Below are 57,671 nucleotides of genomic sequence, written 5' to 3' on the forward strand. Positions count from 1 at the left end.
CACAAACGTATTGTTTCTGTCTCGAGGGGTTGTTAATTCAAACTCTCCGGTAGAGCTTTTTACTGTTTTGGTCGTAAGCCCATTTCGCTTGTTTCCGCCCTCATGTTTAAGGTGTTGTTCAAGCTCTAGGGCCAATGCCTTTTCTAAAAAATGCTTGATCAGAGGGGTGAAAACACCGTTCTCACCCATGAAATTCTTTTTCTCATAAAGTCCCTTGATCGCTTCCCGTTCAAAGTCTTCGTAACTGAAATCTGGTTTGTCTTTCATTGTCTGCAAAATTAATATTTATATATTGCAGACACAGTTCCATGAATAGTCTCTTTGGGGGGTATTTTATGAAAGATCAATTTTTAAGTGAACAGATATCGGGAGTCATTCCGTCGATGCAGCTCATGCATGGCGATTTACCTGTGGCGTTTGCCTATCGCACGGCCGGGTACATCTGGGACAAGACGGGAGGGCAGCCGGATGTGCCTCACCGGCACAATTTTTACACCATCATATGGATTCATCAGGGGCTGGGGAAGCACTACCTCGATTATCGGGAGCACGATTTGGCGCCCGATGTGGTTTTTTTCGTCAGTCCCGGGCAGGTGCATCAGATGGTGACCGATGAACGTCCCGAGGGGGAGGTGATCATGTTCACGCGCGAGTTTTTGGATCGGCACCACATCCGCGAGGATTTTATCTTTAATCTGGGGCTGTTTGCTCATTATGCCGATGTGCCGCCTTTGCACGTCGATGCTGAAGGTGCAGTGCGCTTGCGTTACCTGACCCGTCAAATTGCCGAGAGCTTCGATAGCGGACGTTCCTATGCCGAGGATGCGCTGGCTGCGTATCTGAAACTTTTCCTGATTGAATGCAACCGCGTGATGGAGCCACAGGCTCAGGCCAATCCTCAGTCGCTGCAGGCCGGACGTCAGTTGGTAGGGCGGTTCAAGCAGTTGCTGGAACAGCGTTTCAATGCCTGGCATAAGGTGAGTGATTATGCAGATGCATTGGGTATTACACCCGATTATCTCAATAATGTGATGAAGCTCTCCATTGGGCGCAATGCCAAGGAGTACATCCAGGAGCGCATCGTGCTCGAAGCCCGCCGATTGGGAGTGCACACCCAGCTGACATCTAAGGAGATTGCCTATGACTTGGGCTTTGACGACCCCGCACATTTTAGCAAGTTTTATAAAAATGTGTCGGGGCAGTCGTTTTCAGATTTTCGCGCCAGACTGATGGTGTAGGGCGGTGTGATTATACCGAACTAATAATTGTACATCTCTGTTAACCCCAGCCTGAAGGCTGGGGTTGTAATCATCTATGCGACGTATTTCGGATAAATACATCTGATAATTGGAAAATTGCATTGGTCTGGGGGTGTGGAGGAGCTAATTTTGTAACATCAACAAGCATCAACAAGCATTGCTCAATAGATGAAGTCCTATGATGCACGACTCAATGTCGTGGCACTCTGGGCAACATCCGGAAGATGATGATGCATGAATATTTATTTTAGGTTTTTACCTGTAAATATTGGTTGTTGAGCTGATTGTGAAACTGAAATCAATCAACCATGACACATTCCATACCCGGCCTCGAGGTGATTCGAAGCGAATCGAGGGGCTACTTTAATCATGGATGGTTAAAGACATACCATTCATTTAGTTTTGCGAATTACTATCATGCTCAGCGCATGCATTTTGGGGCACTGAGGGTTATCAACGACGATGTGATTGCCCCGGGCAGAGGTTTTGGGCTGCATCCGCACGACAACATGGAAATCATAACCATCCCCATACAGGGATCATTGATGCATGAAGACTCCATGGGACACCGTGAGGTGATTCGTCCCAACGATGTGCAGGTGATGAGCGCCGGCAGTGGTCTGTTTCATGCCGAGTTCAACGCCAGCGAAAGCGAAGAGGTCGCCCTCTTTCAAATCTGGATGCTTCCCGACCGAAAAAATGTGGAGCCGGTATACAACCAAGCCAACTTTAATCCCGAGCAGGCGATGGGGCAGTGGCAACAATTGGTCGGCCCCAAGGGCGGGGACAGTGTGTTGACCATTCATCAGCAAGCCTGGGTGAAGAGGGCTTTTGTAAAGGCAGGCGATACCATTGCTTTGTCTCCCATCACTCCCCAGCAGGGACATTATGTAATGGTGGTGAGTGGTGATGTTGAGATAATGAATCACAACCTGCACCCTCGCGATGCCCTTGCCATGACGGGGCAACATGGCCAGGTGAGAGCCTTGCGTGATGCCCATCTGATCGATCTGATTGTGCCAATGCAGTGGTGAGATTTGAGAAGTTTTGTATGATATATAAAGTTTAAATAAAAAGCATAAACAATTAAAAATTAGCGATATGAAAAAGTTGACATTTTTAACAGTGGCCTTGGTGATGAGCCTGAGCATGGTGGCACAAAAAGTGACCATCGATGCCCAAAAATCACAACTGAAATGGACCGGTAAAAAGGTGGTGGGCGAACACTGGGGATACGTGAATCTCAAAAGTGGTTCGTTGGAGCTGAAAAATAACCAGATTGTTTCGGGAACCTTTGTGATGGATATGACCTCCATCAATGTGAAAGATCTTGAGCCGGGCGAATGGAACGATAAACTGGTGGCTCACCTCAAGAATGATGATTTCTTTTCGGTGGATAAGTATAAGGAAGCGACACTGGTCATCACGCAAAGCGGTGCATTTAAAAACAATGAAGCCACAGTATCGGGCAAGTTGACCATCAAGGGAAAAACCCATCCGGTGACCTTTAAGGCGGTGCAAACGGCTAATGGTTATCAGGCGCGAGTGGTGGTCGATCGCACCAAGTATGACATTCGTTATGGGTCGGGCAAGTTTTTCACGAGCCTGGGCGATAACATGATTGAAGATGAATTTGTGATGGATGTGACCTTGGTGAAGTAATTGTGGTTCAGGATTCTGTTCTCGTTTGAGCTGTAGGCAGATGCTTGTTGGCGAAGCGAGTGAGTTATTCCGTCTTATCACATCACAAGTGAATAAAAAAGCCGGTTTCCAATTGGGGAACCGGCTTTTTGTATGCTGAGCAATATAAACGCTAAGTTGATAGATAATACAGAGTCAGAATAAACGCAAAGGCGCGAAGTCGCTGAGTTATTTTGTTGCGCCATGCGTTTAAATAACAAAGCAGATAACTCAAAAGAGTTATATCGTAGTTTTCAATGAACAGGGAGACACAGGGACACCGAGTTTTATTTTGATTTATTGTATCAAACTGAAGAAGCTTTGTTTCCCCTTGTTCAAATATAAAAACAGATAATCAAAAAAGTTATATAGTCGTTGCTTCGTGTTTTTTTTTTGCGGGTGATTAAGGTTTACCGCAAAGGGCAGAGAGAAGAACGCCGAGGGCGCGAAGGTTTATTTCTTAGTGTTCTTAGCGCAACCTTGGCGGTAAAAAAGCGAGTAGGGAAGCGTGGTCAACGCATCATCTGTCGTAATTTAGTGATGAGAAACTCCAGTCCGTTGAGGCGAATTTCGTACATGGTGCCCATGAGTACACCCAGTTTGCCGGGAGGAAAGCCCTTTTGCTGATACCACACCAGGTAGTGCTCGGGGATGTCGCAAATGGGCGAACCTTTGTATTTTCCGTAGGGCATGCGGGTGGTGATGAGTTCCTGCAAAATCTGAGGGTTGAAGGCGCCTGTGGGTTGCTCCATGTTGTTGGGGATGATGAGATAAGGTGATAACCTGCATTCCGGTTGATGGTTGTGCAGAGTTTTCTTAACTTTTCGTTTATTTTTGCAAAGATACATCAACCTAAAACAAACGAATGATGAGGATGCGAAAAGTTTTGATGCCCGTGGCAGTGTTATTGCTGGCCGTTTCGTGCCGTCCCAAGAACCAGGAGTTGGTCAACCTTCCCGATGGCAGCACCGATGTGGTGACTTATGAGATGGAAGGGGATTCGGTGAAGACCGGCCGATATTCCAACGGAGGACTTTATTACCGCTCGGTGAAACGTTCCGGTTTGTCCGGTTATGTCGAGACCGAAGCCATGAACTATTATCCGTCGGGGGGCTTGCGCAAGTATGCCCTGTTTTTAAACGATTCATTGCGTTTCTTTCGGTTTTATACTCCTGAAGGAAAGGTTGAGGATTTTGGAGGTAATGGATTGATATACTTGGATGATGAGACACAATATGTAGACACGCTACAGACCTTCCATCAGTCTTTTCAGCAGTTGCGGCTGGCCATTCCTCCGCATTGCGTGGCGCGGGTGATTGTGGGCGACGAGGTAGCCGATGAGGCTGCCCGTCCCGATAGTTTGCCGCTGGAACTGTTGCCGATGAAAGAGAATGTTTCGGGTTTTTTGGTGAGCTTTCCTGTTGAGGGGGAGTATAACAAGGTGATTTATTGGTCGCTGCAGGATACCCTGGCCAATCACATCCAAAAAGGGCGGGTGTGGCGTAAGTTTGTGGTGAGATGAAGCGGAGGAACTAAGTGGCAAAGTGGCAAAGTAGGAGTGTAGGAGTGTAGGAGTGTAAGAGTGTAAGAGTACATAAGTGTAGGAGTGTAGGAGTGTAGGAGTGCAAGAGTACATAAGTGTAGGAGTGTAGGAGTGTAAGAGTGTAAGAGTACATAAGTGCAAGAGTGCAGGAGAGTGTAAAAGTACAGAAGTACAGAAGTGCAAAAGAGCAAGAGAGGGGAAGTACAAAAAAGTTGAAACATCTCAAGTCTTCCTTTGGGGGATTAGGGGCTAATTATTTAATTATGAAGAGTATTCATACAATATCCATTATCCTCATGTTTATGGTGTTCAGTGCATGGGGACAGGCAGGGGCGCAGCCCGATTTTGTGGTGGCGGCCGATGGTTCGGGCGATTTTACCACTGTTCAGGGGGCTATTGACGCTGTTCCGCATTTGCGTAAGCAGCGCACGATTATTTTTATCAAAAAAGGGATTTACAAAGAAAAGCTCGAGGTATCGACCACCAAAACCAATATCACCCTGATGGGGGAAGAGGTACAGGGGACGGTGCTCACCTATGATGATTTTGCGCAAAAAAAGAATCGTTTTGGGGAAGAGATGGGGACGTCAGGTTCTGCCAGTTTTTATATTAACGGCGATGGCTTTGTGGCTGAGAACCTCACTTTTGAGAATTCCTCCGGGCCGGTGGGGCAAGCTGTGGCGGTGCGAGTGGATGGCGACATGGTGGCTTTTCGCAACTGTCGATTTTTAGGTTTTCAAGATACTTTATATCCTCATGGAGAGGAGAGTCGGCAGTATTATTTGAATTGTTACATCGAGGGTACGGTCGATTTTATTTTTGGCTGGTCGACGGCTGTGTTTGATGGCTGTGTGATTTTTTGCAAGAACACGGGCTATGTGACGGCAGCTTCGACGTTGCCCGAAACACAGCATGGTTTTGTGTTTCTCGATTGCCGGGTGCACGGTTCGGGCAAGGGCACCCATTACCTTGGGCGACCATGGCGTCCTTATGCATCGGTGGCCTTTGTGCGATGCGACCTTTCGGATGTGATTGACGTTCGAGGATGGGACAATTGGGGAAAAGTCACCAACAAGGCGACAGCGCGTTTTCGTGAGGGAAACAATCGGGGGGCTGGAGCCGGGCTGAGTCAGCGGGTCGGTTGGATGCGTCAGCTCACCGAGGAAGAAATGGCACCCCTGACGCCCGAAGGGATTTTGGGCAATTGGCTACCACAATGGAAATGAGCCGCAGGCATGTTTGGGCCTCACTGCTGAATGAGGGATTATGAAAAAAAACAGCTTTATCGATCACATCGTGTCGGTGAAGCTGTTTTTTTATTTGGATAATACGGATGAAAATGCATAAATTATTGTAAGCAATATTTCTCCCCGGATGACTTTAAATTAGTGTTTGTAAGTAGTTTAAATATTGCATTTTATGAAATAACGAGCTATGCAGGGGCAATCGACCGACAAAGGCACAACCGATCCGTTTGGCTATCATCCCAAAGCAACACATGTGGATGCGCTGTCGCGTATATATCAAAAAGCGTGGCATAGCAAAACATTTGCCATGTTGTTGGTAGATGCCGAAGGCGTTATTTTAAATCTGAGTGCTTATGCTGAGGAGTTGTTTCGTCAGCCGGCCATTCATTTGATGGGTTATCCCATGACCGATTTGATTATTCCGGGTGAGAAAAGCGAGTTTGATGATTGTCTGTTTCAGGCGCGCACCCGCAAGGAGGAGTTCACCACCCGTTATTTTCACTTGCGAGCCCCCTCAGAAAAAACCGTTTATTTCACATTCGAATTCATTTCGGATGATGATGACAATGCCCAGTATTTGCTGCTGATGCGTGATGTGACCGATCAGGAGGTTTATTCAAATAACTTACGCAATAAAGAGCTGTATTTGAATATGGCTCAAAAGATTGCCAATTTGGGACATTACTTGTTGGATATTCCGTCGGGCTATTGGACTTGTTCGCCCGAGTTGGATGTGATTTTTGGCATTGATGGCCATTATGCGAAAACGATAGAAGGGTGGCTTGAAATTATTCATCCCGACGATCGAGAGATGATGGGGGGGTATTTTCTTAATGAGGTGGTGGGACATTGTCAGCCGTTTAATAAAGAGTATCGTATTGTGCGCATCAAAGATGGGGTGACCCGATGGATTCATGGCAAGGGAGAGTTGCGCATGAACAAGCACAATGAGCCGATGCAGATGATTGGCACCATTCAGGACATCACCGAGCGCAAGCAGCACGAGGCTGAATTGCGGGCTTCACGAGCATTGTACCACGATTTGGTGGAGACGTCGCAGGATTTGGTGTGGCAGTGCGATGCCCGGGGGCATTTTGTGTTTTTAAATCAGGCATGGGAGCAGTTGTTAGGGTATCGTCAGGAGGAGATGCTGGGGCGACATTTCACCGATTTTCAAAGCGCTTCGCGAACAGAGGCCGGTCATGAGACGCTCAGGCGTATTTTGAGTGAAGGGAATATCCGAGGTCACGAGTCGTGTTATCTGAATCGTCAAGGAGATCCGGTTTATTTGGTTTTTAATGCCAAGCGGGTGGATGATGAGCATGGCAATGTGACCGGCATCAGGGGGACAGCGTACGACTATACCGAAAGTCGTCGCAATCAGCAGTTGCTCAAGGAGAAATCCGACGAGTTGGATCGTTTTTTTAATACAGCCCTCGATTTGTTGTGTGTCTGCCGCATCGATGGAACCTTTATGAGGGTCAATCCTGAATGGACCAATGTGCTGGGATATGAAATGGATGAGATTGTGGGTCAGAATTTTCTGAACATGGTTCATCCCGAGGATTTGGAAGGAACGCTGGGGGCTTTGCGTTTGTTGAAACAGAATGAGTCGGTGTTTAATTTTGTGAACCGATGTCGTACCATAAGCGGAGCTTATAAATATATTGAGTGGCGTTCGACGTTGGTGGGTGATCTGATTTATGCCGCTGCGCGCGACATCTCCGAGCGCATCGAGATTGAGGAGACCCAGCGGTTGGTCAATAAAGAGCTTGAGGACAGCAACGCACAAAAGGACAAATTTCTGTATATCATTGCGCACGATTTGCGCAATCCGCTCAGCAATATCTTGGGATTTACCGATTTGCTGGCCAATAACTATGCATCTTACACCGTAGAGGAGGCCGGTCGGTTGCTAAATATGCTTAATGATAGTACGCATGCCTTGTACGAGTTGATAGAGAACCTACTCAATTGGGCGTTGTCGAAAACCGGGCGCATTGTGTTTCAGCCGTCACAAATATCGTTATGGCGTATTGCCAACAGTGTGGTCGGGCAGTTACACTCACTGGCCAAGAGCAAAGACATTCATTTGCTCAATAAGGTGCCATCGTTGGCCGAGGCATGGGGCGACAATGCCATGATGACCACCATTATACGTAATCTGGTGTCGAATGCCATTAAGTTTTCGCATCCGGGGGCGGTGATTGCTATCAATTATCACGAGCAACCCGGTTTGGCCATTTTGGAAGTGAAGGATCAGGGCGTGGGTATTTCACCGGAAGTGATTCCGATTTTGTTTTGGGCCGAGGAGGTTTATAGTACCCATGGAACCATGGGTGAACGCGGGACGGGGCTTGGGCTGCCTCTGTGCAAAGAGTTGATGGAGAAACAAAACGGGCATATTTGGGTGGAGAGTGAGTTGGGTCAGGGGAGTAGTTTCTTCGTGAGTTTGCCGTTAGTTCCTTAGTTCCTTTATTGGGGGGAATATACTCTTATCAGCGGTTCAAAATTTTACTCGGTAAAGCAACAATCTCATTAGAATTCAGAGCATTGTAGGGTGTTTTGCTTCGGATGGGGCAGAGGAACTTAATCCTGTTCAAAATTTCCCCGATGTTTCCTGTCTGAAGGTGTGATAATGAATAGAAAATTAAGTGGTTGCTTCATTTTTGCGTTTTTTCACACATGCACATTTTCTCATTTACCTCATTTAAAATAAATCGCTTTCTCGTGTCTTTCTGTTACCTCACCGATGATGGTAGCCAGAGCGTGACCGTTGGCTTGTAGGTCGGTGATGGCGGCATCGGCTTTGTTGGCATCCACGGCAAAGAGTAGTCCGCCGGATGTTTGGGCATCGCAGCAGATGGCTTGGTGCATGAGGTTCTCCGGGTTGTTGTATTGCACCAGATTGTGGGTATAGTCATGGTTACGCCACACGGCACCGGGGATGCATCCCAGGTCGATGAGTTCGGTTACCTGAGGGAGCAGAGGGAGTGCATCGGGATGGATGACGAAGGAGACACTGCCGGCATTGGCCATTTGCATGGCGTGCCCGGCCAACCCAAACCCGGTGATGTCGGTGGCACCGCTCACGTGATATTTCTGCATGATTTCTTTGGCCGTATTGTTGAGTTGTTTCATGTTGTCGAGTGCCATTTGGTAGGCGTCGGGTTGATGCATTTGCATCCTGTGTGCAGCCATGAGAATGCCGCTTCCCAGAGGTTTGGTGAGGATGAGTTTTTGTCCGGCACGAGTGCCGGCGTTGGTGATGAGATGGTCGGGGGGCACGGTACCGACCACGGCCAGTCCGTATTTGGGCACGGCATCGTTGATGGTGTGGCCGCCCATGACGAGTGCACCGGCTTCGGCCGTTTTTTGTTGGCCACCGCGCATGATTTCGCCAAACACCTCGAGAGGAATTCCCGTGGCGGGAAACATCATCAGGTTGAGCACTAACAGCGGCGTGCCTCCCATGGCATATACATCGCTGAGGGCGTTGGCGGCCGCAATTTGTCCAAATTCGAAGGCGTCACTGCACACGGGAGGGAAGAAGTCGGTGGTGACAATCAGGGCTGTTTGGTCGTTGAGGCGGTACACGCCTGCATCGTCGTGAGTTTGGATGTCGACCATGATGCGCGGGTCGTTGATGATGGGGAGTTCCGACAGGATTTGGGAGAGTTGGCCTGGCGATAGTTTGGCCGAACAGCCCCCGGTTTCAACGGTGGATAGCAGGTCGAAGTAGGTGTTGGTATGTTGTTGTTTCATTGCGATTTAGGTGTTGTTGTTTGAAGTATTAAGTCTCCATGTTTGGGAGGGGGAGCGCCTTTGGCGTTTATGGCACAAGTTTGATTATTTGGCATTATTTACCATTGTTGGATGGTAAATTGAACATGGTTCTCTGTCAGCAGGCTTTGGATGGCAAGGGTGTTTTCGGGGGTTGTTTCGATGCACATGCCGCATTCCGACGAGATGTGTTCCGGCACCGGGATGATGCGAGCTCTGATGCCGTGGTGAGCAAGCAGTTGGTCGGCTTTAATCACGTTGCGTGTGTTTTGAAAAGTGAGGATGGTGCGGTGCATGTTATTGAATGGAAGATAATTCTGTTAGTGACTTTAATAAAAACTCCAAGTCATCGGAGGTGTGATAAGGTGATGGGGCAATTCGGAGCGTGCCGTTGGGGAAAGAGCCCAGGTGACGGTGAGCAGCCGGGGCGCAGTGGAGTCCCTGTCGCACTTCGATGCCGAAATGGCGATACAATTTGTCGGCCATGTCAGATGGGGTCATCCGGTGATGGGTGATGGAGAATAGGGCTCCTTGTTCGATCGGGTTGTTGGCGCCCCATACTTTGTAGCCTGGCAGTTGGGCAATGGCGTTCATCAGGTGTAATAGGTCGGCGTGTGTGTGACGGGGTTGGGGGAAGTGTTGCAGGGCGGCCAGCAGGCCGCAGATGCCCGTGATGTTGGGTGTTCCGGCCTGAAATCGGTCGGGCACATCGAGGGGCATGTCGTAGCTGTCGGAGCGGCTGCCGGTGCCGCCATGGATGAGGGGCACGAGTGTTTCGGGATGTTTGGCAAAGAATCCGCCGGTGCCGCTGGGGCCGAGCAATCCTTTGTGGCCGGTGAAAGCGAAATAGTCGATGCCCCACTGGTCGAGATGAATGGGCAGGTGGCCGACGGATTGGCTGCCGTCGACCAACAGGGGAACCTTGCCAGCCCATTGGGCAATGGTTTCAACCGGCTGAATGATCCCGTTGACATTGCTTTGATGGTTTACAACAATCAGTCCGGTATTTGATAAATCAATGTTTGATAAGGCATTGATGTTGATAGTGCCATCGGGCCATGCCGGCAATGTGTGGATGTTGATGATGCCATGTTTGGCCAACTCCCACAGAGGCCGCATCACAGCGTTGTGTTCCAGGGGTGATACCCACACGCGTTTGCCCGTCAGGGGCAGTCCTTTGATGACGGTGTTGATGGCCATGGTGGCATTTGAGCAGAAGGCAATGTTTTCGGCGCGAGCGGTTCCCATCCGGTGTGCCAGGGCATCGCGGCATGTTTCGACCATCGCGGTGGCTTCGTACACCCGTTGGTAGGCCGATCGTCCGTAAGTGCCGCCCATGTGGGTGAGGTAGTGATGGATGGCATCGGCCACCTGCGACGGTTTGGGGAATGATGTGCTGCCGTTGTCGAAGTACCGGTTCATGGATAGATGACCTTTGAGGCTTGCGAGAGGATTTGGGTGATTTGATACATGTTACTGATGGTTCCGGTACCTATTTGCGGTTTGATGTCGAAAAAGTCCACACAGGTTCCGCATAAGATGATGTTGACGCCTTGGTTTTCCATGGTGATGAGGGAGGTGAGGGTATCTGTTCCCTTTATGGCCAGTTTTACGGCGCCATTGTAGCAAATGATGTGAGACGGCAGCACATCTTGTTCAGCCAAAGCGTTGATAAAGCCACGCATGAGCAGCGCGCCCAGTTGGTCGTCGCCTTTCCCCATCAGGTTAGAGGTGAGGCAAACGACGTGTTTTCCGGTTGGTGTGGCATTGGAGGTTTGGCAAAAAGCTTCGGGGTTGACGGGTTCCACATGGCCCGAGAGGGGTTTTGTGGCGTACACGTGCCATCCATCGTCATGTTTTTCGCTCACGGGGATGGCCTTGAGTGCGGTGAAGAAATTCATCAGGTTGCTCAGTGACGTCTCATGGTCGGTGAGTACTTCCATGATTTGTCCCGGCTCCAGGGTGTTGAACACCTGTTTGGCCATGATTAAAGGTTTGGGGCACAGTTGTCCCCGTGTATCAATGATTGGCATATTGTGGTGTTTTTAAGAGATTAGAAATGGATTGCATCAGGCTTTGAGCCATACGCTCGGTGTCGTCGTGGTCGAAGGACAGTTCGGCTTTGGGCGATTGTCGCAACGCAAAGCCATGGTCGTAAGTCTTGTCGTAATAACCAAGGGTGAGACGAGCTACAGAAGCGAAGTCGTCATGGTCGATGGCATCGAGCACCTGTTGCATCACGAGTCCACCGAGTCGTTTTTTTATTTTCAAGGAAGCATCGCGGAGCATCTCTTTGGGAAAGCAGGCGTAGTCGCGCACCAACCGTTGGATGCGATTTTCGATGGGGATGTTAATGTTAATGAACAGGCAGTTTTGCATTCGTTCATAAAACTCGTCGGGGATAAAATTGTGGCCGATGCCTTGGCTCTCGCTTTCCACCCAAATGCATTGATGCGGTGACATACGCGTGAGGGCATCGTGCAACAGGTTTTCGAACTGTTCGTTGGTGGGTTGCGGGGGTAGTCCCAGGGCGCCATAGGCTGATCCCCGATGGTTGGCGATGCCTTCAAGGTCAATGACTTGTTGACCCATTTGATGGAGTTGGTGAAGGATTTCTGTTTTGCCGCTGCCGGTTCGTCCCCCCAGATTCACCAGTTGCCAGGGATGGCGATTGAGTAATTCGTAAAAGTGCTTGCGGTACTGTTTGTAACCGCCGGTGAGTTGAAATATTTTAAGGCCGGCAGTTTGCAGTAACCAGGCCACGCTGCCACTGCGCATTCCGCCGCGCCAACAGTAAATCACCAGAGCACGACCGGCGGCTATCTCCCGGGCTTTGCGCACCAGTTGAGCCATTTTGGGGCCAACGATTTCCAGTCCCAGGTCGATGGCTTCCTGTTGCCCTACCTGTTTGTAGGTGGTTCCAACGGCCGCACGTTCGTCGTTGGTAAACAGGGGGAGGTTCACGCTCTCGGGGATGTGGCCTTTCTCGTACTCAGCGGGAGTGCGCACATCCACAATCACGCAAGAACTCATCAATTTCACCAAATCGTCGGGTTGGATTTGTCGGATGGTAGATGGCATGGTTTTATGATTAAAAAACCGACAAATTTACCAAAATATGGTCAGGGAGGAGATGGAAAAGTGGCTGTGTCGGTTGTATTGAACCTGGTGATTGATTAATGGTTTGATGGATAGAGTGTTTGGTGTAGTGTTAAAAGTTGCAGAGAATTCATTTACAGGCTCCCCTAAAGCACATATCGGTGCAACCCAAGGGGAGGGGAATGATATTCGGTTGATCGGATTATTTAATGTGAGAGATGTGTTTGGAGATTGGTAAAAGATTGACATTCGGATAATGAAATTGATTACATTTATGTTTTGAATGCGAATTAAGGGTAAAAAGTAGGAGACTCATTATAGGGTCACTATGAAAACAGGAAAAACAATTGGTTGTGCTCTTGAAGTGCATAATTGACCTGGCAAAATAGGGGCTCGCAAAGGAGACACATAGTTTGCAATGAGCACAGGGGCACAGAAGTTTACGGGTTATGATGAAATTTTGTGCAACCTTAAACATGAGTTCAAATAAAAAAGCAGATAACTCAGCGTTAACTCATCTTCTTTAACGTATTCAACTAAGAACTAACGCTGAGTTGCAGTGAGCTAAGATGAGAGCCAGTGAGAAGAAGAAACCTTTATTGTCATTTTGAATGGAACAAGTTTAAGAGAGATAGAATATTCAGTGCGAAGATGTTAGTTGTTGAAAATTAAGATGTTATTTATGAAATCATTGTTTTCGATTTTGGCGGCTGTACTTTTGTTAAGTACGCATTTATGGGGACAAGAGGTTGTGAATTCGCCCTCAAACGATTCCATCAATGCCACATTATTGTTCGAATATCAGCAACGTTTGGATGAACTGGAACGTCAGCGTAAGGCCGATTCCCTACGGCGAGAGGAACTGGAAGAGGCGTTTAAGCAACGTCAAGGCACAGACGGGCCAGATAGAGATGAGCTTCAAAAAGAGCTCAACGCCATCACTCAAGAAGACGAAAGGAGACAATTGCAGAAAAAGTCGCACATCGAATCGTTGCGGAGTTCAGCGGTCGGTTATCCGGTAAGGGGGGTGATGGAAGACACATTGTTTTACATCTATTCAAAAATAGGAGCCTCCATGCCCAAGGAAAGGGCTTTGAATATCAGTGCGAAGATACATCGTTTATATGATGATGATTTTTTGAATGTAGATTCAATCATTGTGCAGAAGTCCGAAAACAGTTATGATATTGTTTATCGTGATTTAATTGTGATGAGTGTTTCTGAGAATGATGCGCTATGGGAAGGAATCGAAATGCAAACTTTGGCTCAGAACATTCGGGACAGCATTGGCGGGTCGATAGAAATGGCCCGGCGAGAAAACAGCTTGGTGAAAACGCTGGTGCGCGTGGGATTGGTGTTGCTGGTTTTGGGGCTGGCATGGTTGGTGTTTTGGTTAATCGGGAAGGGTTATGCAAAACTGTTGGCGTATGTTGACCGCAACAAGGGCAAGTGGCTTAGGAATTTATCGTATAAAGACTACACATTTTTAACCGCCGAGCAGGAGATGCTTGTTGTTTTGTTTTTGTTGAAAATCATGCGTTGGTTTGTTTACGCAATATTATTGTACATCACGCTGCCCATTGTTTTTAGCATTTTTCCCTTTTCGCGTCAATGGGCCGATGCCTTGTTTCGTCTTATCTGGTCACCATTTCGTGGCGTATTGATGTCCGTATGGGCCTATTTGCCAAATCTGTTTAGCATTTTGGTGATTTATGTGGTGATGAAATATGTGATTCGGTTTGTGAAATATGTCTTTCATGAGATTGGAGCAGGCAAGCTCGAGATAGGCGGTTTTCATGCTGATTGGGCCATGCCGACTTATCACATTGTTCGGTTTTTGCTGTATGCTTTTATGTTTGTGCTCATATTTCCCTATTTACCCGGTTCCGATTCAAATATTTTCAAGGGAGTTTCGGTGTTTATTGGCGTTTTGTTTTCGTTGGGGTCATCATCGGCCATTGCCAACATGGTGGCAGGATTGGTCATAACGTATATGCGTCCGTTTAAGATTGGTGATCGTATCAAAATAGGAGAAGTAACGGGCGAAGTGATTGAGAAAACCATGTTGGTGACGCGAGTGCGCACCATCAAAAATGAGGTGATCACCATTCCCAATTCGTCAATCTTAACCGGTAATACCACCAATTACAGTGTCGAGGCCAATGGGCAAGGGTTGATTGTTTACAGCACGGTGACCATTGGATACGATGTGCCATGGCGCAAGGTGCATCAGGCATTGTTTGAGGCAGCGTCGCGCACGGATATGATTCTGTCAGAACCTCAGCCATTTGTGTTGCAAACCGGGTTGGATGATTTTTATGTGTCGTATCAAATCAATGCCTATACCCGAGAATCGGGAAAGCAGGCGTTGATATATTCCGTGTTGCATCAAAACATACAGGATGTCTTTAACGAACAGGGCATCGAGATCATGTCTCCACATTATCGAGCCTCGAGAGATGGCAATGCCACTACCGTCCCAGCGGATTATTTGCCCAAAGATTATGAGGCTCCGGCTTTTCATGTGAAAGTGAAGCGGGAATCGGGAGGAACTGGCGATGTAAGATGATGAGATGAAATATCTAAGGATTCGATTTGGGGCACACAGGATTATTGGAAGAAGTGGAAGAGTGTATGAGTGGAAGAGTGTAGAAGTGTAGAAGTGTAGAAGTTCAAGAGTGTAGAAGTGTAGAAGGGCAAAAGGGCAAGAGTGCAAAAGTACAAGAGTTACAGAGGATTTTATAAATCTCCTGCCGTAGGCAGGAAAGCTCGGTAGAAACGAAGGCGTATATCGTTTTGTCTTGCCCCATTCGGGGCAAAAGAACCAACAAACCGGTTGCTTGCTACCAATCTTTTTTCCCTACGGAAAATTACAAACATCAACTAAGATACTGTGAGTTATGCCAGAGCCAAGAAATCTTTTCTCGAGATGATTTGATTATCCATTCTTAAGGGTTGTGAATGAAAATCCCAACCCTTAATTCGCATGATTCATGAAATGGTTCAAGGTCGATTGTTCAATGCCAATGTTTGTCTTAAAATAAGGTATTTTTATCCCCCCAAGGTGAATTATTAAAACAACCAAACGAAATTTTTGAAATGTCACAAGCGTCCATTTACCAGCAGCGCGAAGCTGTTTTTAACATCAAGTTGCAAGGTTTAAAGCGTTATAACCTGTTGTTTATTCTTTTAAAAATAGCGCTGTTTCTTTCTATCCTTGTGTTGATGTACCAATGGATGGTTCACGGGTGGAGTTTGTGGTGGGCATTGGGAGCCACGGTGGCTTTTGGCGTGGTGTTTAAAATTGACCAGCGGTTTATGAAGCATTTGCGTCTTATTGAAGCGTTGCAACACATTAATGAGCAAGAATCAGCGGCGCAAGAGGGTGATTTGCGTGCCTTTGAAGCCGGCACCTGCTACGCAGATGGCACACATGCCTATTCGTTTGATTTGGATTTGTTTGTTCCAGGAGGCATTTATCAATACCTCAATCGCACGGTCACTCAAGAGGGTGCCGATGCCCTGGCTGGTTATTTGGCTCATATGTCAACCAAGGAAACGGTAATTCGAGCGCGGCAGGCGGCTATTGCCGAGTTGTCACCATTGCTGGAGTGGCGGCAGATGTTTGCGGCTTTGGGGCATCATGCCACTGTGTCACTCAAAGGGGTATTGCAACATCTGCGCGAACAGCCGAAGGATGTCACCCCTGTCAAGTCATTATGGCAATGGAGCAGTTATTTGTTTATTGGTTTCACTTTTGGCGCTTTAACACTCAATGTGTTAGGTTTGGTGGCTTATCAACTTCCTTTGGTGTTGATGTTGGCACAACTGATGCTTTGGGGCAGTCGAATGAAAGCCACCAACCGTATTCACGGCCGTATCGATCGGTTTTATCAAACGTTTTCGGGATATAACGAACTGTTGTCACATGTCGCAAAGCCACCGGCGCCCTTTGAGAGCGACAAGCTCAAGGAGATTGCTCATCAGCTTACCTCTCCTCAGACCGGAGCCAGGGAGGCGTTTGCCGAGCTGGGGCGTATCCTGGGCAGTTTCAACCAGCGCAACAACCTGTTGGTGTCGATGGTGCTCAATGGCCTGGTAATGCGTGATGTGTTATTGATGATGCGCTACCGCAGGTGGATGCATCGGTGGGCGGCCGATTTTCCAATGTGGGTTGATGCTCTGGCCGAGATGGATGCGTTGGTGAGTTTGGCCAATTATGCTTATAACCATCCCGGATATGCCATTCCGCAACTTTCGACCGATGAGGTTTTGGCTGCCCATGATCTGGGACATCCGCTCATTTCGGCACAAGTACGGGTGTGCAATGATTATCGGGTGGATGCAATGCCACATTTTCATTTGGTGACGGGAGCCAATATGGCAGGTAAAAGTACCTTTTTGAGAGCCGTGGGGGTGAATCTGATTTTGGCGTCCTGCGGGGCACCGGTATGCGCCTCGCAGTTTCGATTTCGCCCCATGCAACTCTTTAGCAGCATGCGCACCAGCGACAACCTGGTGAATCATACCTCTTACTTTCAGGCCGAGCTGTTGCGTTTAAAGCAATTGTTGGATGCGGCAGCCTCGTCGGACGGTCTTTTTGTAATCCTTGACGAAATGCTCAAGGGAACCAATTCGCGCGATAAACTGGCCGGCTCCCGTCTTTTTTTGCTCAAGATGCTTGGTTTTCAGTCATGTGGTTTGGTAGCCACGCACGATTTGGCGCTGGGTGACTTGGTGCAGGAGCGGCCGGGGCGTTTTACCAATATCTGTTTCGAAATCACCATTGGCCATGACGACATCATTTATGATTATCGTCTCAAGCCCGGTCTGGCACATAACCTGAACGCGACCTGGCTGTTGGAGCGTCTTATTGGTAAGCCTGATTCTGATCTTTAATAGCATTGACAAATGTCGTATCTTTGTCAATGTAACTATTTAGTGTGTCCATGATTATCGTCAACCCCCTTTACGACAATGCCTTTAAATACCTGATGCAGCACGACAAGGCTGCCAGGCTGGTGCTGTCGACCATCCTGGAGCAGGAGGTTGTGGAGCTTCAGTTGGAGCAACAAGAGGTGATGGCCATTGATGTGAAGCGCGATTTCATGCTTTTCCGCCTTGATTTTAAGGCCACCATCGAAGACGAGAACGGAGTGCGGCACAAGGTGCTCATCGAGCTTCAAAAGTCGAAGTTCAGCACCGACATACAACGTTTTCGTAACTATCTGGCTTCCGGGTACCTGGAGGCACAGCGCACGGCTCGGGAGGCATCGCGCGACAACGATGGTCTGTTGCCCATCATTGCCATTTACATCTTGGGTTACGCGCTACCCGAGGTTCCGCATTTGGCCATCAAGGTTCAGCGACAAGTTATTGATTCGGTGAGTAAAAAGGAACTTCATATTGAGAGTGACTTCATCAATCTGCTCACGCACGAGACCTATGTGTTGCAGGCATTGCGCCTACCCGAAGAGCGTCGCACGCGCCTGGAGCGATTCATGATGTTCTTTAACCAGCGATGGGTATCCGGCCATAACTATTATTTGGACATGGAAGAGATTCCCGAAGAGTTTGAGGAGATTGCCAACATACTGCATTTTCCGGTTGCCGACCAGCAGTTTCGCACGCAGTTGGAGGCAGAGGAAGAGTTGGATCGGATTTTCGACGAGCAGGCACGTAAGTATGAGATGAAGATTGAGGAGGCACTGCAGGAGAAGGAGGAGGCAGTTCAAGAAAAGGAAGCGGCGTTGCAACGCGAAGCCGATGTGCGAAATCGGTTGCAAGCCACAGCCAAAATTATGAAGCAGGCCAGGATATCTGTCGATGAGATAACCCAACATCCCGGCTTGGATAGAGATATTGTTGAAGCGTTGTAGTGATAATACGAGTTGGTTTATAATGATGACAACCATTGAGAAGTGCACCAAAAGTCTGTTTAATTCCCCCTTTTTGGGTTATTGAAATTGAAACAACTATTAGATAATTTTAAAAAACATTTTTGCACATACAATCATCTTGATGTTGTATGAAAGATGTAAGTTGAATTAAAAATTATCATTAATAATTGTTGTTTATTATGGACGAACTTACAGCACACCCCATTTCACTGCCGCGTATTGGAGAACCGGCACCCGAATTCACTGCTGTCACCACGCAGGGAACCATCAATTTTCCGGCTGATTATAAGGGAAGTTGGGTGATTTTATTTAGCCATCCGGCCGATTTTACACCAGTATGTACCTCCGAATTTATGACCTTTGCCCACATGGAATCGCAATTTGCGGAAGCCGGGTGTAAATTGGTTGGTTTATCGGTGGATGGTCTATACAGTCACATTGCCTGGTTGCGGACGATCAAAGAAAAAATCGAATACCGGGGCATGAAGAATATTGAGGTAAAGTTTCCGCTTATTGAGGATATTACGATGGAGGTGGCTCGCAAATATGGGATGATTCAGCCCGGGGAGAGCAATACCAAAGCGGTTCGGGCAGTTTTTATCATTGATCCCAAGGGCATCATCCGTACCATTATTTATTATCCTTTGAGTTTGGGTCGTAACTTCGATGAGTTATATCGTGCGTTAATCGCGCTGAAGACAGCCGATGAATTTGGCATTGCCACGCCGGCCGATTGGCGTCCCGGGGACGATGTCATCATTTCGCCGGCAGCATCGTGCAGTTCAGCGCAAAACAGGATGGAAGGCAAGGAAGAGGGGCTTGAATGCAAAGACTGGTTCTTTTGTACCAAGAAAATCAGCAAAGAATCTGTTCTGAGTAAGGTCATTAAGAAATCATGATGCAATGAGCTAGGGATCGGTAAGCCTATACGCACCGAAAACCAGGCACGTTGACCATTTATTTGAATGAGATGTTTTGATTCAAGAAGAGAGTGAGAATGATCTTCTTGATATATTATCCTTGTTCATATTTTGATGGTTCATTTTTCTTTACATGAAATGATTTAAGATGAAGATTATTCATAAATGGTGCCCACGTCTGATGTGAATCACGTGTTGGGTAAAAAGTTGGAAAGGCACAATCAGTGAGTTAATTCGCTGGATTGTGCCTTTTTGTGTTTGCGGATGATTGAATGAAAGGGATAGGTTCTAATGCTTGGAGTATGCAAGCGGATGTGCGTTGGCGTTGATCAAAGTTTCTTGGCGATCGTTTCGAGTAGGTATTATATCGATGACAGATGTCTGCTTATACTTATCATTTGAAGATGAATAATTGCTCGAGACGATATGAGCGAATTGGAAAACATGTTTTAGTGAATGTAAAACGAAATACCGACGGCCATGTTCCAAATGTCATTAAAACCAACATATCGGGTTCTGATGAATTCGAGCAGATAAGCATCGAGGGTCGAAAATTCGATATACAACCCCATTGCTTTCAAGTGGCTGTTATTTAGTGCTTGTTGCCATTCAATGCCCCAAAAGGGAGCCACATGAATTTTGTTTTGAAAGTAGTATTTGTTCGGGTAATGGGGCGGTAACTCGTTGAACGTATTGTTGGTATAACCCCAGTTGACGGACACTCCGGCTTTAGGGGAGAGATGCCCCCAGATGGGTTTTCGGGTAAGGATGAAGCTATTTTTTAGCGAAACGGTGTGAACCGTGGCCAAACTGTTACCCAGAGTGTGGTTCAGCAATCCGTAAAAAAGGGTAGGTTCGTAACGATTGCGTACACAGTAACCGGCACCAATGCTCATAAAACCAATGTTTCCGGCATATTGCACATGGTAATGGTCAGGGATGAACCAGCGCGGTTTGACCATGATGGTATCGTCGCGAAACCGCATGGGGCGACGAACGTTCATTTTTTGTATCCATGCCGAAGGAACATCGCTGGTCATAACCAAGGATTCCTGCCCCAGTAGGTATGTAGTGTTTGAAATAAATAATAAGATTACAAAAAGAGTCTTTGATCGGATTAAAAACGTTTTGTGAGAATGGCGTATTTGCATGGCGTTGTGTATAGATGGAAGTGAGGAGAGGTGAAGCGGGTTGTATTTTGTTAGTTAAAAAGTTTTGCGGTTCACGAGGATGGTATCTTTTTGTACCTCAAGCACAACAACTTCTCTATCGGTACTATCGCCCGTAATCAGATATGGAATTTTGCCAAACCGTTTGTCGTAGCTAAACTTGTGAGCATGTCCGTGAATCGAAGCGGTTACGTTGTTGCTCTCCATAATTTGGTTGTACAAATAAGTGTTGCCCACGCTGAATTGTCCGTCCCAGGGGTGAATGTGGGCAAAGACCAATTGGTGAGATACCCCCTTGCCGTTTTGCAATTCGTTGTGCAGCCATTGAAAATCAGGATCTTTCACGTTGCGCTCCCAAATGTTGTCGTCAAAAAACACCAATTGGCAGTTATTGTAAACCAATGAAAAGTTGAATGGCCCAAACATTTCGCGGTACACCAGTTCGCCATTCGAGAGGCAATCGTGATTCCCAATCAGGGTAATGACAGGGAGGCTGAGGTTGTCGATGATGCGGCCATACCATTGAAATTCACGGTTGATGCCACTCAGGGTCAAGTCACCCATGTGAATCACAAAGTCGATGCTGTCCATACGGTTGATCGCAGCCACCTGATCTTCAAAATCATCGTAATAGGTGTGGCTGTCGCCGATGAGCGCCACCTTAAAGGGGGCAAACTCATGTTGGCTGATACCCTACAAGGTCGTCAGGGCCGTTTCGTTTCGCTTGGTTTTTTGTCCGTCCAGGTTTACCTGATAGGGGCTGTATTCAAATAGGTTTTCGCATCCGTAGAAGGCTAGCGATGTTAAAATGATGACAAGGGTGAAAATGTGTTGTTTCATGTGTTTATAATATGTGGCTGTATTTCAATATTTTGTGTCCAAGAATTATTTGCTTCTCAAAGCGATTGTGTTGATATACAATAACAAGAAGATGTTATAGAAACTAAAATGATGGTACTGATGTGTTTTTTACACTTCTTCCATTATTCATGCTTCAGTGTGTCGCAGGACTAGACAAGGCTCGTATCATGGTTGATGAATGATTGAGAAGTAAAATATGGTCAATGGCTAGTTTTAGGAAATTTGATAAATCAGTTTTGAAATAAAAGGGACAGTTCTTTCGCAAGCGCCATGAACACAGCAAAAGTAGATTGAAAACTCATAAAACAAATGTAGTTTTCAATGTTTAACTTTTTTTAGAAGGTCAGAACAAGGGATGAAACGAGGAGGGAGGTGGTCGCGTAAAAGCATGGATAATATTACGAATAGAAGTTATTGTGATAAGTGTGATGATTATTCGCAATAAGGGTCTGTGTTGGTAACTAATAGTATATTAGTAATTGACATTCATGTTATTGCATTGAGTAATGAACCAATATTTGGCAATGGAAACAATCGTAAAAAAAGAGCTTCAAATAATAGAATAGACTCAAGCAGGTTGCGTTATGAATGTTAATGAATAATTCTTTTTCAAAAATTTAATCTTCTCATTTCCCGAACATTTCTCTACTTTTGCAGAAATTTTAAAAATCGATTCTGCATGCAGCGATGCATCGCGTGATTGAATGAGAGTTATATAAGTATTGATGGAACAGTTTATCCCCGTTATTGACGAAACCTCCGGGACGCCAAAATTTATCCAGCTGGTCGACAGCATCGAATATGCCATTCGTAGTAATGTGCTCGAGATGGGTGATCCATTGCCGTCGGTGAACTTTTTAATCAAAAAGTGCAAATTGTCACGCGATACGGTATTTAAGGCGTATAGTGAGTTGAAAGATCGAGGACTGGTGGAGTCGGTGCCCAACAAGGGCTATTATGTGGCTCGCGAGGTCTCGAAAGTATTTTTGTTTCTCGACACGTTTAAGGCCTATAAAGAAGTGTTGTACGGGGCTTTTCGCAAGGCTTTACCGCAGGGCTACAGTGTCGATTTGCATTTTCACCATTATAACATCCGTGTGTTCGAGGACATCATCCGGCATAGCATCGGGAAGTACAGTCACTACATTGTGATGAACTTTGATCATCCCGATATGAAACGCATTGTGGGACAAATTGACCCCGAGCGACTTCTTATCATTGACTGGAACATACATGTGCAGCCCAATCAGTCGTTTGTGTGCCAAAATTTTGGTTCAGCACTCTATGATAACCTGGTTGAGCATATTGGGCAAGTGCAAAAATATCAAAGGTTTATATACGTTTACCCCGAGTTTACCTATCATCCAAAGGAGAGCATCCAATATTTTCAGAAGTTTTGTGACGATGAAGGCATCACCGGGGAGGTGCTTTACGATGCTGATGCGCTCAACCCGCGGGAAGGCGATCTTTATTTGATGGTGAGCGACCGCACGTTGGCCATGTTACTCGACAAGGCTTCGGATCGAAACCTGGTGGTGGGGCAAAATCTGGGCATCATTTCATACAACGATACCCCCATGAAACGTTTTGTCAAGGAAGGGATTACGGTGTTGACCACTGATTTTAACAAGATGGGAGAGAAGGCAGCAGAGTTTGTTTTCTCGGGCAACAAGATGCGCGAAGTGATTGATACAAAGATGGTGGTGAGGGCAAGTTTGTAGGTTTCAGGTTTAAAGTTTCAGTTTTTTTTGCAACAAATAACCAGAAACTATAAACCAGAAACTAATTATTTAAATTCCACAACGGTTTGTCATAAAAGGGTTTTACGTCCACCACCTTCATGCCGGCTTCACGTGCTGCAGTCATGCCGTGGTCGCCATCTTCAAAGGCCATGCAGGTATGGGGATCCACGCCCAGCAGGTGGGCACATTTGGCAAAAGTTTCGGGATGTGGCTTTGGATGTGTCACATCATCGCAGGTCACCACAGCCGACATGTATTGGCCGATGCCTGTCTTTTCAAGTATGAGATCCACCACCGCGCGATCCGAACCTGTGGCAATGCCCATGGGGATTTTACCCTGGTGTTCTCTCACCACATTCATCACCGGTTCAATCACTTCTATGTTGTGGATGTGCTCCATAAAGAGGGCTTCCTGTTTTTCTTTCAGTGCCTCAGGTGTCATTGGAAGGCCAAAGTCGTTGATAATCTGTTCGCAACACTGCACGGTGGGTTTGCCGGTGAAGGAAAACATGTAGGCCATGTCGAAACGAACGTTGTAGGGCTCCAATGCTTTTAAGTAAGCCTTGTAATGCAAAGCGATGGAGGCAATTAACGTGCCGTCTAAATCGAAAATCAGGCCTTTGGTGTTGGGATGAACAGTCAATTTCATTTTCTTTTTTTTAAGATTTATAAGTGGCAGATTGTCATGTCTTTGTGAGTGAGTGGGCTTCTTGCTTTGGCATTCAGGGACTTTCTACTTCTGCACACATATATAACGACAAAGCTATCGTAATGGCTTCATAAATCTTCTTAACAGGGATTAAAAAAGGTGTTGCTTCATTTTTGTTCCACGATGCGGGTGTGGTTGTGGATTCTGTTATTTTTGTGACTTCATGTTTGAATGTAAATGATGGAACAGATTCTTTTTTACCTGATTATCGCTTTTGTGGTGTTTGAATATGCAACTGATTTGTGTCTCGACTGGCTCAATCGGCGGTCGTGGTCTCACGAAGTCCCGGAGCCCATCCGCGATGTGTACGATGCCGATACGTTTGAGAATCACAAGCGATACCGGCGTGTAAATTTTTCGTTTAGTCAAGTAAGCGGAGCCTTTAGTTTTGTTGCTACTTTATTGGTATTGAGCAGTGGAATGTTGGCAATGGTTGATGCATGGGCGGCCTCTATCACCCTACACCCTGTGGGACGCGGCCTCCTCTTTTTTGCCATCATTGGTGTGGCGGCTTCATTTTTTAATCTCCCTTTCAGTTGGTATCAAACTTTTGTCATTGAGCAGCGATTTGGCTTCAATACCACCACGCGGCGTACTTTTATCACCGATTTGCTCAAGGGGGCACTGTTATCCCTTCTCATTGGTGCCCCACTAATGGGCGGAGTGATGTTTTTGTTTGAGTGGCTAGGGGAGATGTTTTGGGTGTATGCCTGGTTGCTCATCAGTGGTTTTTCGGTGTTTATGTCGATGTTTTACACTTCATGGATTTTGCCAATGTTTAACAAGCAAAAACCATTGGATAACGGTTCATTACGCGATTCCATTGAAACCTTTAGTTTACGTTCCGGTTTTCGCCTCGACAACATTTATGTGATGGATGGCTCCAAGCGTTCGACCAAGGCCAATGCCTTTTTTAGCGGTTTAGGTTCGCGAAAGCGCATCGTGCTGTATGACACCCTCATCCGCGACCTCACCGAGTCTGAAATTGTGGCTGTGCTGTCGCACGAAGTGGGGCATTATAAGCTCAAACATACTTTATGGGGCATGCTCGCGGGCATTGCACAGACCGGTGTTTTGTTGTTTCTGCTTTCGTTGTTCGTCACCACTCCCGAACTCACCAAGGCTTTGGGAGGTGAGGGGGTACAGTTTCACATCGGACTGGTGGCCTTTGGGTTGCTCTTTTCACCCATTTCACTGGTCATTGGATTGATGACCAATGGTTTGTCACGTCGCAACGAGTATGCCGCCGATCGGTTTGCCGCCAATCATGCCGATGGTCAGGCTTTGGTGTCGGCGCTCAAGAAGTTGTCGGTCAATTCATTGGGTAATCCAACGCCACATCCGGCTTATGTGTGGTTTCATTACTCTCATCCGCCATTGTTGCAACGAATCAAGGCGTTGATGAGCTAATGTGAGTGGGCTTTGTGTTTGAAGTGGTCTCAAGAAGCAAGGATCAAGATATAAGGATTAAGAAATAAGTATCAAGATATAAGGATCAAGACACAAGACGATATGATAAAAAGAGGTCAGAAGATGAGACCGTTGATGAGATGCAGAAAGAGTATTCGATCTCTTTTGCTTAGTCTTTTCAGTCTAATAATCTTCTTGTCTTTTGTTTGAATAACATTAACCTAAACGATATTTGAGTATGAATATTGAAATCATCACCATTGGCGACGAAATTCTGATAGGGCAGGTTGTAGATACCAATTCGGCCTGGATGGGTACGGAGCTCAATAAGGTGGGTTTTGAAGTGAGCAGAATCACGTCCATCAGCGACGATCGGGAAGCCATCGCTGGGGCATTACACGAGTCTTTGTCCCGCGTGCCATGCGTGTTGATGACCGGCGGCTTGGGGCCCACGCGCGACGACATTACCAAGCATGTGCTGTGTGATTTTTTTAATACACGACTGGTGTTCAATGAGCAGGTTTACAGCGATGTGGAGACCTTACTCAAGGGGCGGGTGGGGCACATCAACGAACTCAACCGCAGTCAGGCCATGGTTCCCGAGGGCTGTACGGTTATTCGTAACCCCGTGGGAACAGCGCCGGTAATGTGGTTCGAGCGCGATGGAGGCGTGGTGGTGAGCATGCCCGGCGTCCCATCGGAGATGAAGCATGCCATGATACACGAGGTGATTGGACGGCTTCAGCAACGGTTTCATACCGACCATATCCTGCACAAGACCGTGCATATCTTTCAAATACCAGAGGCCGTTTTGGCCGAGATGCTCAGTGATTGGGAGGATGCCATTCCGCCCTTTATCAAGGTGGCCTACTTGCCACAGCCCGGGCGCATTCGCCTGCGTCTGACGGCAAGAGGGAGCGATGCCGGAGTGATGCAACGTGCCATTAACCAGGCTGTTGATGCATTACAGCCCATTGTGGGTCGATACATCTTCGGATACGATGACGATAGCATTGAGAAACGCCTGGGTGAAATGTTGGTGGCACGTGGTCAAACGCTGGCCACGGCCGAGAGTTGTACCGGTGGTGCCATTGGTGCGGCCATCACATCTGTGCCCGGTAGTTCGGCCTACTACAACGGGGGCGTGGTGGCTTATGGCAATGAAGTTAAACATGAGGTCCTTGGTGTATCCACTAATGATTTAAATATTTATGGCGCTGTTAGTGAGCCGGTGGTGAGTGCAATGGCTCGTGGTGTGCAACGGCTCATGCGAACCCATTGGGGGGTGGCCACCTCGGGAGTGGCAGGACCTTCGGGCGGAACTCCGGAGAAACCTGTTGGTACTGTATGGATTGCCGTGTGCAATCCTCAGGGACAGGTGAACGCTCAGAAATTTGCGTTTGGTCCTTTTCGTGATCGTACGGTTCTTCGTTCTGTTGACATGGCCTTGATGATGTTGATGAATGAATTGTTGGATGATAAATGATTGAATTATTGCTTTATTATGAAATTATTTAGTTTGTTTGTTTGATGAGAGGAGATGGGAAAAAATGGCCGAATTGGAAAATAATCCGTTCAAAGAGAATCTTTTTAATCCAATGACTTGCTTATTTGAAATTTAATCTATTATTTTGTGCCCTGTTTGAAAAACGTATCCCGATAAAACATAGAGACATGTCAAAAGTCTGTCAAATAACAGGAAAAACCTTCATGGTGGGCAACAATGTTTCCCACTCGAAAAGAAGAACCAAAAGACGGTTCGAAGTGAACCTCTTTTATAAGAAATTTTTTCTGCCCGTTGAGCAACGCTGGGTGGATTTGCGCATCTCAGCAGCAGGTTTGCGCCTGATTAATAAATTAGGTGTTGAAGCAGCTCTGAAAGATGCCAAAGCAAACGGGTTTATTAACAAATATTAATCAGCGCAACGATGGCTAAGAAAAGTAAAGGAAATCGCATTCAGGTGATTCTTGAGTGCACCGAGCACAAGCAAAGCGGCGAAGCGGGTACTTCACGTTACGTGACTACCAAAAACCGTAAAAACACTCCAGATCGTATGGAGCGTAAGAAATACAATCCTATTTTGAAGCGCGTGACTTTGCACCGCGAAATTAAATAATACATTAAGTCATGGCTAAGAAAACAGTTGCTTCGTTACAAAAAGGGGGCGGTAAAAACCACACCAAAGTGATTAAAATGGTGAAGTCGCCCAAAACCGGTTCATATTCTTTTAAAGAAGAGATTGTTGCAAACGAAGAAGTAAAAGAATTCTTCAGCAAGAAGTAATCTTCTTTGGTGAAATACATTACAAAAGCTTCCTTTTTCGGGGAGGCTTTTGTTGTTTCTGGATGTATGATGCGATTGGGTGTCTTGCATCGGGGAAGGGCAGTGTTAAATGCATTTTCTTTCTCAAATTGGCAAAACATTTTTTATAAAGGATGAATGAACGCAGGGTCTTTTGTACATTTGTTGCCCATCCCAATCTGTATCAATTATGTCGCTGTTGGCGGCATGGATGTTTTATCTTGTTAAAGTAACGTCAATGGGCTTATTCAGTAGCTTTAGAAAAGCAAAGACCGAGGACTTGGATAAAGGCATGGCCAAAACCAAAGAGAGTGTGTTCATGAAACTGACCCGTGTGGTTGCGGGTCGCTCGAAAGTGGACGACGATGTGTTGGATGATCTCGAAGAGGTTCTCATCTCCTCGGACGTGGGGGTCAATACCACTCTGAAGATCATTGAACGAATTCAAGCGCGCGTGGCTAAAGATAAGTTTTTGACAACCAATGAACTCAATACCATTCTTCGTGAGGAGATTCAGGCTTTGCTCATTGACGACAAGGTGGATAAACCCCGTAATCTTGATGTGCCCGACGGTGTGAAGCCTTACGTGATCATGGTGGTTGGCGTCAACGGGGTGGGAAAAACCACCACGATCGGGAAGTTGGCTTATCAGTTTAAAAAGGCCGGTAAACACGTCGTGTTAGGCGCTGCGGATACCTTTCGGGCGGCGGCCATCGATCAGTTGGTGGTGTGGTCGCAACGCGTGGGGGTTCCCGTGGTGAAGCAACAAATGGGCTCGGACCCCGCTTCAGTGGCATTCGATACCCTCGCATCGGCCAAGACTCAGGATGCTGATGTGGTCATTATTGATACTGCCGGGCGCTTGCACAATAAGGTCAATCTGATGAACGAGCTCTCAAAAATCAAAAAGGTCATGCAAAAGGTGGTGCCAGATGCCCCTCACGAGGTGTTGCTCGTCTTAGACGGATCCACCGGTCAGAATGCTTTTGAGCAGGCCAAGGAGTTTACCAAGGCCACCGAAGTGACTGCTTTGGCTATTACCAAGCTCGATGGTACGGCCAAAGGGGGCGTGGTGATTGGGGTGAGCGACCAGTTTCAGATCCCGGTGAAATACATTGGGATAGGGGAAGGGATGGATGACTTACAACTATTTGATGGAAAGATTTTTGTGGAGTCATTATTTAAGAATTGATTTTGCTTTTTTTCTCTCTTTAGGACATGATGCTGCAATCATGATCACTGGTGGGAAAAGAAGAGAATCTTGTGCGTAAAAAAGCGAAAGGTTATATAAGTGTAGAGGTTTTCCCTTGTAAATGAGGGATTCATTGATGAAACCTGATTGGCATGCCGGTCGGGTTTTTAACTTCTCGTTAAGAACCCAATCATTTTTGGGTTGTTATCTTTCTGATATTAAAAACAAGGAATTTATGGCACAAATACCAGAAGTAACGCTTTCTAACGGGGTGAAAATGCCGATGATCGGCTTTGGCACCTATTTGATTACCGATGCGCATGAAGCAGTGACCTCGGTGCGTCAAGCCCTTGAGTTGGGGTATCGTCACATCGATACGGCCGCCCTATACATGAACGAACAGTACGTGGGGCAAGCTATCCGCGAGAGCGGCATTGCCCGCGAAGATATTTTTGTGACCACTAAAATGTGGAACAGCGAGCATGGTTACGATACTGCTTTGCGTGCGTTTGAAGCTTCCATGGATAAATTGGGATTGGTAGTGGTTGATTTGTATCTGATACATTGGCCCAAGCCTCTGAATAAAGAAACTTGGCGGGCTTTTGAGCAAATCTACCGCGACGGACGTGCCAAAGCCATTGGTGTGTCAAATTTTCATCAGCATCATTTGGAGGATTTGTTCACCACCGCCGAAATTAAGCCCATGGTCAATCAGGTTGAATTTCATCCTTACCTGGTGCAACCCTCACTGGTCGATTTCTGTAAAAAACATGGCATCCAATACGAAGCCTGGAGTCCCTTGATGCAGGGACAGGTGTTTGAGCTTGAACCGCTAAAACAGTTGGCTGCGAAATATGGGCGCACAGTGGCACAAATTGTGTTGCGTTGGAACATTGAGATGGGCGTGGTAACCATTCCTAAGACTGTTAATGAGCAGCGCATGAAGAGCAATTTGGAGATATTTGATTTTGCGCTTGATGCAGCCGATGTTGAACTGATTACCAGTTTGGACAAGGGGGCACGGGTTGGAGCCGATCCCGATAATTTTGATTTTTAAAAGTTTGATTAATAGCTTGTAAGGGGGCGTAATCGCAATGATGTGTTGTGGGTGAGTTTCCGAGGGCAGAATAACGATTTATGGCAGTACAGAAGCGCAATGTGAAGGTGGATGTGATCACCATGGGGTGTTCCAAGAATTTGGTTGACAGTGAATTTTTAATCCGACAGTTCAAAGCCGGTGGTTTTGAGGTGGCGCACGATCCTGAGGTTTCCAAGGGGGAGGTGGTGATTATCAATACCTGCGGTTTTATTGGCGATGCCAAGGAAGAGTCCATTGAGACCATTCTCCAGTTTGCCGAAGCCCGTGAGCAGGGCAAGGTGAAACAATTGATTGTGATGGGATGCCTTTCGGAGCGGTATATGAGCGATTTAAAGGGCGAATTGCCCGAAGTGGATAAGTTCTATGGCAAGTTCGATTGGAAGGGGATTGTGAACGATTTGGGGCTCGAATATCGTGCCGATTTACGGAATGAACGCAGCATCACCACACCGGCGCATTATGCGTTTTTGAAGGTTTCGGAGGGATGTAATCGCGGGTGCAGCTATTGTGCCATCCCGATCATTACCGGTCCACATATCTCGCGTTCTATCGAGGATATTAAAGACGAGGTGCAGCGGCTGCGCGATCAGGGAGTGAGGGAACTTCAGGTGGTTGCTCAGGATTTGTCGTTTTATGGTGTCGATTTGTATAAGAAGCCAAGTCTGGCACGTTTGGTCGAGGAGTTGGCACAGATATCGGGGATTGACTGGATACGTTTGCATTATGCCTATCCGGCCGGATTTCCGGAAGATGTGCTTCGAGTGATGCGTGACACTCCCAATGTGTGTAACTATATGGACATTGCCTTGCAGCACGTGAGTGACTCCATGCTCAAGCGAATGCGTCGAGGGGTGACCCGCCAGCAGACCATCGATTTGGTGGATCGCATGAGAGCAACGGTTCCTAACTTGCATTTGCGCACCACTTTCATTGCCGGGCATCCCGGTGAAACAGACGAAGATTTTGAAATTCTCAAACAGTTTGTGCGCGATGCTCGTTTTGAGCGGATGGGGGTGTTTGCATATTCGCATGAGGAGGACACATATGCCTACAAGAATTATCAGGACGATGTGCCCGACGAAGTCAAACAGGCACGAGTGGAAGAGCTGATGGCCATACAGGCAGACATCAGTCGCCAAGTCAATGAGAATAAAGTGGGGCAGACGCTGAAGGTAATTATCGATCGGCCCGAAGGAGATGGTTTTATTGGTCGCACCGAGTACGATTCGCCCGAGGTCGATCCCGAGGTGATTGTGAAGGGAGATGGGCTACAAGTGGGACAGTTTTATGACGTCAAAATTACTGCTGCCGAGGATTACGACTTGGTGGGCGAGGTTGAATAGCCCGAGAGCGTTTTCTTGCTCATGTAACGTTTTAAGCCAAAGGGAAGGAGAGTCTTCTTTTTGGCTTTTCTTATTGTAAGAGGTTGTAACAATGAACTAAGCCCCTGCAGAAGATCGATTGCTTTTATGCAATTGCATCATCGATTTTCAGGCGTTGGTCTCATCAGTCTTTTTAATCAGTCTGAAGGCAAAAAACTTCTTCATTTTTTCAGAATAATGCCACCAGATGATATTGATTTTTCAATGGTTTTATTCTTAAATATGAGATTGCTATGAGTGTAAAAACGTTATTTGAACAAGCCGTCGCACTGTTTCCCGAGTTTGCCGAGATGAGCCGTGTTTATCAGCGTAAGTTTTTTATTGCCGGTAAATCCAGTTCGTGCATTCACAATTACCTGCGTCAAATCAGTAAGCTGATTATTTACTATCGAGGAGTCAATCCGTTGCTGTTGACCATCGAACAGCTTGAGGAATACATGTATTGGTTGCTGAAAAACGAAACAGCGAGTCAGAGTTCATTCAAGCATTTGGTGTGCGGGTTGCGTCAGTTTTATGCCATTTTTGGAAATCAACCCCTGTTGTTGTCTCTTCCCGCCATTGCTACCAGACATCAGTTGCCGGTGGTTTTTTCGGGCGCTGAAATACAGCGCCTTTTGATGGCACCTGGCAGTCTGAAACATCGATTGATACTTGGCGTGATATATGATTGTGGGTTGCGAATCAGTGAGTTGATTCGCTTGGAGATTCGTGATGTGGATATGGAACGTCACATGGTGCACGTTCGGCAGGCCAAAGGGCGGAAGGATCGTTATGTCCCCATTTCAGATATGGCGGTGAGGGGGCTTCGACACTATCTGGACGTTAACAAGCCCATTGAATATCTATTTAATGGGTCTGAGCCCGGAAAAATGATTAGCAGAGAGTCGATTCGACTCATTATGAGAAATGCACTGCGCAAAAGCGCCATCACCAAGAAAGCCTGTGTGCATACCTTGCGTCATTCTTATGCCACCCATTTGTTAGAGTCGGGGCTCAATATTACCACCGTTCGAGATCAATTGGGGCATTCCAGTTTAATCACCACCATGATGTATTTGCATATTGCCCAGGTGTCACCCCATGCGGGTTATAGTCCTCTGTCGGTTCTTTATGATATCCCTCGTGTCGGTGCCATCAATCAGACATCCTATTGCGTGAGTTGGAAGGGGGGGATTGATCATGAAGTTGTTTGGAGTGGTTGATTAATTTGTTATTTTTATCAACTAAAATCTTGAATTCTATGAAACGCATTGATATTCATTGTCATCCATCTATTAAGCCATACGGTCAAAGTTTTTCGTTTCACCCTGCGGGGCAAAATACGACTAATGTCAAGCAAAAGAATAGCATATTCCATTATGATCCACCCACGGCCTTTGATCGTTTGCTCAACCGCACCGTGATGGGGCTGACCAAATTTACCCAAACCGATGTGACAACCTTGCACAAGGGTGGTTTTTCGGTGGTGGTGGTCTCGTTGTCGCCCCTTGAAAAGCCTTTTATCACCAACGCAGCCGGTAATAACCTCATTGCCGATGGAGTCACCAACCTTGTCACCGGCGTGGGTAAAGCCCGTATTGACGATGTGCAGGCATCGGTGTATCGTTATTTTAATGATTTGGAGAAAGATTATCAATTTTATTGCCAGTTGGATGGAGCAGAGGTGACTGTTGCCGGTCAGCGATTGAGGTACAAATTGGTGCGCAGTTTCACCGCTATCGACAACGCGCCCGTTATGTCGGATGTTCATACGGTGTTTATGTTGATGTCGATAGAAGGGGGGCATGCTTTCAATAATCGCAGCTACCTGACTTATAATCATGATGATGTGTTGAATAATATTCGTATCGTGAAACAGTGGGAATATCCTCCTGTTTTTGTCACCCTGGCACATCATTTTAAAAACCATCTCACCGGTCATGCGCAGAGTTTGACCGGGGTGGTGGATTGGATGACCAATCAGGAGGCCGATATGAATGCCGATTTGCATGAGATTGGTAAGGAAGCCATTCGATTGTTGCTCAATCCGAACGAAGGGGCGAGATGTTTAATTGACATCAAGCATATGAGCGAAAAGGCACGCACGACCTATTTTCAGATGCTCAAGGGTGAGTTTTCGGGTGAAGGCATCCCCGTTGTGGTGAGCCATGGCGCCGTGAACGGGCTGGTGAGCCCCCAAAACAAAACCGTGAGCACCTTGCCCGAGGCTGGGGCGTTTTATTCGGGCGACATCAATTTTTACGATAGCGAGATAATCGATATTGCCCGCACAGGCGGCATCTTTGGCATTCAGTTGGATGAACGGCGCATTGCCGGCAAAGAACGTCTTAAGAAATCGAACCTTTGGTTTGCGTCGCGCAGCAAACGGTTGTTGGCCAAGTCGGAGCTGGTGTGGAATCAGATTGTGTATATTGCCCGTTTGCTCGATCGTGCGGGGTTGGATGCCTGGACGCTGCAAGCACTCGGCACCGATTTTGACGGCGTCATTGACCCAGTCAACATGTTTTGGACCGCCGAAGATATGCCTCTGTTGGAGCAGAATTTATTGATTCATGCTCAACGATTTGTCGATAAGTCTATTCACGAGATGTCGGTTCCCAACCAAATTTCGGCTCACGATATTGTGGCCAATTTTATGGGAGCCAATGCCGAGCGGTTTTTCCGCAATGCAGAGCGAGGATGTTTGGTGGATGCAACGGTTGCCGATCGTGCTCAGGAGGCTTTGGTGATGTGAATTATTATATTTGTGGGCGAGGCGATTGTGAGGGAGGATAAGGGGTGATTATTCGGTATTGAGTCATCCGTGATTATGGTAGTCAATTCCGAAAATGTCGCCCCTGAAATACTCATAATCGCCCTCTGGCAATTGCCAAATGGCTCTCATGTTGCCGGGCAGGCACAGTTTTTCTTGAGCAAAATATTCATTGATTTCCGCCCTCCAGGGCGTTTGGCGGTATGAGCCGTCGGGCATGGCCATCCATCGTTCATTTGTATCAAAATGCGATAGTTGGCCATTGTTATTGAAATGAAAAGTTCCGGTAGCCGATACCCCCTGATGGGTGATGGTGGCCCGGATGGTTTGTTCGCTGATGGGATTCCAGGTAATGTAAGGTTGCAGCAGGTAGCCCGGCACTAAAAAGGCTTCGGCCAAAAGAGTCAGGAGTGCCGAGGAGGTCATTTCATCGCCCGAGGCGTTGACAATGGGGACAATTCCACCAATGGCGATGCGCATGTTGCCTCTGCCATCCTGGTATTTGTCGCGCCCCTGAATCAACGCACAGCCCTTGTATTTGATGCGCATGTAGGCCAATCGGCAGGGGGGAGTGACGGCGTTGTACTGAGTACAATCCATTTTTTTCAAAGCACTTTTGAACGTTCGTTTAAAGTAAACATTCTTCCAGCGGATGTCGGCCTGCATGGGCAGGGGGTGATTCATGAACCCACTTAACTGCAAGTGGTGTTGGATGGCTTTTGGCAGATGGGCAATGGCTTGTGGGGTCAAATAGTCGCACGAATTCAGGGGTGGTTGACGCAACAACTCCGTTTGCCGTTCATGATGGTACCTGGTTTTAAGCAGCAGGGGCATGACTGATTTATTTGTCTGATATAAAAATCAATACAGGATTTGATGCATTTAGAAGTTTAAGTGTATCCGCTTGGATGAGCCAGCGGTTTACTTTTTTCAACTCGTTGAAGAATTCCGTTTCCGGAATGCCCATGCAGAATTTTTTAGTAGAGAGGATATCGCCGGGTTGGAGGTTAGCACCCGATATGGTAATGGGGCAGATGAAGTTGTTGCAGCCCGAGTTTCCTGACATTTTTGAGTTTTGCAGGTCGAAAGACAGGGTCGGCAGGCCTTGGTCGTAAACCGATGTGTCGATGGTTGCTTGCACAAAACTCAGCAGTCGCCATTTGGTCGTGCTCAGCAGGCTGGTGTCGGCCTGTAGGGCTGCGGGGGATGAGTTTTGCGAATGCGCAGCAGATGGATTATTTTTTTTTCCGGTTGATGCGCAACCGATTAGGGTTGCCAGCATGGTAAAATAGAGGAGGGAGATTTTCATGGCTCTTTTTTCAATGAATCAATTTTGTAATTTTAATCAAAATTTTACAAAACTGCTTGAGAATTATTTAATCTTAAAACACTGTTTTTTATGGAACTAATCACTGCCGGATCGCGGGTGGAGCATCCCCGTTATGGCGAGGGCATTGTGTCGCGTGTGGGACTGACAGCCTATGAGGTATTTTTTGCCCATGGAGGCAAGGTGGATATTTTGAAATCGAATCGTGAACTGTCGGTTGTGCAGGCCGGCGAGGAGAAGCCATCGGTGAACGTGGATGTGGATGATCTCTCCAAAGCCATTGCCACAGTGCTGGATCAATACGGGTTGTTACCCTCGCGTTTACCCATGGCTCCCCGCTGGGTGGGTGGTTCGCTCATCATTAAGGCAGCTGGAGACGATTTGCAGCCCAAAGAGATTCCCATCGATACTTTTTTTCACAAAATTGTGATGTTGCGCGACCGCTTGCGCGTGTTGGAACAAAACATCAACTCGCACGAGAAATTGACAGATGAAGAAAAAGTTCAAATGCAGCAATATATCACCCGAGCCTACGGTAGTTTAACCACATTTAATGTTCTTTTTGCCGATAAGAAAGATTATTTTGTGGGTGCCAAAAAGGAAGGTTGAGCGAGGCGTTTTTTTGAGGCGTCGAAAATATGATATTTGAACAGGGATGATGACAACATCGGATTGGAGTGCCGAGAATACCCTTGGGGTGGTGATGGGCATATTGGGCGGTTTGGGACTGTTTTTGTTGGGCATCAACATGCTCAGTCAGGGCGTTCGCAATTTGGCAGGGCGGCAAATGCGTCACTTGTTGACCTATGTTTCGGGCAACCGGGTGGCAGGGGTGGCTTTTGGTGTGTTTTTCACCATGTTGTTTCAGAGCAGTAGTGCCGCCACGGTGGTATTGGTGGGTTTTGTGGAGGCCGGATTGTTGCAGTTTGCCCAAACGTTGCCTGTAGTGCTGGGAACAGCCTTTGGTACTACCATTACCGCCCAGTTGATCGCCTTCAAGGTAGGGGCGTTTGCTCTGTTGGCGGTGGGGCTGGGGCTATTGGTATCAATGTTTACACGTGGGAAGTGGAAGTTTAGCTTTGAGACGCTATTGAGCTTAGGGTTAATATTTTATGGTATGGATTTGATGTCCGGAGCCATGCGTCCGCTTCAGCAGTATGCGCCATTTTTGCAATTGATCACCCATATTCAACATCCTGTATTGGCATTGTTGCTTGGCATGCTGGGTACGGCAGTTATTCAGAGCAGTGCGGCCTTCATCGGAATTCTCATTACGTTGGGCTCCACTGGGCTGTTGAGTGTCGAGGCCAGTTTACCGCTTGTGCTGGGTTCTAACGTCGGCACCACAGTCACCGGGCTCATCTCGGCCATGAATGTGGGACGCCCGGCTCAAAAGGTCGCATTGAGCAATTTTCTGTTTAAGTTGTTTACTGCATTTGTTTTTGTTTTCATGCTTCCCTGGTGGGCGTTTTTGACGGATTGGATTACGGGCACACGGGGCGAATATGGGCGTTGGGTGGCCAATGCCCACACGTTGTTTAATTTGGTGCTGATGCTGGCTTGGCTCCCCTTTACCGGGTGGTTTGGCCGATGGATGGATCGGTGGGTGTTGCCGACCCCACAGCGACACGAGTTTGCCCTGAAATTTCTCACTGATGAAGTTCTTGATTCACCCGATCTCTCTACCGGTTTGTTAAAGAAGGAGTTGTTGATGATGGGGCAAGTGGTGCTCAGGATGGTTGATGTCTCATTGAGTCTGTTTCAACGCCCGCCGCAATTCACCCCTTCGATGATTCGAGAGATGGAGGAGGAGACCGATCATTATCGTCAAAAAATCAACGATTTTTGGTTGAAGTCGGCACGTGTGTCGCAGCGTGAGAAATGGCCGCCCGAGGTGTTTCAGTTGTTGCATTTGATGAACGAGTTGGAGCAGATTGCCGATTTGGTGTCGGTGAATCTGGTGCATCAGGCCGAAAAGTGGGAGCAATCACAATGGCAGTTTTCCTCCGAGGGGCGTAAGGAGCTTGAGCATTATCATGCTCAGTGTGTGCACCAGTTGCAGAGAGCGCTCGACTTGGTTGAGAATCGTGATTACAACCGGGCTTTGCAAATGAAGCAGAAGTATCGCGAGTACGCCTACCTGGCCTTTGATTTGGAAAAACATCATTATCAACGTTTGTTTTCGCTCAATGCGCAAACGATGGAGTCGAGCAAAATACACTTGGAGTTGTTAAATCTCTATCGGATGATCAATAGCCGAGCCACTAATTTTGGACGTATCATTTTGCGTGAAGCTCAGTTACCCACGGATTTGAACAATGGGATGATTTAGTCATTTGTTGATGTTGTTGCAATTGGGTAGTTTTTTGCTTAATTAGAGGATGGTTTGGTGACAAATGATTATTTTTACACCGCCAAATTGCACGTTTTGGATGTGTTAGGCCTTCACTGTTTTCAATTTGACAATGTAGGCTTGACGACTGACCTTACCCGTTTTAAAATGTCATTTAAACTTTAAAACGAGAATAACTATGTACGAATGGACAACCGATTTGGCTGTTGATGATTTGCTCATCGACAAAGAGCATCAGCATCTATTTGAACTCCTGGAACGTTATTATTTGGGGTTAAAAGGGCAAAAAGCGCCCATGGATTTGTTGCTGTTGGTGAAAGGGCTGATTGATTACGCCCAGACCCATTTTTCGCACGAAGAGGCCTTGATGCTCAAAAGTGGATATCCCGACATTGAGCGTCACAAGCAACTGCATCGCACGTTTATGCTCAAGGTGAACGATTTTTATACCAAGCTGAGTGACGGTAAGCTGGTGTTGACACTTGAAGTGACCAATTACATCAAAAATTGGTTGGTGGCTCACATCAAAAGTGAAGACGTTAAAATTGGTGCTTTTCTTAAGCGCAATTGACGTGTTGCTGAATCAACAGGGCATGGCGCAATGGTAATTTTATTTGAGTTGCGCCATTGTCCCAATTGAGAGAATAAGTGCAACTTTGACACTGGCCGGGTTTTGAATCAAGCCCGAAAATTTTATCTTTGCAGGGCAGTATCAAAACAGGCTGCCAGAGGTTATGGAATTCATTGTTTCGGCACGAAAATACAGACCGGTGACATTTCGTTCGGTGGTGGGGCAGGCACACATCACCGTGACGTTAAAAAATGCCATTAAGAATCAGCAGTTGGCTCATGCCTATCTGTTTTGCGGAGGACGCGGGGTTGGAAAGACCACTTGTGCCCGAATTTTTGCCAAAACGATTAACTGTATCAACCTCACGCCCGAATATGAGGCATGCAACGAATGCGAGTCATGTCGTTCGTTCAACGAAAATCGCTCCTACAACATTCATGAGCTTGACGCGGCCAGTAATAACTCGGTGGACGACATTCGTCTGCTGATTGATAAAGTAAGGGTTCCGCCTCAAATTGGTAAGTACAGCGTTTACATCATCGACGAGGTACACATGCTCTCAACTTCGGCCTTCAATGCGTTTCTCAAGACGCTGGAGGAGCCGCCCAAACATGCCATTTTCATTTTGGCAACCACTGAAAAGCACAAGATATTACCAACCATCTTATCGCGCTGTCAGATTTTCGACTTCAACCGCATTTCGGTGCAGGATGCTGTGGATCATCTTAAATATGTGGCTCAAAGCGAAGGAGTTGCGGTGGATGAGGAGGGATTGACTGTCATCGCCCAAAAGGCCGACGGAGCCATGCGTGATGCGCTGAGTATCTTTGACCAGATTGTGGCGTTTTCGGGTAAGGAAATCACATATAAGCAAGTAATAGAGAATCTTAATGTGTTAGATTATGACTATTACTTTAAGTTAGTGGATGCTTTTTTGGCCGATAATTATGTGGATAGTCTGGTGATTTTTGATGACATCCTCAAAAACGGATTCGATGCCTATCATTTTGTGTCGGGTCTCAGTTCTCATTTGCGCGACCTGCTGGTGTGTAAAAATCCCCAGTCGATACAGTTGTTGGAGGTGGGGAATGCCATCGGATCAAAATATCATCAGCAATCGCAGGCATGCAGTGTCGATTTTCTGTACGATGCGCTTAATGTGGCCACTGATGCTGAACTGCAATATCGCAACGCCAAGAACAAACGGTTGTTTGTTGAGTTTATGCTAATCAAGCTGGCGCGGTTGATTAGCGAAAAAAAAAAGCTCTTGAGTTAGCGGCCAAGCGTGCAGCCAAGGCTCAGTCGACCGGTGCGGCTGTGGCGAGCGGCACGGTTCCCGGGGCTGTTTCTTCTGCCAAACCGACTCCTCATCATGTCATTAAAACAGTTTCTATCAAGGAGCTTGCATCAAACAATGGAGCGTTGCCGGTTGTTGAGGAAAAGATGGGTGAGGCAGTTGTGGATGAGAATGCCGGAGTGGATCCCACTTGGAGCAGACCTGTGACCCCGGATGGGCTCAAAGCTGCCTGGTTAGGGTATGCTGCGCGCATCGAATCGAGCAATTCACGCCTGCATAGCATTCTGATCAACCACATTCCAACCATACAAAAGGAAAATATCGTTTATCTTGAGCTGATTCATGCCATGCAGGAAACAGAGGTACAGCGTGAAAAGCCTGCCTTGTTTAAGCATTTAAAAATCAGTTTAAAAAATGCACGACTGGCGCTTGAGATCGCTTTTAAAAAGGAAGAAAACGTGCAGGCAAAAGTGTTTACGGCTTCCGATAAATACAAGGTCATGAAGGAGAAAAATCCGGCGCTGGCCGAATTGTCGCGTTTGTTTGACCTGGATATCGAATAATGGCCGGATTGGCTGGTGTTGATGAGGATAGGAACAATTTAAAAAAGATACAACATGTCGAAAATCAAAGTAGTGAACCCCGTTGTGGAGCTCGATGGAGACGAGATGACCCGCGTGATTTGGAAGATGATCAAGGATAAGTTGATTTTGCCTTATCTGGATTTGGACATTAAATATTTTGATTTGGGAATGGAGCATCGCGATGCCACCAACGATCAGGTGACCATTGATGCTGCCGAAGCCATTAAAAAATACAATGTAGGAATCAAGTGTGCGACCATTACCCCCGACGAGGCTCGCGTGCAGGAGTTTGGCCTCAAGAAAATGTGGAAGTCGCCCAATGGTACCATTCGTAACATATTGGATGGCACTGTATTTCGTGAACCCATTATTATTCGTAACATACCTCGTTTGGTTCCGGGGTGGGAGCATCCCATTTGCATTGGCCGTCATGCTTTTGGGGATCAATATCGCGCCACCGATTTTCTGGTGAAGGGCAAAGGTAAGCTCACCATTACCTTTACGCCCGAAGATGGTTCGGCGCCTCAAAGCTACGATGTGTATGACTTTAATGGCGATGGCGTTGCTTTGGCCATGTATAACACCGACGAAAGCATCACCGGTTTTGCACATTCATGTTTCAATCAGGCCATTAACAAGGGGTGGCCGTTGTATTTGTCGACCAAGAACACCATTTTGAAGAAGTACGATGGTCGTTTCAAGGATATTTTTGAGCAGGTTTATCAACAGCATTACAAGGCCAAGTTCGAGGAATTGGGCATTACTTACGAGCATCGTTTGATTGACGATATGGTGGCTGCCGCCCTCAAGTGGAATGGAAAGTTTGTGTGGGCTTGCAAAAATTACGATGGCGACGTTCAATCCGATACCCTGGCCCAAGGTTTTGGTTCACTGGGATTGATGACCTCGGTGTTGGTAACACCCGATGGCAAAACCATGGAGGCCGAAGCGGCTCACGGAACCGTCACACGCCATTATCGCCAGCATCAGCAGGGCAAACCCACATCGACCAATCCCATCGCCTCCATTTATGCCTGGACACGCGGCTTGGCATTCCGTGGCAAACTCGATGACAATCAGCCGTTGATTGACTTCTGTCATGCCTTAGAATCGGTGTGCATCGAAACTGTTGAGCAGGGCAAAATGACCAAAGATTTGGCGCTGTGCATTTATAATAACGATCTCAAGCCCGAACATTACCTCAACACCGAGGCTTTTATGGATGCTTTGGATGCAAACCTTCAGATTAAACTGGTTAAGTAAAGCATTGTGTTAGGATATAATGTCCTATTCGTTAAGATAAGAAGATGTTAGATGGTAAACAGATGATCAGATAAAGAAAGATTTTTAGACTTGTCATATCGTCTCTTTAGTTTAATTTATTAAAATCAAATAATATTACTGTTTTTTTTACGAATCGCATTAACGAAACGACATTGTAAAGAGATATAAGAAAAGCCGGTATTTCGATACCGGCTTTTTTGATATATGTGTGAGTAATTTTTTTACACCAAAACCTCTTCGTCCAACAAAATCAGCACTCCGCCTTCAGGGGTATAATTATCAACGGCACTGTAACCGTTACTGATGCGAAACTCCAGTCGTTTGCAATTCAGCTCACCGCATCCGTGGCAATATTTGGCGATGTAAATTCGGCAATTGGCATCGAGGGCGTTTTTGTACTTGTTGTAAAATTTACAGACATTCAGGTGTTTGCAGTTTGCCATGGCGGTACCTTTGAGTGATTTTGACACTTACAAAAATAAGTGACGGCTCGAACGTAAGGGAGAAATGTTCGATTTTTTCATCTCCAGGTTTGAGCCGTTTGTCAAAATGGCGGTGAAAAGCTTCTGTGGAAGTGAGAGGCACTCATATCTCTTTGTCGTCAATAAAGTTTATAGAGATGTGAGCGTAAAATTTCATTGCGGTTTGATGGCGAAAGACTTAAATTGAAAACCAAATGATGTTGAATCAGACCCGACAATGATGTGCCCGGTTGGGGATGAAGGTAGATAGACGCCATTCTGTGCAAGATGTAAAAAATACGAGTATGGATCGATTGCCACGCATATTATACGCTGAGGACAATGTGAACGACATTGAACTTACTTTGGCTGCCTTTCAGGAGATAAATCTTGTCAATCAGATTGACGTGGTGCGCGATGGGGAGGAAGCGTTGGATTATTTATTTTATCGCAATCGATATGCCAACCGAGAGCGATTTTTGCCGGCCTTGGTTTTGCTTGACTTAAAGATGCCCAAAAAAGATGGTGTCGAAGTGCTCGAAGCCATCCGTCAGTCCTCCGAATATGCCAATCTGCCGGTGGTGATGCTCACTTCTTCGCAAATGGAGACAGATGTGGTGCGCAGTTACAAGCTTGGGGTGAACGGGTTTGTGGTCAAACCCATCGATTTTCTTGAGTTTGTTAAAGCCATTAAGACCATCGGTTACTTTTGGGCATTCATCAATGTCCCACCAGCCAAATGAAACGAACCATGAGTATATTCATTTCACACAGGAGGATGCGGTTGGCGAGTTTTATGTGTCAACTGAGGAACCAATAATTAACACATGAAAGAGAAGACCGAATTATATGTGTTGATGCTGGAGGACGATGCGCTGGATGCAGAGCTGAACATCGCCCAGTTACGTCATTTGGAGGAATACGACTGCCGGGTGAAGTGGGTCAGTGATAAAACTTCTTTTCTCAAGGCATTGGATGAAATGTTGCCAGATATCGTGTTGAGTGATTATAACCTCCCACAATACAGTGGGTTGGGGGCGCTGCACGAAATAAAGCAAAAACGACTGATTATTCCTTTTATATTTGTGACCGGCGCAATGAACGAAGAGACGGCTGCCGAAACTATCAAAGCCGGGGCTTGGGATTATGTAGTGAAGGATCGGTTATTTCGTTTGCCATTGGCCATTCGGGCGGCTTTGCAGCTCAAAGAAGAAAAAATTAATGCGGCACGAGCGGCCGAGCAAAACCGCATTCTGTCAATGTCGCTCGATCAGAGTCCGGTGCATATTTTATTATGTAATATCCGTGGGCAAATTGAGTTTGTCAACAGCCGTTTTACAGTCATCACCGGTTTTGAGCCTCATGAAGTTATTGGCAAGTCGCTTGCGGAACTGGTCGCGGTCAATTATACCCATCATTTTTGGAACAATTTGTGGGCACAGGTCAAAGGCGGAAAGATCTGGCGGGGAGAAATGCAAGGGGTTAAAAAAGATGGATCGTTGTTTTGGGAATCGGTGTCCATATCGCCCTTGAAGAACAAAGAGGATGTGGTCACCCATTATATTGCCGTGAAAGAGGATATCACGCATCGGAAGGCCATGGAACACGAGCTCTCCGAAGCTTTGGAGCGTGCCGAACGCAGCGATAAGCTCAAAGAAGCTTTTTTGCAAAACCTTTCGCACGAGATTCGTACACCCATGAATGCCATTGTGGGTTTTTCGAGCTTGCTCAACGAAACGGAAATGGAAGAGCAGCTCTATCGTGAATACACCGGGCATATCTACGACAGTACCCTTAAGTTACTCACCATCGTAAACGATATTCTCACTGTGGCCAAGATACAGGCAGGGCAGGAGCGCCTGATGTTTCGTCCTGTTTTCATTCAGGAAATCATCCAAAAACTGGTGGAAACCCACCAGGGGGAGGCAGCCCGGAAGAAACTTCATTTTAATGCTCATTTGGATGAAATACAACCCGTTGATGTGATAACCACCGATCCGGGCAAACTCATTCAGGTGCTCTCCAATATTCTGCACAACGCCATTAAGTTTACCCATCAGGGCGAGGTGGAATTGCGATATGTGTGTCGCAATGGGCAGGTTCGATTTTTTGTACGCGATACCGGTATCGGTATTCCGCAGGAGGCCATTCCCCATATTTATGAACGCTTCCGGCAGGCCGATCCAAGCATCAGTGTGGAGTATGGTGGCAATGGACTGGGTCTCTCCATTGCGCAGTCGTATGTCGAGTTGCTGGGAGGTAACATCGCGGTGGTGTCTGAAGTGGGAGCCGGTTCTACTTTTGAAATCGTTTTACCCATGGGAACCAAAGATAAACAAGGGCATTAAATTGGTTGCATCAAAGGGGATGAATCAGCGACTTTTTCCCATCCATCCGGTGAATAAAAAGAGATTTGTCTTAGTTTTTGATTTTATTTTTCGGGTTTTTATCTCAATTGAGAACATTTTGTGGGGGTGGTTGTTTTAGATAAAAACAAAACAGATGTTTATATCTTTTATAAATAGCTAAATTCAAAACAACTCGTATGTCAACATTTGATATTGTGATGCCCAAGATGGGTGAGAGTGTCGAAGAAGCCACCATCACCCGATGGTTTGTATCGGTGGGCGATGCCGTGAAGGAGGACGATCCGATATTAGAAATAGCGACCGATAAAGTCGACTCAGAGATACCATCTCCGGTAGCCGGCGTGGTGAAAGAAGTGCGATTTGAAGTCAACGCAGTGGTTCCTGTGGGACAAATTGTGGCCGTCATTGCCCTTGAGGGAGCCGAATTGACCGAAAAAACTGCGGTTGAAAATGTTTCGGCTGTAGACATTGTTCAAAAAACTGAAGATGTAGATGTTAAATCGGATTTAGTCAAGCGCGAAGATTTGGGATTGGAGTCAGAGAGATTCTATTCGCCATTGGTTCGCAGCATCGCATCGGCCGAAGGTATTACGGCACGTGAGCTCGATGCCATTCGTGGTAGTGGGATGGAAGGCCGGGTTACCAAGGAGGATGTATTGGCTTATTTGTCACAAAAAAAATCGGCTGCACAAGGTACCGACAAACTGCTTCCATCAGCAGAAAATCCTGTTTCTTCTGCTTCCGCTGCTCCAGTGTCGTCAACACCCAAGGCATCGGTATCGCTTTCGGCAGGGGATGAAATACGTCAAATGGATCGCATGCGAAAACTCATTGCCGATCACATGGTCATGTCTAAGCAGGTGTCGCCGCACGTAACTTCTATTGTCGAAGCCGATGTAACCAACATCGTATTATGGCGCGAAAAGAGCAAAGATGCATTTTTAACCAAATATGGAGAGAAGTTGACCTATATGCCCGTGTTTACCGAGGCTGTGGCCAAGGCGCTTCGCGATTTCCCGGGGGTGAACGCATCGGTGGATGGCGATCAAATCATCTATCGCAAAAATGTGAACGTTGGCATTGCCGTCTCTTTGCCATCGGGAAATTTGATTGTTCCGGTCATCAAACAAGCCGATCAGAAAAATTTGGCAGGGCTGGCCAGTGACATCAATCGTTTGGCCAACGAGGCGCGAACCAACAAGCTATCGCCCGATGCCATTCAAGGAGGCACCTTTACCATTACCAATTTCGGCTCGTTCCACAACATCATCGGAACCCCCATCATCAATCAGCCGCAAGTGGCTATTTTGGCAACAGGCACCATCGAGAAGAAGCCTGCAGTGATTGAGACTCCCACGGGCGATGTGATTGCCATCCGCCACAAGATGTTCTTGTCGTTATCCTACGACCACCGCATTGTGGATGGAGCCTTGGGCGGAGGCTTTTTACGCCGCATTGCCGATTATCTGGAAGCATTTGCTCTTGATACTCCCATTTGATTGGACGTGGGAAGGGGTATTAAATACAGTTGTTTGCTGAGCCTAAAAAATCCACACAATCACGAGTTGTGACGAATGGGCTTAAATATTTAAACACATAGGGCATCTTTGACTGATAAAAATAAATAATCAACAGAACAGTATCCTAAAGTCTCTCCTTGAGGGATGAGAGGAAAAAATTATAATCATATGAAAAGTGATGTGCCGGTACGCTATAGTATCAAGAAGACCGATAAAGAGACCCTTTTAAAGTGGTATCATTTAATCACTTTGGGGCGGACGCTCGATGACCGGGCGCCCAACTACCTGAAGCAGGCTGTCGGGTGGAGCTATCATGCGCCGGCTGCCGGACATGATGGCATTCAACTGGCCATCGGACAGGTGTTTCGTCGCAACAAGGATCATTTGTTTCCCTATTATCGCGATTTGCAGACCTGCGTGTCGGCTGGTATGACGGCCGAAGAGATCATTCTCAACGGGATTTCCAAAGATGCCGATGTGGCCGGAGGGGGGCGACACATGTCGAACCATTTTGCCAAGCCGGCTTGGAACATTCATAACGTATCGTCGTGCACGGGTAATCATACATTGCATGCAGCCGGTGTGGGACGTGCGCTCAAGACCTATGGCGAAAATGATGCCGTGGTGATTAGTTCGCAAGGCGAATCGTCGGTATCGGAGGGCTACGTTTACGAGGCCATAAATGGCGCATCGCGCGAACAGTTGCCTGTGGTGTTTGTTTTTCAGGATAATGGCTACGGTATTTCAGTTCCCAAGCAGGATCAGACGGCCAATCGCAAAGTGGCTCGAAATTTTGAATCGTTGAAAAACCTGCGCGTGATTTATTGCAATGGAAAAGATGTATTTGATTCAATAAATGCCATGACAGAGGCTGTTACCTGGGCCATGGAGAATCAAAAACCTGTGATCGTGCAGGCCAACTGTGTTCGCATTCATTCGCATTCCAACTCAGACCGTCACGAACTTTATCGCGATGATAATGAGTTGAGTTATGTGAAGGAGTATGATCCTGTTGAAAAATACAAACGTTTGTTATTGCGCTATCAACGGGCGACAGAGTCCGAACTCACTGAAATAGATGAGCGTGTAAAGGAGGAGGTGAAAGAAGCACATCGCAAAGCGATGGCCGCACCGGCTCCGTCACCGGATTCGATTTTTGATTATGTGTTACCGCCGGCGTATGTTTCGAATAAGTATCCCGATGGGGTTCATCACCAGGAGGGTGACAAAGTCAAGTTTATTCAGGCTCTAAACGAAGCACTCAAAGCTGAATTCCGACACAATCCCGACACTTATTTATGGGGACAGGACGTGGCCAACAAGGATAAGGGGGGGATTTTTAACGTTTCCAAAGGCATGCAGCAGGAATTTGGGAAAACACGCGTGTTTAACGGGCCCATTGCTGAAGATTACATTTTGGGAACCGCCAACGGGATGTCGCGTTATAACCGTAATATGCGCATCGTGGTGGAAGGTGCCGAGTTTGCTGATTATTTTTGGCCGGCCATGGAACAATTTGTCGAGACCACTCATGAGTATTGGCGAACCAAGGGACAATATTCGCCCAATATTACAGTCCGATTGGCATCGGGCGGATACATTGGTGGTGGCTTGTATCATAGTCAGAACATCGAAGGAGCCCTGATGACCTTTCCGGGCGTGCGTATAGTGTATCCTTCGTTTGCCGACGATGGGGCCGGGTTAATTCGCACAGCCATGCGCAGCGAAGGGATGACGGTGTTTATGGAGCCCAAGGCACTTTATAACGCCCCCAAAGCGGCCACTGTGGTTCCCGACGATTTTGAGGTGCCTTTCGGAAAGGCTCGGATTCGTCGTTCAGGAACCGATTTGACCATTATAACCTACGGCAACACCACGCACATGTGCCTAGAGGTGGCCGAGCAGCTCCAACAAGAGGGTAAGGCCAGTGTCGAGGTCATTGATTTGCGCTCGTTGGTTCCGCTCGATAAAGAGGCAATCCGCACATCGTTGAGCAAGACTTCGCGTGCCCTGGTGGTTCACGAAGACAAAGTATTTGGGGGTTTTGGAGGCGAAGTGGCTGCAATGATCGGCGACGAGATGTTTGAGCTCCTGGACGCCCCCGTGCGACGTGTTGGCTCCACGTTTACGCCTGTTGGGTTTAATAGAATTTTGGAAGCGGCCATTTTGCCCGGTAATGATCGTATTTATCAGGCTGCTGTGCAATTGATACATTATTGATGATATAAATCTCATGAAGATGTCTACAGCTTTGACAAATAGGAGGTTGATTATTGGAAGAAGTGCAGAATTGCATGAGTATATCAGTACCATCTAAAAATCATTGTTTTGCGTCTTGATATTTAAATCTTAATACATTTATAAACAGATGAAACGAGCCATGTGTAGGCCTTATTCACACAGGAGGATGATTCTTGGCGAGTTCCATGTGGCCATTGAATAACAAATTTTAAACACATGAAAAAGACTGCGATCATATACAGTTATCGGTCGGTGAAAACCCGCCAGCAGGTACAAAAAATCATCCATCAATTTGGAGACGACCCCATCGAACAGTTGGATGCCGATAGTGTGACAGGGGATGCGATTATGCCCTATACGAACCTTATTTTGGCCGTTCCCACTTGGTTTGACGGTGAATTACCAAATTATTGGGATGAGCTATTGCCGGATCTTGAAGAGCGTAATTTCAAAGGCAAGAAGGTGGCCATTTTTGGGGGAGGCAATCAGCGTGATTATCCCGAGAATTTTGTAGATGGCATCGGCATCATGGCTCAATTTATGGAACAAAGGGGAGCCAAGCTGGTCGGATTCACATCCACCGAAGGCTATTCATTTGAAAGTTCACGTGCGGTACGGGGAAATGAGTTCATGGGACTGGCCATCGACGTGGAAAACCAGTCGGCATTGACCGATTCACGCATCGAAAAGTGGGTTCTATCGTTGAAAATTGCGTTTGATTCAAAAAAATAGTGTTTTTTTTACGGTTGGTATACAGGGATATATGATTTAATTTCATGTTTTATGGGATTTTATTGTCGGAATAGTTGCATGATACCGATTAAATCACCTATATTTGCAACCGCAAAACCAGGATGACTCAGTAGCTCAGCTGGTAGAGCACATCCCTTTTAAGGATGGGGTCCTGGGTTCGAGCCCCAGCTGAGTCACCAGTAAAAAAGCGAAACATGTTTCATGTTTCGCTTTTTTATTTAAATATATTTATGATCTAAATGTATTATTTGTTGCTAAGAGCCAGATTCGCCTTATTGGAACACTTTTGAATCTTTTGGGTAAATAAAATATGGAATTATGTCAGAGGTGGCTTTCTGAGCCCCTTTTATGGGTTTGCAACCATGCAGGTGGATATTAGGGTGCTGAATCATAAAATGACTGCAATAAATTTATAAGCGCAAATTAACTCGAGTGCTACGAAATGTTGGATTCATTGAATTTGCCAACGATTGTTCCAGACAAATCAGAATTGACTCTCTTTGTATTGCAAACTGGCAGTAATAATTAGCCACGCATAATCACAACATAATTAACCCACTCAGAAATCGCTCATTCTATAGCGCCAACTGCCTCATGAAGAATAATTCATGCAGTAAAATATCGATGTTTTCTTTAAAAACAAGTGTATAATTTGCTTTAGCAATCGAAGTTGTGGCAGCAACATCAAAATGGACGTTAGAAACGATGCTCCACTTTTATATTTTATGTCGTAATGTGATTTTTCGATGAGGGAAAATACCACACTTAAGAGACATCGATCACGCGTGGTATAAGTGAATGCGTTTTGGATGCAAAATTGGTAGTTTATAAATGTAATCAATCCTTGGAGTTACGGATGTAAATAACATGATACCACCTTCTAAATTAACAAGTGTAAAAGCACAGTTTGGATTTACACATCTAAATCATAAAATCCAGATAAAAGCAAGCGAGAGAACCCCCTATATGTAAATACAAATATTAAGAGCATAAATATTCAGTATTTCAGTGTATTACATTACCTATTTAAATAATTACTTGATAATTTAGAGTACAAATGTAAATTAATGGCCTTATCGCCCCCATTTTCATCCCTTCACATCAGTATATATGACTGATAACCAGTATTTATAATCATCTATATTAACCTATAAGTTTAATTCTTATGATTTGCTGAAAAACTCTACCACATGTTCGTGTATCACATTGATTGATTGTGAATAATTTATGGTATGCGATCAAATCGCAGGCAAATATCAAGGATAATCCATAACGTCCCACATACATTTGTAAACTACCAAATCTCATTAATAATTCACTAAAGTGAATTGAAGTATTAATTACATTTGTATATTTGCAATTACATATCTATCCACATGAAGGATCGAATTTTAAAGATTTTGCAACATGAACGGTTAACGCCGTCGAAATTTGCGGATACCATCGGTGTTCAACGCTCCAATATATCGCACATATTATCGGAGCGGAGTAAGCCCAGTCTCGATTTTCTGGCAAAAATCCTGACCCATTATCCTCAAATTAGTGGCGATTGGCTCATCACCGGACGTGGAAGCATGTTAAAAGGGAGTGTCATTCCCAAGGGGAACACATTATTTGACCAACCGACGGTGAATCGTTCGGGCATTCTGGAGTCAATATCTGGCTCTGGTTCAGATAAGGCTGAAAACACTCAAATTGCAAGTTCTGCTTCGTCTGTGACTGCAGATACTATCTCAAATGAGTCTGTCGTGGACACTGAGCCATCTAAAACGAATGAACCGATTGTTACATTGCCTCCGATGATGACACAGCTCTCTAACTTGACCGGGCTGGAGATTGAGCAGATTGTGGTATTTTATAAAAATCGAACTTTTGTGTGTTATAAGCCGGGGTAATTGTCTGATGGCGGCTTTCAGGGCGTGTAACGTCCCTGATGATGGATTCAGACCACCGGTTTTCATGATAATTTTAGGATTGCCAACGGCTCGATAATTCCTTAACTTCATGTGAACTCTTAGGAGCCAATGCATGGAGAACAGCAAAAAGCACTATATTTGCAGAGATTTTAAGGATTTATAAATGTAAATTAAGCAAACATGTGTCAGAAAAAGTATATAGATGATTTTACCGTTCTCCAGACTCGCAGGGTCACGCATGATTATGTGATCATTGATTTACAGCATCCGAGTCAACTGCCCGACATTCGTCCTGGGCAGTTTGTGCAGGTAAAAGTAGAGGATCGTCCCAATGTTTTTTTGCGACGTCCCATATCTGTTCACGATGCCGATAAAAATCAAGGTATTTTACGTCTGTTAGTGCAGGAAGTTGGTGAAGGAACCCGTTGGATGGGACAACTTGAACCAGGTCAAAAACTCAATTTGGTTTATCCGCTTGGTAACTCATTTCCCATGCCCAAAACAGATCGCGTGTTGCTTGTCGGCGGTGGTTGTGGCATTGCACCCCTTTTATTTTTAGGAAAAGAACTTCGCAAGCATGGTATTAAACCACGATTTCTCATGGGCGCCCGATCGGCTGCTCATTTAATTGACATGAGCGAATATCGGGAGCTTGGCGATGTGTATGTGACCACCGAAGATGGTTCAGAAGGGACGAAGGGCTTTGTGATACATCATCCGGTGATGAAAACCGACAAGCCTGATTTTGATGTGATTTACACTTGTGGCCCGGAGCCGATGATGAAAGTATTGGCCAAATATGCTGCCAATCATCACCTTGATTGTCATGTATCGCTCGAAAACAGCATGGCTTGTGGTATTGGAGCCTGTTTGTGTTGCGTAACGGCCACGCAACAAGGTAATAAATGTACATGTATTGATGGACCTGTATTCGATTCAAAAGATTTAAAATGGTAAACTTATCTGTCGACTTGAATGGGTTACAACTCAAAAACCCTGTGATGACTGCTTCCGGAACGTATGGTTACGGAGAGGAGTACAACGATTTTTATGATATCAATCAATTGGGGGGGATAATTGTTAAAGGAACCACGCTCAACCATCGTGAAGGGAATGCATATCCCCGGATGGCTGAAACGCCCATGGGGATGCTCAATGCCGTGGGGCTACAAAATAAAGGGGTTGAATATTTTGCAACGACCATCAATCCTCGCATCAGTCATTTCACCACCAATGTGTTGGTCAACGTATCCGGTTCGACCATTGAGGAGTATGTGGCTACAGCAGAGCGAATTGCATCATTGCCCAACATCCCCGGCATTGAGTTAAATATTTCATGTCCAAATGTGAAGGAGGGGGGCATGGCATTCGGAACCAGTTGCCCATCAGCGGTGGCGGTTGTAGAAGCGGTACGTCAGGTGTTTCCTCGTCACTTAATGGTAAAGTTATCGCCCAATGTGACCAATATTGTTGAGATTGCCAAAGGTGTTGAAGGCGCTGGTGCTGATAGCGTTTCGCTGATTAATACGCTGTTAGGAATGGCCATTGACGCTGAAAAACAGCGCCCCATGCTTTCAACCATAACCGGTGGCTTGTCGGGGCCTGCGGTGAAGCCAGTGGCCTTACGCATGGTGTGGCAGGTGGCTCGTGAAGTGAAAATTCCAGTTGTGGGACTCGGTGGAATTAGCAATGCGACCGATGCTATTGAATTTATTCTTGCCGGAGCTAGTGCCATTCAAGTGGGAACGGCCAATTTTGTGGATCCCATGGTTTGTGTTAAAATTATTGATGGCATCCGAGATTATATGATTCGGCACCAAGTGAATGATATAAAGGAGTTGGTGGGTGCTTTAAGATGTTGATTATAAGCAGTAATTGCGATTTACATTTGTGATTTACAAATGTAAATCACTTTCTATAGAATGTTTGAGATATGAATAAAATTGTGCTAATTGGATTGGTTATTTGGTTGATGTTGTTAACATCCATCCATGGTTCTGTGAAACTGTCGGAGCAGGCTCATATCTCATTGTTGACATGTTCGCCCGGTGAAGAGTTGTATTCAGTGTTTGGACATAGTGCCCTCCGGGTTTCTGATTCGGAAACAGGTCATGATTGGGTTTTTAATTATGGAACGTTTGATTTTTCTACATCGTGGTTTTATTTGAAGTTTGCGCATGGCAATTTGAATTACATGCTTTCGGTGGGGCGTTTCTCCCATTTTATGCCTGGTTACATGGTCGAAAACCGACGTGTTGAGGAACAAGTGTTGAACTTGAATGCAGTTGAACGTCAGCGTTTATTTGATGCGCTAGTGGCTAATGCGGCTCCAGAAAACCGTGATTATCGATACGATTTTTTTTATGACAATTGCGCCACACGCATTCGTGATATGGTGATTCAAGCTGTTGGGGGCAAGGTGCTTATTGATTCGGTGAGTGATCACTCGCTCTCGATGCGTCAACTTTATGGTCAGTATTTACAACATTCATTATGGACTGAGTTTGGTATCCATCTATTATTAGGAATGAAAGCAGATGTGCCTGCAACACCTTATAGCGAAATGTATTTGCCAGATTATTTGAGTCTTCAGTTTTCAAAAATGCACTTTGTACGTGATTCTTTGACGGTACCTTTGGTGAGTTCTCATTCGGTATTGTTGGAGCAAACGCCTGCGGTAACGGCAAGCAATATCGACTTGTCACCAAGACTCTTATTGTCTTTTTTCCTTTTGTTAGTTGTAGGGTTATCCTTGGCTCAGTGGCGATTGGGATGGAATTTGATTGTGCTGGATCGGTTTCTTTTTATCCTAACAGGGATGGTTGGGGTACTGTTAGCTTATTTGTGGTTCATCAGTTGTCATACCGTTACGGCTTATAATTTTAATCTACTATGGGCTTTGCCCACCAATTTGGTGATGGGGCTGATGAGTCGGCGGTGCAAGGGATATACCTTGCTCGCAAGGATTGCATTGGTGGGGACTGGGTTGTTAGGTGTTTTTTATGTATTTGTTCCTCAGCAATTTCCCGGTGGTTTATTCCTCTTGGTTTGTGCCATTGCCATTCGATTGTTTTTTTATGTTGGTATTGTGAAGAGGTTACGATAAATGATGTTTTTTTGATAAAACGATGTTTTTTTGTGACGAAAGTGCTGTTGGGTGAAACATTAAAAGAGATTCTCCATATAAAGAGCTGATTGGATCTCTTATTTAAGATGACGGAAATGAAACAAAAAATACTACATATAGGATTGATTACATTGGGGTTAAGTGCACTGGCTTTTTCCGGTACATTTTACCTGAAGGATTTTCAATCACTCGGTAACGACTTTAATACACCAATGCCCAGCGCTACATCGTTGCGGCTGAGCAATGCCTTTAGTGAATCTGATGATTTTGTTTCCTTTGATTCGCGCATGGAGGCATTTATTAAAAAATGGAATATTGCTGGTGCATCCGTGGCCATTGCCAAAGATGAGCGATTGGTTTTTGCCAAGGCTTATGGTTTTGCCGACCGAGAATTGAAAATTGCCACAGAGCCATATCATCTATTTCGTGTGGCAAGTGTCTCCAAACTGGTCACGGCAGTAGGGATTATGAAATTGGTTGAAATGGGGAAATTAGCGCTTGATTCCCGAGTGTTCGGCGTTGATGGCATTTTAAACGATTCTGCGTTTCTTAATTATGTTGATAAACGTGTTGAGCTCATCACAGTCAAACAACTTCTTGAACACAGTGCCGGTTGGACTCCACGCTATGGCGATCACATGTTCATGCCTGGTGTGGTGGCTCATAAATTAAACAAACCGCTTCCTGTTTCTGTCGATGATATTATTGTGTTTGCTTTGATGCATCGATTGCATTTTCAGCCCGACAGCCAAAGCAGCTATTCCAACCTTGGATATGCCGTTTTAGGAAAGGTTATAGAAAAAGTCACCGAGACTGATTATGAGTCATACATTCGTAAAGAAGTTCTGTTTCCGTTGGGAATATTTGATATGCGATTGGGACGTAGTTTTTTGAGTGAGCGTTTTGAAAATGAAGTTAAATATTATGAGCCCGATTCGACAATGGTCGTAGAAGATTTTCGTGGCACAGGAACAATGGTTTCAAGAACATACGGAGGTAATGACATTTACACATTAGGTGCTGCCGGAGGCTGGATTGCCAGTGCGTCTGACTTGATGAAGTTGATGTTGTCAATTGATGGCAATAGCCAAATAAGAGATATTTTAAGCTCCGAATCCATTATGACGATGACACAGCCCGAATGTCCACTTAAAAGTCCATTGGGATGGCGTAAAATAAAAGGAAATGCTTGGATTCGCACAGGTACTTTGGCTAGTGTTTCGGCCTTGATGGTTCATCAGGCAGATGGCATTTCGTATGTGGTACTGTTGAATTCCGGCACTTGGAAAGGTGCTGATTTCACTGTCGAAATTGAACGTCAAATTTCAAATTATATCGAAACCATAGCACATTGGCCTGATTACAATTTGTTCGATTTACAATTGCAGCCTATGATGCCTTTACAGCCACTTTTGACTGCCAACTAATAATACTCAGATAATACACAATCAAAAAGCCACTCAGGAATATATTTCTGAGTGGCTTTTTGATTGTGGGATAAGGGGGGATTGAATTTCGGTTTTTATTATTTGGACAAATATTGAATAACACATTAAGCTGTAATTCAATTACTTCCGTGTCTTATAATTGATATTATGTATTTTATATATGTGGAAATTTGAAGGCTATTCAGCGCCTTGTATTCTGTCTCTCATGTAAGTTATTCATCATAGGCCAACATTCGAACCATTACAAATGCAACGACACATCACGATGCAAATAATTGTATATGGCAAAAAAAAGGTGCTTCGAAATATCGAAGCACCTTTTTTTTGAAATTGAGGATTCTCAACGCATTGAATTAATTAAATCATTCACGCGATTGTAGTTAGAAAGATCGTCAAAGCGATAATAAAGACTCTTTAAGCTTTCTAACACAGAAATTTTGTCACTAGCTGTCGCACCTTCTTTTGCATCAATTACAGTGTAAGCTTTTTCCATAAAAGGTAAAGATGATTTGAAGTATCCATTGGCTTCATCACGAGCTTTATTAAATGCTTTCATATCGGTGAGCTCGTTAGCCTGGTTATTACGTTCAACACCTTTGTTGTAGAACATTACACCAAGGTTATACAAGGCATTGAAATAATTGCTATCAATTTCAATACACTTATTGTAATCGGTCTGTGCTGCATCAAAGTTTTTGCTTTGATCGTGTAAAACGCCGCGAGCATAATAGAAAGATGGATTGTTGGGATCTTTTTCGATGGCTTTATTCAGATAAGCCAATGCTTCCTGATTTTGACGTGATGACAAATAATAATTGATCAAAGTGGTCAAAATACGATCATCATTGGGATATTTCTCAAATCCATTTTTCAAGTTTGCTGCCATTTTTACTGAATCATTGGTGGTTGTAAACACCTGATGGAGCAATAAAATGGCATCGCCTCCGGCATAGTTGTAAGAAATGGTTTTTTGGAAATATTTCTCAGCTTGTTCCCAGTTCTTATCATTGTAAGCAGCCAAAGCACAATTATAAATAATGGTTGTATCAATCGCTGTAATACCGGCCATTTCGTTTACAGATAAGATTCCTTCAAAAGCTTTAAAGGCCATATCATATCGTTCTTTTTCAAAGCCACCCACGCCAACGTTTGTCAAATCGGATTTGAAGAAGGTCAATGCTAAAGTCAATTCTTTGTCGTAACGTCCAATGCCTTTGCCTTTTTCGTCTCCTTTTTGGTCGAGTTCACGAGCTTTTTGGAAAAACTCAAGAGCCTTAAATGCTGCACCTTCGTCTTTCGTCTTGGCATAAACTTTTCCGGCAACAATGAAGGTTTTAGGCCAAGTGTTTGATTTCTCATTCACAAGGGCTTCGTCAATGGCCTTGCGGGCGCCTTCCACATCGTTGGTGGACAGTAACGATTCCGCAACTGCTACTTTGCCTTTTTGTGAATACAATCCGGCCGTTACAGCAAGCATACACACTAAAAAAGTAATCCGTTTCATTTTTCTTGTTTAAAGTTTGTGCAAAATTGATTATTGATTTTCAGTTTCCGATTCTTCCGTGGTGTCCGTTAAATCGGTATTTTCATTGTTTAAATCGAGAATTTCTTCGGGTATTTCCTCGGTTTCTTCAGCCTTCACTCGTGTGACTGAAGCTATTTCATCCTGCTTTTTGTCCAGATTGATCAATCGAACGCCTTGGGTGGCACGTCCGGCAACACGTATCTGTGCAACTGCCAAGCGGATGGTGATACCCGATTTATTGATGATCATTAAATCGTTATCATCGGTAACATTCTTAATCGAGATGAGGGCGCCTGTTTTTTCTGATATTTTCATGGTTTTGACGCCCTTACCGCCACGATTGGTGATGCGATAATCATCCAGGTCGGAACGTTTGCCAAAACCTTTTTCCGAAACCACTAAGATATGATCGTTTTTGTCCTGAACACAAATCATGCCAACGACAGCATCATTATCATCATCGAGAGTGACTCCCCGAACGCCGGCTCCGGTACGACCAATGCTGCGAACTTTGTTTTCGGGGAAACGAATGGCTCGTCCACTACGGGTGGCCATTAAGATTTCTGATTCCCCGTCGGTGAGTCTGGCTTCAATCAGCTCATCATTTTCTTTAATGGTGATGGCGATTACCCCATTTTGGCGTGGACGACTATAATCTTCCAGTGGCGATTTTTTGATGATGCCCTGGCGTGTCGCCATTATTATAAAATGCTTTTTAACGTATTCTTTGTCAGTGAGCTGTTTTACTTTGATGAAACCTTTCACTTTATCGTCGCCATCGATATTCAAAAGATTTTGAATGGCTCTTCCTTTTGAGCTTTTAGACCCCTCGGGGATTTCGTAAAC

Annotated in this window: 53 protein-coding genes and 1 tRNA gene (1 of these 54 running past the window's edge); 38 read left to right on the forward strand and 16 right to left on the reverse strand. The window is 45.8% G+C overall.

Annotated elements, in window-relative coordinates:
* On the reverse strand, positions 1–267 hold a 267-nt coding region (locus tag LX69_RS10455), incomplete at its 3' end, for a transposase (RefSeq protein WP_185741714.1).
* 41 nt (positions 268–308) lie between these two features.
* Between LX69_RS10455 and LX69_RS10460 the strand changes: the two genes are divergently transcribed.
* The 3 genes from LX69_RS10460 (at position 309) to LX69_RS10470 (ending at position 2,921) form a co-directional block, all read left to right on the forward strand.
* A complete protein-coding gene (locus LX69_RS10460; protein ID WP_111445981.1) occupies positions 309–1,238 on the forward strand; it encodes a helix-turn-helix domain-containing protein in 930 nt (309 codons plus the stop codon).
* A 329-nt stretch (positions 1,239–1,567) separates the two neighbouring features.
* Positions 1,568–2,293, forward strand: a complete 726-nt coding sequence (locus LX69_RS10465; protein WP_111445982.1) for a pirin family protein — start codon at positions 1,568–1,570, stop codon at positions 2,291–2,293.
* 67 nt (positions 2,294–2,360) lie between these two features.
* Positions 2,361–2,921 (forward strand): YceI family protein, encoded by a 561-nt coding sequence (locus LX69_RS10470; protein ID WP_111445983.1) that lies wholly within the window; start codon positions 2,361–2,363, stop codon positions 2,919–2,921.
* A gap of 530 nt (positions 2,922–3,451) precedes the next feature.
* On the opposite strand, the gene LX69_RS10475 is transcribed toward LX69_RS10470, so the two are convergent.
* Positions 3,452–3,691 carry a DUF3820 family protein gene (locus LX69_RS10475; protein WP_111446061.1) on the reverse strand — a complete coding sequence of 80 codons (240 nt, stop codon included), beginning with the start codon at positions 3,689–3,691 and terminating at the stop codon, positions 3,452–3,454.
* Between the two features lie 122 nt (positions 3,692–3,813).
* On the opposite strand from LX69_RS10475, the gene LX69_RS10480 reads away from it, so the two are divergent.
* The 3 genes from LX69_RS10480 (at position 3,814) to LX69_RS10490 (ending at position 8,199) form a co-directional block, all read left to right on the forward strand.
* Complete coding sequence (locus LX69_RS10480; RefSeq protein WP_111445984.1) at positions 3,814–4,461, forward strand: hypothetical protein; 648 nt, start codon at positions 3,814–3,816, stop codon at positions 4,459–4,461.
* A gap of 284 nt (positions 4,462–4,745) precedes the next feature.
* The gene (locus tag LX69_RS10485) at positions 4,746–5,708 is read left to right on the forward strand and encodes a pectinesterase family protein (RefSeq protein WP_111445985.1); all 963 of its coding nucleotides are present in this window, start codon (positions 4,746–4,748) and stop codon (positions 5,706–5,708) included.
* Between the two features lie 208 nt (positions 5,709–5,916).
* Positions 5,917–8,199 (forward strand): PAS domain-containing sensor histidine kinase, encoded by a 2,283-nt coding sequence (locus LX69_RS10490; RefSeq protein WP_111445986.1) that lies wholly within the window; start codon positions 5,917–5,919, stop codon positions 8,197–8,199.
* A 236-nt stretch (positions 8,200–8,435) separates the two neighbouring features.
* Here the strand turns inward: LX69_RS10490 and selD are convergent, their stop codons facing one another.
* The 5 genes from selD to mnmH all read right to left on the reverse strand — a co-directional run bounded on the left by selD (position 8,436) and on the right by mnmH (position 12,593).
* Positions 8,436–9,494 carry a selenide, water dikinase SelD gene (gene selD / locus LX69_RS10495; protein ID WP_111445987.1) on the reverse strand — a complete coding sequence of 353 codons (1,059 nt, stop codon included), beginning with the start codon at positions 9,492–9,494 and terminating at the stop codon, positions 8,436–8,438.
* A 98-nt stretch (positions 9,495–9,592) separates the two neighbouring features.
* On the reverse strand, positions 9,593–9,808 hold the full coding sequence (locus LX69_RS10500) for a DUF3343 domain-containing protein (RefSeq protein ID WP_111445988.1): 216 nt from the start codon (positions 9,806–9,808) through the stop codon (positions 9,593–9,595).
* 1 nt (position 9,809) lies between these two features.
* The gene (locus tag LX69_RS10505; RefSeq protein ID WP_111445989.1) at positions 9,810–10,934 is read right to left on the reverse strand and encodes an aminotransferase class V-fold PLP-dependent enzyme; all 1,125 of its coding nucleotides are present in this window, start codon (positions 10,932–10,934) and stop codon (positions 9,810–9,812) included.
* Positions 10,931–11,545 carry a sulfurtransferase-like selenium metabolism protein YedF gene (gene yedF / locus LX69_RS10510; RefSeq protein ID WP_111445990.1) on the reverse strand — a complete coding sequence of 205 codons (615 nt, stop codon included), beginning with the start codon at positions 11,543–11,545 and terminating at the stop codon, positions 10,931–10,933. Before yedF ends, LX69_RS10505 begins: the two co-directional genes overlap by 4 nt.
* Positions 11,532–12,593, reverse strand: coding sequence for a tRNA 2-selenouridine(34) synthase MnmH (gene mnmH, locus LX69_RS10515; protein WP_111445991.1), 1,062 nt, complete (start codon positions 12,591–12,593; stop codon positions 11,532–11,534). Before mnmH ends, yedF begins: the two co-directional genes overlap by 14 nt.
* 700 nt (positions 12,594–13,293) lie before the next feature.
* Between mnmH and LX69_RS10520 the strand changes: the two genes are divergently transcribed.
* The 4 genes from LX69_RS10520 to LX69_RS10535 all read left to right on the forward strand — a co-directional run bounded on the left by LX69_RS10520 (position 13,294) and on the right by LX69_RS10535 (position 19,410).
* On the forward strand, positions 13,294–15,180 hold the full coding sequence (locus LX69_RS10520; RefSeq protein WP_111445992.1) for a mechanosensitive ion channel domain-containing protein: 1,887 nt from the start codon (positions 13,294–13,296) through the stop codon (positions 15,178–15,180).
* A 530-nt stretch (positions 15,181–15,710) separates the two neighbouring features.
* On the forward strand, positions 15,711–17,510 hold the full coding sequence (locus LX69_RS10525; protein WP_111445993.1) for a MutS-related protein: 1,800 nt from the start codon (positions 15,711–15,713) through the stop codon (positions 17,508–17,510).
* A gap of 50 nt (positions 17,511–17,560) precedes the next feature.
* The gene (locus tag LX69_RS10530) at positions 17,561–18,490 is read left to right on the forward strand and encodes a hypothetical protein (protein ID WP_111445994.1); all 930 of its coding nucleotides are present in this window, start codon (positions 17,561–17,563) and stop codon (positions 18,488–18,490) included.
* A 200-nt stretch (positions 18,491–18,690) separates the two neighbouring features.
* Positions 18,691–19,410, forward strand: a complete 720-nt coding sequence (locus tag LX69_RS10535) for a peroxiredoxin (protein ID WP_111445995.1) — start codon at positions 18,691–18,693, stop codon at positions 19,408–19,410.
* Between the two features lie 470 nt (positions 19,411–19,880).
* On the opposite strand, the gene LX69_RS10540 is transcribed toward LX69_RS10535, so the two are convergent.
* From LX69_RS10540 to LX69_RS17780, 3 genes are all read right to left on the reverse strand, one after another.
* Complete coding sequence (locus LX69_RS10540) at positions 19,881–20,471, reverse strand: hypothetical protein (RefSeq protein WP_245934996.1); 591 nt, start codon at positions 20,469–20,471, stop codon at positions 19,881–19,883.
* 165 nt (positions 20,472–20,636) lie between these two features.
* Positions 20,637–21,260: a metallophosphoesterase family protein gene (locus LX69_RS10545; protein ID WP_245934997.1), complete on the reverse strand. Its 624-nt coding sequence runs from the start codon at positions 21,258–21,260 to the stop codon at positions 20,637–20,639.
* 33 nt (positions 21,261–21,293) lie between these two features.
* Positions 21,294–21,440, reverse strand: coding sequence for a hypothetical protein (locus LX69_RS17780; RefSeq protein ID WP_170124329.1), 147 nt, complete (start codon positions 21,438–21,440; stop codon positions 21,294–21,296).
* Between the two features lie 746 nt (positions 21,441–22,186).
* On the opposite strand from LX69_RS17780, the gene LX69_RS10550 reads away from it, so the two are divergent.
* Positions 22,187–23,182, forward strand: coding sequence for a GntR family transcriptional regulator (locus tag LX69_RS10550; RefSeq protein ID WP_111445997.1), 996 nt, complete (start codon positions 22,187–22,189; stop codon positions 23,180–23,182).
* A 61-nt stretch (positions 23,183–23,243) separates the two neighbouring features.
* On the opposite strand, the gene LX69_RS10555 is transcribed toward LX69_RS10550, so the two are convergent.
* Complete coding sequence (locus tag LX69_RS10555; protein WP_111445998.1) at positions 23,244–23,852, reverse strand: HAD family hydrolase; 609 nt, start codon at positions 23,850–23,852, stop codon at positions 23,244–23,246.
* 240 nt (positions 23,853–24,092) lie between these two features.
* Between LX69_RS10555 and LX69_RS10560 the strand changes: the two genes are divergently transcribed.
* From LX69_RS10560 to LX69_RS10605, 10 genes are all read left to right on the forward strand, one after another.
* A complete protein-coding gene (locus LX69_RS10560) occupies positions 24,093–25,322 on the forward strand; it encodes a M48 family metallopeptidase (RefSeq protein ID WP_111445999.1) in 1,230 nt (409 codons plus the stop codon).
* A gap of 238 nt (positions 25,323–25,560) precedes the next feature.
* Entirely contained in the window at positions 25,561–26,808 is a 1,248-nt protein-coding gene (locus LX69_RS10565; protein WP_111446000.1) for a competence/damage-inducible protein A, read from the forward strand.
* A 188-nt stretch (positions 26,809–26,996) separates the two neighbouring features.
* Positions 26,997–27,239 carry a 50S ribosomal protein L28 gene (gene rpmB, locus LX69_RS10570; RefSeq protein ID WP_111446001.1) on the forward strand — a complete coding sequence of 81 codons (243 nt, stop codon included), beginning with the start codon at positions 26,997–26,999 and terminating at the stop codon, positions 27,237–27,239.
* 11 nt (positions 27,240–27,250) lie between these two features.
* On the forward strand, positions 27,251–27,439 hold the full coding sequence (gene rpmG / locus LX69_RS10575; protein ID WP_111446002.1) for a 50S ribosomal protein L33: 189 nt from the start codon (positions 27,251–27,253) through the stop codon (positions 27,437–27,439).
* Between the two features lie 11 nt (positions 27,440–27,450).
* Entirely contained in the window at positions 27,451–27,606 is a 156-nt protein-coding gene (locus LX69_RS10580) for a DUF4295 domain-containing protein (protein WP_111446003.1), read from the forward strand.
* A gap of 256 nt (positions 27,607–27,862) precedes the next feature.
* Positions 27,863–28,816 (forward strand): signal recognition particle-docking protein FtsY, encoded by a 954-nt coding sequence (gene ftsY, locus LX69_RS10585; RefSeq protein ID WP_111446064.1) that lies wholly within the window; start codon positions 27,863–27,865, stop codon positions 28,814–28,816.
* 235 nt (positions 28,817–29,051) lie between these two features.
* Complete coding sequence (locus tag LX69_RS10590) at positions 29,052–29,873, forward strand: aldo/keto reductase (RefSeq protein WP_111446004.1); 822 nt, start codon at positions 29,052–29,054, stop codon at positions 29,871–29,873.
* A gap of 80 nt (positions 29,874–29,953) precedes the next feature.
* Positions 29,954–31,258 carry a 30S ribosomal protein S12 methylthiotransferase RimO gene (gene rimO / locus LX69_RS10595; protein WP_111446005.1) on the forward strand — a complete coding sequence of 435 codons (1,305 nt, stop codon included), beginning with the start codon at positions 29,954–29,956 and terminating at the stop codon, positions 31,256–31,258.
* Positions 31,259–31,530: 272 nt separating this feature from the next.
* The gene (locus tag LX69_RS10600) at positions 31,531–32,499 is read left to right on the forward strand and encodes a tyrosine-type recombinase/integrase (RefSeq protein ID WP_111446006.1); all 969 of its coding nucleotides are present in this window, start codon (positions 31,531–31,533) and stop codon (positions 32,497–32,499) included.
* 38 nt (positions 32,500–32,537) lie between these two features.
* A complete protein-coding gene (locus LX69_RS10605; protein ID WP_111446007.1) occupies positions 32,538–34,031 on the forward strand; it encodes an amidohydrolase family protein in 1,494 nt (497 codons plus the stop codon).
* 63 nt (positions 34,032–34,094) lie between these two features.
* Here LX69_RS10605 and LX69_RS10610 read toward each other — a convergent pair whose 3' ends face one another.
* A complete protein-coding gene (locus tag LX69_RS10610) occupies positions 34,095–34,883 on the reverse strand; it encodes a DUF6544 family protein (protein ID WP_111446008.1) in 789 nt (262 codons plus the stop codon).
* A 7-nt stretch (positions 34,884–34,890) separates the two neighbouring features.
* A complete protein-coding gene (locus tag LX69_RS10615) occupies positions 34,891–35,358 on the reverse strand; it encodes an META domain-containing protein (RefSeq protein ID WP_111446009.1) in 468 nt (155 codons plus the stop codon).
* Positions 35,359–35,448: 90 nt separating this feature from the next.
* On the opposite strand from LX69_RS10615, the gene LX69_RS10620 reads away from it, so the two are divergent.
* The 6 genes from LX69_RS10620 to LX69_RS10645 all read left to right on the forward strand — a co-directional run bounded on the left by LX69_RS10620 (position 35,449) and on the right by LX69_RS10645 (position 41,444).
* Positions 35,449–35,985: a hypothetical protein gene (locus LX69_RS10620; protein ID WP_111446010.1), complete on the forward strand. Its 537-nt coding sequence runs from the start codon at positions 35,449–35,451 to the stop codon at positions 35,983–35,985.
* 46 nt (positions 35,986–36,031) lie between these two features.
* Positions 36,032–37,708, forward strand: coding sequence for a Na/Pi cotransporter family protein (locus tag LX69_RS10625; RefSeq protein WP_111446011.1), 1,677 nt, complete (start codon positions 36,032–36,034; stop codon positions 37,706–37,708).
* Between the two features lie 199 nt (positions 37,709–37,907).
* On the forward strand, positions 37,908–38,300 hold the full coding sequence (locus tag LX69_RS10630) for a bacteriohemerythrin (protein ID WP_111446012.1): 393 nt from the start codon (positions 37,908–37,910) through the stop codon (positions 38,298–38,300).
* A 163-nt stretch (positions 38,301–38,463) separates the two neighbouring features.
* Positions 38,464–39,576: a DNA polymerase III subunit gamma/tau gene (locus LX69_RS10635; protein ID WP_111446013.1), complete on the forward strand. Its 1,113-nt coding sequence runs from the start codon at positions 38,464–38,466 to the stop codon at positions 39,574–39,576.
* 41 nt (positions 39,577–39,617) lie between these two features.
* Complete coding sequence (locus LX69_RS10640) at positions 39,618–40,160, forward strand: hypothetical protein (RefSeq protein WP_146260711.1); 543 nt, start codon at positions 39,618–39,620, stop codon at positions 40,158–40,160.
* 54 nt (positions 40,161–40,214) lie between these two features.
* Positions 40,215–41,444, forward strand: coding sequence for an isocitrate dehydrogenase (NADP(+)) (locus LX69_RS10645; RefSeq protein WP_111446015.1), 1,230 nt, complete (start codon positions 40,215–40,217; stop codon positions 41,442–41,444).
* 242 nt (positions 41,445–41,686) lie between these two features.
* On the opposite strand, the gene LX69_RS10650 is transcribed toward LX69_RS10645, so the two are convergent.
* Positions 41,687–41,908, reverse strand: coding sequence for a hypothetical protein (locus LX69_RS10650; protein ID WP_111446016.1), 222 nt, complete (start codon positions 41,906–41,908; stop codon positions 41,687–41,689).
* A gap of 323 nt (positions 41,909–42,231) precedes the next feature.
* Here LX69_RS10650 and LX69_RS10655 point away from each other — a divergent pair, with 323 nt between their 5' ends.
* The 11 genes from LX69_RS10655 to LX69_RS10705 all read left to right on the forward strand — a co-directional run bounded on the left by LX69_RS10655 (position 42,232) and on the right by LX69_RS10705 (position 55,279).
* Positions 42,232–42,669, forward strand: a complete 438-nt coding sequence (locus tag LX69_RS10655; protein ID WP_111446017.1) for a response regulator — start codon at positions 42,232–42,234, stop codon at positions 42,667–42,669.
* An 84-nt stretch (positions 42,670–42,753) separates the two neighbouring features.
* Positions 42,754–44,274, forward strand: a complete 1,521-nt coding sequence (locus LX69_RS10660) for a sensor histidine kinase (RefSeq protein ID WP_111446018.1) — start codon at positions 42,754–42,756, stop codon at positions 44,272–44,274.
* Positions 44,275–44,471: 197 nt separating this feature from the next.
* Positions 44,472–45,794, forward strand: coding sequence for a dihydrolipoamide acetyltransferase family protein (locus LX69_RS10665; protein ID WP_111446019.1), 1,323 nt, complete (start codon positions 44,472–44,474; stop codon positions 45,792–45,794).
* A gap of 189 nt (positions 45,795–45,983) precedes the next feature.
* Complete coding sequence (locus tag LX69_RS10670) at positions 45,984–48,035, forward strand: alpha-ketoacid dehydrogenase subunit alpha/beta (RefSeq protein ID WP_111446020.1); 2,052 nt, start codon at positions 45,984–45,986, stop codon at positions 48,033–48,035.
* 237 nt (positions 48,036–48,272) lie between these two features.
* The gene (locus tag LX69_RS10675; protein WP_111446021.1) at positions 48,273–48,788 is read left to right on the forward strand and encodes a flavodoxin; all 516 of its coding nucleotides are present in this window, start codon (positions 48,273–48,275) and stop codon (positions 48,786–48,788) included.
* A gap of 124 nt (positions 48,789–48,912) precedes the next feature.
* Positions 48,913–48,988 (forward strand) — tRNA-Lys (locus tag LX69_RS10680).
* Positions 48,989–50,185: 1,197 nt separating this feature from the next.
* Entirely contained in the window at positions 50,186–50,704 is a 519-nt protein-coding gene (locus LX69_RS10685; protein WP_111446022.1) for a helix-turn-helix domain-containing protein, read from the forward strand.
* 201 nt (positions 50,705–50,905) lie between these two features.
* On the forward strand, positions 50,906–51,682 hold the full coding sequence (locus tag LX69_RS10690; protein WP_111446023.1) for a dihydroorotate dehydrogenase electron transfer subunit: 777 nt from the start codon (positions 50,906–50,908) through the stop codon (positions 51,680–51,682).
* Positions 51,676–52,587 carry a dihydroorotate dehydrogenase gene (locus LX69_RS10695; protein WP_111446024.1) on the forward strand — a complete coding sequence of 304 codons (912 nt, stop codon included), beginning with the start codon at positions 51,676–51,678 and terminating at the stop codon, positions 52,585–52,587. The genes LX69_RS10690 and LX69_RS10695 overlap by 7 nt, the downstream gene beginning before the upstream one ends.
* Positions 52,588–52,658: 71 nt before the next feature.
* Positions 52,659–53,831, forward strand: coding sequence for a lipoprotein N-acyltransferase Lnb domain-containing protein (locus LX69_RS10700; RefSeq protein WP_111446025.1), 1,173 nt, complete (start codon positions 52,659–52,661; stop codon positions 53,829–53,831).
* A gap of 116 nt (positions 53,832–53,947) precedes the next feature.
* Positions 53,948–55,279, forward strand: a complete 1,332-nt coding sequence (locus tag LX69_RS10705; RefSeq protein WP_111446065.1) for a serine hydrolase domain-containing protein — start codon at positions 53,948–53,950, stop codon at positions 55,277–55,279.
* 361 nt (positions 55,280–55,640) lie between these two features.
* On the opposite strand, the gene LX69_RS10710 is transcribed toward LX69_RS10705, so the two are convergent.
* Together LX69_RS10710 and gyrA are read right to left on the reverse strand one after the other, a co-directional pair.
* On the reverse strand, positions 55,641–56,804 hold the full coding sequence (locus LX69_RS10710; protein WP_111446026.1) for a tetratricopeptide repeat protein: 1,164 nt from the start codon (positions 56,802–56,804) through the stop codon (positions 55,641–55,643).
* A gap of 30 nt (positions 56,805–56,834) precedes the next feature.
* Positions 56,835–57,671 carry the 3' portion of a DNA gyrase subunit A gene (gyrA, locus tag LX69_RS10715; protein WP_111446027.1) on the reverse strand. Its footprint extends 1,698 nt past the window's final position, so 837 of the gene's 2,535 nt are visible here — the last part of the coding sequence; its start codon lies beyond the right edge, outside the window — the gene reads right to left on this strand; the stop codon is at positions 56,835–56,837.

This window comes from Breznakibacter xylanolyticus, from assembly GCF_003254275.1.
GTDB classification, from domain to species: Bacteria; Bacteroidota; Bacteroidia; order Bacteroidales; family Marinilabiliaceae; genus Breznakibacter; species Breznakibacter xylanolyticus.

Excerpts from the sequence above, each read along its gene's own strand:
- LX69_RS10460 (WP_111445981.1), top strand. The coding sequence starts at position 309 with ATGAATAGTCTCTTTGGGGGGTATTTTATGAAAGATCAATTTTTAAGT.
- LX69_RS10465 (WP_111445982.1), top strand. The coding sequence starts at position 1,568 with ATGACACATTCCATACCCGGCCTCGAGGTGATTCGAAGCGAATCGAGG.
- LX69_RS10470 (WP_111445983.1), top strand. The coding sequence starts at position 2,361 with ATGAAAAAGTTGACATTTTTAACAGTGGCCTTGGTGATGAGCCTGAGC.
- LX69_RS10475 (WP_111446061.1), bottom strand. The coding sequence starts at position 3,691 with ATGGAGCAACCCACAGGCGCCTTCAACCCTCAGATTTTGCAGGAACTC.
- LX69_RS10480 (WP_111445984.1), top strand. The coding sequence starts at position 3,814 with ATGCGAAAAGTTTTGATGCCCGTGGCAGTGTTATTGCTGGCCGTTTCG.
- LX69_RS10485 (WP_111445985.1), top strand. The coding sequence starts at position 4,746 with ATGAAGAGTATTCATACAATATCCATTATCCTCATGTTTATGGTGTTC.
- LX69_RS10490 (WP_111445986.1), top strand. The coding sequence starts at position 5,917 with ATGCAGGGGCAATCGACCGACAAAGGCACAACCGATCCGTTTGGCTAT.
- selD (WP_111445987.1), bottom strand. The coding sequence starts at position 9,494 with ATGAAACAACAACATACCAACACCTACTTCGACCTGCTATCCACCGTT.
- LX69_RS10500 (WP_111445988.1), bottom strand. The coding sequence starts at position 9,808 with ATGCACCGCACCATCCTCACTTTTCAAAACACACGCAACGTGATTAAA.
- LX69_RS10505 (WP_111445989.1), bottom strand. The coding sequence starts at position 10,934 with ATGAACCGGTACTTCGACAACGGCAGCACATCATTCCCCAAACCGTCG.
- yedF (WP_111445990.1), bottom strand. The coding sequence starts at position 11,545 with ATGCCAATCATTGATACACGGGGACAACTGTGCCCCAAACCTTTAATC.
- mnmH (WP_111445991.1), bottom strand. The coding sequence starts at position 12,593 with ATGCCATCTACCATCCGACAAATCCAACCCGACGATTTGGTGAAATTG.
- LX69_RS10520 (WP_111445992.1), top strand. The coding sequence starts at position 13,294 with ATGAAATCATTGTTTTCGATTTTGGCGGCTGTACTTTTGTTAAGTACG.
- LX69_RS10525 (WP_111445993.1), top strand. The coding sequence starts at position 15,711 with ATGTCACAAGCGTCCATTTACCAGCAGCGCGAAGCTGTTTTTAACATC.
- LX69_RS10530 (WP_111445994.1), top strand. The coding sequence starts at position 17,561 with ATGATTATCGTCAACCCCCTTTACGACAATGCCTTTAAATACCTGATG.
- LX69_RS10535 (WP_111445995.1), top strand. The coding sequence starts at position 18,691 with ATGGACGAACTTACAGCACACCCCATTTCACTGCCGCGTATTGGAGAA.
- LX69_RS10540 (WP_245934996.1), bottom strand. The coding sequence starts at position 20,471 with ATGACCAGCGATGTTCCTTCGGCATGGATACAAAAAATGAACGTTCGT.
- LX69_RS17780 (WP_170124329.1), bottom strand. The coding sequence starts at position 21,440 with ATGAAACAACACATTTTCACCCTTGTCATCATTTTAACATCGCTAGCC.
- LX69_RS10550 (WP_111445997.1), top strand. The coding sequence starts at position 22,187 with ATGGAACAGTTTATCCCCGTTATTGACGAAACCTCCGGGACGCCAAAA.
- LX69_RS10555 (WP_111445998.1), bottom strand. The coding sequence starts at position 23,852 with ATGAAATTGACTGTTCATCCCAACACCAAAGGCCTGATTTTCGATTTA.
- LX69_RS10560 (WP_111445999.1), top strand. The coding sequence starts at position 24,093 with ATGGAACAGATTCTTTTTTACCTGATTATCGCTTTTGTGGTGTTTGAA.
- LX69_RS10565 (WP_111446000.1), top strand. The coding sequence starts at position 25,561 with ATGAATATTGAAATCATCACCATTGGCGACGAAATTCTGATAGGGCAG.
- rpmB (WP_111446001.1), top strand. The coding sequence starts at position 26,997 with ATGTCAAAAGTCTGTCAAATAACAGGAAAAACCTTCATGGTGGGCAAC.
- rpmG (WP_111446002.1), top strand. The coding sequence starts at position 27,251 with ATGGCTAAGAAAAGTAAAGGAAATCGCATTCAGGTGATTCTTGAGTGC.
- LX69_RS10580 (WP_111446003.1), top strand. The coding sequence starts at position 27,451 with ATGGCTAAGAAAACAGTTGCTTCGTTACAAAAAGGGGGCGGTAAAAAC.
- ftsY (WP_111446064.1), top strand. The coding sequence starts at position 27,863 with ATGGGCTTATTCAGTAGCTTTAGAAAAGCAAAGACCGAGGACTTGGAT.
- LX69_RS10590 (WP_111446004.1), top strand. The coding sequence starts at position 29,052 with ATGGCACAAATACCAGAAGTAACGCTTTCTAACGGGGTGAAAATGCCG.
- rimO (WP_111446005.1), top strand. The coding sequence starts at position 29,954 with ATGGCAGTACAGAAGCGCAATGTGAAGGTGGATGTGATCACCATGGGG.
- LX69_RS10600 (WP_111446006.1), top strand. The coding sequence starts at position 31,531 with ATGAGTGTAAAAACGTTATTTGAACAAGCCGTCGCACTGTTTCCCGAG.
- LX69_RS10605 (WP_111446007.1), top strand. The coding sequence starts at position 32,538 with ATGAAACGCATTGATATTCATTGTCATCCATCTATTAAGCCATACGGT.
- LX69_RS10610 (WP_111446008.1), bottom strand. The coding sequence starts at position 34,883 with ATGCCCCTGCTGCTTAAAACCAGGTACCATCATGAACGGCAAACGGAG.
- LX69_RS10615 (WP_111446009.1), bottom strand. The coding sequence starts at position 35,358 with ATGAAAATCTCCCTCCTCTATTTTACCATGCTGGCAACCCTAATCGGT.
- LX69_RS10620 (WP_111446010.1), top strand. The coding sequence starts at position 35,449 with ATGGAACTAATCACTGCCGGATCGCGGGTGGAGCATCCCCGTTATGGC.
- LX69_RS10625 (WP_111446011.1), top strand. The coding sequence starts at position 36,032 with ATGATGACAACATCGGATTGGAGTGCCGAGAATACCCTTGGGGTGGTG.
- LX69_RS10630 (WP_111446012.1), top strand. The coding sequence starts at position 37,908 with ATGTACGAATGGACAACCGATTTGGCTGTTGATGATTTGCTCATCGAC.
- LX69_RS10635 (WP_111446013.1), top strand. The coding sequence starts at position 38,464 with ATGGAATTCATTGTTTCGGCACGAAAATACAGACCGGTGACATTTCGT.
- LX69_RS10645 (WP_111446015.1), top strand. The coding sequence starts at position 40,215 with ATGTCGAAAATCAAAGTAGTGAACCCCGTTGTGGAGCTCGATGGAGAC.
- LX69_RS10650 (WP_111446016.1), bottom strand. The coding sequence starts at position 41,908 with ATGGCAAACTGCAAACACCTGAATGTCTGTAAATTTTACAACAAGTAC.
- LX69_RS10655 (WP_111446017.1), top strand. The coding sequence starts at position 42,232 with ATGGATCGATTGCCACGCATATTATACGCTGAGGACAATGTGAACGAC.
- LX69_RS10660 (WP_111446018.1), top strand. The coding sequence starts at position 42,754 with ATGAAAGAGAAGACCGAATTATATGTGTTGATGCTGGAGGACGATGCG.
- LX69_RS10665 (WP_111446019.1), top strand. The coding sequence starts at position 44,472 with ATGTCAACATTTGATATTGTGATGCCCAAGATGGGTGAGAGTGTCGAA.
- LX69_RS10670 (WP_111446020.1), top strand. The coding sequence starts at position 45,984 with ATGAAAAGTGATGTGCCGGTACGCTATAGTATCAAGAAGACCGATAAA.
- LX69_RS10675 (WP_111446021.1), top strand. The coding sequence starts at position 48,273 with ATGAAAAAGACTGCGATCATATACAGTTATCGGTCGGTGAAAACCCGC.
- LX69_RS10685 (WP_111446022.1), top strand. The coding sequence starts at position 50,186 with ATGAAGGATCGAATTTTAAAGATTTTGCAACATGAACGGTTAACGCCG.
- LX69_RS10690 (WP_111446023.1), top strand. The coding sequence starts at position 50,906 with ATGTGTCAGAAAAAGTATATAGATGATTTTACCGTTCTCCAGACTCGC.
- LX69_RS10695 (WP_111446024.1), top strand. The coding sequence starts at position 51,676 with ATGGTAAACTTATCTGTCGACTTGAATGGGTTACAACTCAAAAACCCT.
- LX69_RS10700 (WP_111446025.1), top strand. The coding sequence starts at position 52,659 with ATGAATAAAATTGTGCTAATTGGATTGGTTATTTGGTTGATGTTGTTA.
- LX69_RS10705 (WP_111446065.1), top strand. The coding sequence starts at position 53,948 with ATGAAACAAAAAATACTACATATAGGATTGATTACATTGGGGTTAAGT.
- LX69_RS10710 (WP_111446026.1), bottom strand. The coding sequence starts at position 56,804 with ATGAAACGGATTACTTTTTTAGTGTGTATGCTTGCTGTAACGGCCGGA.